Genomic DNA, 57671 nt, shown 5'->3' on the forward strand with positions numbered 1-57671 from the left:
ATTTTCGCATACGCACCTTTTTCATATCCCATACGTTCTAACGCTCTATTCGCAATTACTTCATTTGTATTCATATTAATAGAAGTTCCGGCTCCGCCTTGAATAGGATCCACGATAAATTGATCATGAAACTTTCCATCAACAATTTCTTGCGCTGCTTCTGCAATTTCATGTCCAATGTCTTTAGCTAAGTAACCAGTGTCTATATTCGCAAGCGCCGCCGCTTTTTTCACAATTGCCATTGCTGTAATGAGTGATGGATGAATGCGATATCCTGTAATTGGGAAGTTTTCTACGGCACGTAATGTTTGTACACCATAATAAGCTGCACTTGGTACTTCTTTTTCACCTAAAAAATCTTTTTCTATACGTATATCCTTCGTTGCTATCATTTTTATCACCTATACTTTTTCATTCTAAATCCTTATCCAAAAAATCCGCCCTCTAAAAACACGAGTATCATTCAGAAGAATTTTTCAGTATCCACCTTCACTATATAGCACCTTTTTTGAAAGCGCAAACATTTATTTTTCTGTATATCCTTTTTATTAAAGTTTATAGAAAATCATTCTTCTACTTTCCTTATTTCCACTCGTTTAATTTGATGCATATCCTTTTCAAGGACTTTAAAATAAAAACCGTGTTTCTCAATAATATCTCCTTCAGCAACGATTTGTTTTTGTACCATAATCCAGCCACCAATTGTATCTACATCATCAGCAATTAAATGTATGCCAAGCAAATCATTTACTTCACTAATAAGCACTTTTCCCTCTACGATTTTATAACCTTCACTTACATGCTCTATAGGTGGATTCTCATCTTCATCGTATTCATCTCGAATTTCTCCAACAATTTCTTCTAAAATATCTTCTAGTGTAACAATCCCTGCTGTACCACCATATTCATCATACAATACAGCTAATGGAATGTGTTTTCTTTGCATTTGTAATAGTAAATCATGAATCGGAATATTTTCTAGCACTTCAATAACTGGCCTTGTATATGGCATAATCGAGCACTCCTCGTCCCGATTACCATCCATATACCGAATAAATAAATCTTTTACATTAACCATCCCAATAATTTCATCTTTATCTTCACCAAATACAGGATATCTCGTGTACTTTTCTTGCGCGATTACTTTAATATGTGTTTCAAATGGTTCGTCCTCATATAAGCCTACAACTTCCGTACGAGGTACCATAATTTCTTTTGCTACTCTATTATCAAATTCAAAAATATTATTTACATATTTAAATTCCCTTTGGTTAATCTCTCCGCTCTCATAGCTCTCAGATAAGATTAACCTTAATTCTTCTTCTGAATGAGCTACTTCATGTTCAGAAGCTGGATGTAATCCGAATAAACCAGTTACACCCCTCGCTGAACCATTCAAAGCCCAAATAAACGGATACATAACTCGGTAAAAATAAATAAGTGGTTTCGATAACAATAAGCTAACTTGTTCTGCTTTTTGTATAGCAAATGTCTTTGGAGCAAGTTCCCCAATGACAACATGTAAAAATGTAATTACTGCAAAGGCAATAATAAATGAAACTGTACTAGAAATTGCAGGTGAGAATTGCAATTTTAAAAACAACGGTTCGAGTAAATGTTTAATAGTTGGTTCCCCTAACCACCCGAGCCCTAAAGCAGTAATTGTAATACCTAGCTGACAGGCCGATAAATATTCATCTAAATTTGTAGTTACCTTTTTTGCTGCCAGTGCACCTCGTCTTTTTTCACTAACGAGTTGATCAATACGACTGCTACGTACCTTAATAATTGCAAATTCAACAGCCACAAAAAATGCTGTTAACCCAATAAGAAGGACTACCATCAATAATTTTAAAATATCCACATATGCTCTTTAGCTTTCTTAGCTAAAGTTACACCTCCTTTTTAAAAAGAAGTTTCACTTTAGTTTCTTCAATTATTGGACAGCAACTCTATATAAAATCCACCAATTTTCAAACCTCATACAATTCTAAAGGTAAAGCATCAGGGTCTTGGAAAAAGACGAATTTCTTCCCCGTTATTTCATCAATACGGATCGGTTCGGTCTCAACACCACATTGATTTAAATGCTTCATAGCTTCTTCTATATTTGTAACAGCAAATGCTAAATGTCTAAGACCGGCTGCTTCTGGAAAACTTTTGCGCTCAGGTGGATTTGAAAATGAAAATAATTCGATTTGATACTCTTCTCCTACACATAAATCTAATTTATAAGAATCTCGTTCCTTTCTATATACTTCATTCATTTCTTTAAACCCTAATATTCTAGTATAAAAATCCTTTGACGTCTCATAATTCGAACAAATAATTGCAACGTGATGCACTCTACATATATTCATACTCTCTCTATTCCTTTCTTTACCAAAGATGCATATTCTCCCTTGAAATGAAAAACATATATAGCAGAATATCTCTTTTAGGGGGCTTACCATGAAATTCATTACTTTTTTCGTCGGACTAATTGTTGTTTTCTTGCTCGCTTATATCGCTAGCAATAATAAGAAGCATATTAAATTTAAACCAATTTTTATCATGCTCATTATACAGTTAATTTTAACCTATTTACTATTAAATACAGAAATCGGCCTCATACTTATTAGAATCATTTCCAGTTTGTTTACCAAACTACTCGAGTATGCTGCTGATGGAATAAATTTCGTATTTGGTGGACTTGCAAATAAAGGTGAAATGCCATTTTTCCTTAATGTATTATTACCAATCGTCTTTATTTCTGTTTTAATTGGTATATTACAACATTTCAAAATACTACCATTTTTCATTCATTGGATCGGGTACTTTCTTAGTAAAATAAATGGTCTTGGGAAATTAGAATCTTACAACGCTATTGCTTCTGCCATTGTCGGCCAATCCGAAGTTTTCATTACAGTGAAAAAGCAATTAGCTCAAATTCCAAAACACCGTCTTTATACACTTTGTGCCTCTGCTATGTCAACCGTATCTATGTCTATCGTAGGTGCCTATATGACAATGATTGAACCTAAATATGTAGTAACTGCACTCGTTCTCAATTTATTTAGCGGTTTTATTATCGTACTCATCATTAACCCTTACGACGTTAAAGATGACGAAGATATTTTAGAAATCAAAGGTGAAAAACAAAGCTTTTTTGAAATGCTTGGAGAATACATTCTTGATGGTTTTCGTGTAGCCATTGTTGTCGGCGCTATGCTCATCGGGTTCGTCGCATTAATTAGTTGTATTAATGACCTGTTCCTCATTATATTCGGTATTACGTTCCAACAATTAATCGGCTATGTATTTGCACCTATCGCATTCCTTATCGGTGTACCAAGTTCTGAAATTGTCGCAGCTGGCAGTATTATGGCAACAAAGCTTGTAACGAATGAATTTGTCGCAATGATGGACCTTAGTAAAATTTCTAATAGCCTTTCTCCCCGTACAGTTGGTATTATTTCTGTTTTCCTTGTGTCTTTTGCCAATTTTTCTTCCATTGGTATTATTTCAGGTGCGGTAAAAGGACTAAACGAAGAACAAGGAAACGTTGTTGCGAGGTTTGGCCTTAAATTACTATATGGAGCTACTCTCGTTAGTATTTTATCTGCAATTATCGTAAGCATTATGTTGTAATTAGGTAAAATTTTATCATTTTCTTATCCCTATCTTTTGTATACAATAACGAATAGATGTCTTATACAGTGAAACTTTACTCAGAGGGGGCTATCCCCCCTCTGAGTATTAGCCTTCACCAATCGGGCTTTTACGGGCAGTTAACTCCCACCTAACTTCCTTGCATTCGCTGGACTTTGAGGTGGGAGTTTTACTGCCCGTTAATGCGGGATAAATAATCAAGACATCTATTTTTTATACATGTACAATCGTTTTTATTTAGCGTAAAATATTTTTTATGTGTTTGAGTACACTTCTAAATGTATACACTTTGATAGTTTTAAAGGAGAAAAAATGATGAAATCCGACACGAACAACAATACGCGAGCCAAAAAAGGACGCTCAAAGAAAAAACGCCTACTTTGGTTCCTTCTTATTCCATTACTAATTGTAGCACTTGGAGCAGGAGGCTACTCCTTCCATATATACAGTAAAGCAAAGTCCGTCTTAAATAATGCTTATGCTGAACTAGGTCGAGGAGATAAGTCCAGTAAACGTGAAAAAGCTGTTAAACCTATGACCGATAATATTTCTGTACTAATTATGGGTGTTGATGAAAGTGATATTAGGGAAAAAGGTTATGGAAAAGCAACTCGAACAGATGCGTTATTACTTGCAACAATTAATAAAAACGATAAATCCGTTAAACTTGTAAGCATTCCACGTGACTCACGCGTCTACATTAAATCACGTGATAAATACGATAAAATCACACATGCGCACGTATTCGGTGGTGTAGACAGCACAATTGATACGGTAGAGAACTTTTTAGATGTTCCAGTTGACTACTATGTAAAATTCAATTTTAAATCATTTATTAAAATTGTTGATTCTCTTGGTGGTATTACTGTAGACGTTCCAGTTGAGTTCACAGAGCAAAATAGTAAAGATGAAGCAGATGCAATTCATCTAAAAAAAGGACGTCAACATTTAAATGGAGAAGAGGCACTGGCACTAGCTAGAACTCGTCACATCGATAGTGATTATATGCGTGGCCAACGACAACAGCTTGTATTAGAGGCCATTGCTGAAAAGGCACTATCTCTTAATTCCATTAATAAAATCGGTGGCCTACTAGACGCTGTCGATAAAGATTTAAAAACCAATTTAACTTTTGATGATATGATGACAATTACAAAAAATTCAATGGATTCAAATTTAAAGATGGAAAAAATGCAAGTAGAAGGTACAGATAAATATATAGGTGGTATTTATTATTACGTTCCAAATGAAAAAAGCGTCGATACTATTTCAACTACCCTTCAAAAACATCTCGGTGTTACGAATAAAAATGAACATAAAAAATTATAATAAAAAGGCTGCTAGATCTTTCTAGACAGCCTTTTTATTATAATTTTCAACATATTTTTCATACACATTGTGACAATAAGTGACAATTATTACAGCCGTGTAACATTTTTTATGAAAACGTTACACACGCAGTGAAAATAATAGTATACTAGTACGTACATAATGTTATTTTCATCATTTTTATACAAAAAATGTAATACATATATTTATACATAAATTTCTGGGGGGAAATAAATGAAGCTAAGTAAAATACTGATTGGTTCTGCAATTGCCGGGGGCATATTACTTTGTGTAGGCGGTGTTGGGGGATATCAATATGTATCCAAATTAAATAATCAATTAGATACTACTGCATTACCAAATACTACATTTGAAGGTATTTCTCTCGATGGAAAAAATAAGAAAGACATTCAAGCAATTATTAATCAAAAGGTAACTGAATTAGATCAAAAATCCCTTACCTACATATTCCAAAACGATAAACAAACTTACACATGGAAAGATTTAGGGGTAAATTATAAAGAGAAAGATATTATTGACAAAATATTCAAAGAACAAGAAGGAAACGTAATGAATCGTTACAAAATGCGTAAGCAAGCTGAAAACGGTGAATTAAAACGGGACTATAAATTAACACCACAATTAAATACAACAGCTTATGAAACCTTTATAAAAGATAAATATAATGAAACATTAAAAAATCCTGTTAATGCAGAATTAAGTATTGAAGGCTCAACAGTAAATGTTAGTCAAAGCCAAAACGGAGAAAAAATTGATAAAGGAAAACTAAACAGTTTAACAAACGAAGCTATTACTACTGGTAAATCAGATGTTACATTACCAGTTACATTCATAAAACCAGAACGTTCTACAGAAGACATACAGAAAATGGGTATTAAAGAAGTCATTGCTGAATATTCTACTCCAATGGCTGGCCGTAACGGAAATCAATCATTTAACGTAAATAAGTCAGCTAATACTTTAAGTGGGGTTATTGTCGCACCTGATGAAACATTTAGTTTTAACGGCCGCGTTGGCGTAACTGATGCTGCACATGGTTATAAATCTGCAGCAGTATATTCACAAGGTAAAGTAATACAAAGTGCAGGCGGAGGAGTTTGCCAAGTCAGTAGTACATTATACAGCGCAGCTTTAAGGGCAGATTTAGGCATTGTTTCTCGAAGCAATCATTCAATGCCGGTAAATTATTTACCACTTGGGCAAGATGCAGCAGTAGCAGATTATGGTCCAGATTTAAAATTTAAAAATAATACAGGCAATCATATTTATATTCAAGCATTTTCAAATGGAGGTAGTATTACTACACGCATTTTCGGTACAAATACTGGTAAAAATGTTGAAGTTTCTTCTCAAGTAATTAGTAGAACTAGTGATAAAATCACAGCAGTTACGTATAAAAAAGTAACACAAAACGGGGAAGTAATATCAAATGGACAAATTTCAAAAAGCGTATATAAAAGCGCTCCAAAAGAATAGATAATATTAACCGAATAACATAAAGAAAAAGGCGTGATTAAATCACGCCTTTTTCTTTTGCAGTAATAGTAAAAAAGTTTCAAGATGGTCTTTCGTTTCTTCTAAAGACCACATACGATTTCCTTGCTTCGCAGCTAATACACACGCCACTTCCCACGCGTTCTTTTTCTTCATATTTATTAATTCATCACGTAATTTCAAAACGATTTCTTCGTCTTCTTGTTCAATAAACTCTTCCATCACGCTTACTATTTCATCCTCATGAATACTTAACGTACAGTACGATTTAAGAAAGTATTGTAATGTCGTATACATAATGTACTCCCCCTTCTTATTTATCAGATGGATAAGAAGTAATAATCTTAAACCCTAATTCCCCTGACTTATCTCTTGCTAAAACAGTAACAGTTTTTACTAACTTGTCTTTTACACTCATATTTTTCTTTATTACCGTTTTTCCAACCGGGAATGAATGAGTTGTATTTAATACGAGACGAGCCTCTTTAGAATTTTTTAACCAATCTTGAATTTCCTTGTCGTGTTGCTTCAAGCTATCTTTTACAGCTTTCGTCGCTGTTTCTTTATCATAGTATGTACTTGCAGCTGACACTTTATCTGTCTTCAAGCGATTCTTCAAATCCTCTTCTGACTTGCCTACATGTCTTTCAATCGTATGACCATTTTTAGGTGGTCCTTCCATTTCATCTAAAATATTATCACTGATTTTTTCTACCGATGTAGCTTGATTCCCTGTCTGTTTCTCTGGCTTTTGTTCTTTTCCTGCACATCCGCTTAAGATCAGCATTAATGCCAATAAACTACTGAAGAAAAGACTGCTTATTCGTTTCATCATATCACCTCTTCCATGATTATTATCTCAACTTCACTAAAAGTCAATTTCACACGAAAAAACATACACATTTTTTAAATTCCTCACCTATTTTGCCATATTATCAACCGATTTTCATAGAATCGCTATTTTCTCCCCTTCTATAAATATACCCCTATATTTTTATGATTATTTCCCGATTTAATCCATCCCTAAAACCACCGGATAAACCCCATATCTAAAGGGTTTATCCGGTGGTTTATTAAAAATAAAAATATACCCCTGACTTAATATACCCAATACCCTTATATAGTATATTAACGGTGTTTTATCAACGTTTTCTACATTATGTAAATTTATCCTTGCCTATATAATCGAAATATGGTGTAATGCAAAAAAAGATAAAGGATTTTAAACAATGGCTGAAACGATTCAAAATTTCTTAACAGAATACTATTCAATCGCAATTCCACTTAGTATCTTAATTAACATCATCATTAGTCTTTTAGGTTTTATCCCTAGTATTTTTTTAACCGCCATTAATATACAGCTCTTTGGCGTAACAAATGGTACTGTTATTTCGATCGTAGGCGAAGCATTAGGGGCTATTATCTCGTTTTATATTTACCGCATGGGCCTTCAAAAGTTCACTCACGATAAAGTAAATAAGTATCCAAAGGTAGAGCGTCTTCTTTATGTAGAAGGTAGAGAGGCCTTTCTACTCGTTCTATCGTTTCGATTGATACCTTTCATCCCATCAAGTATCGTGACTTTATTTGCGGCTCTAGGTAAGATGTCATTACTCTCCTTCAGTATTGCCAGCACAATAGGGAAAATACCGGCCTTATTGATTGAAGTATATTCTGCATATCACGTTATAAATGGAACAAATGAAGCAAAGTGGATTGTAACAATCGCAGGCGCTATTGGATTGTTTTATTTGTGGAAAAAATGGAGAAAAAAATAAAGAAGGAGCATAGGCTCCTTCTTTATTTTTGAGGTATTTTATTAATAACTATCTCTTAAAGTCTTAGTTTACACCAACAGCACTATATGATTGCTTAACTGCTGCTACTTCTGCAGAGTTAGCACCATATAAATCCGCTGCAGCTTGTACTAATCCAGCACGCGCTTGACTAAAAGTAGTAGATTGAGTGAAATATTGCGTATTTGCACGGTAATAGATCGCTCCTACTTTATCTTTACCAATGCCATTCACAGTAACACCGTAATGCGTACCACCATTCGCTAATAAATAAGCTGCTTTGTTAATAATACCGCTGTTTGTATGAACACCACCATTGTCACTAGTACCAGTATAACGCTTAGAGTAGTGGTCTGGATCACCATATTTCGTTGGATCACTCATAGAGCGAAGCGCATCTCCAGCTTTACCAGGCGTATAAATATCTTCACCAATTTCCCAATCTGGGTTACGGTTATCATAATACTCTACTAATGTACCAAAAACATCTGAAATAGCTTCATTTAATGCCCCTGATTCATTTTGATAAATTAAATCTGAGCTATACTCTGTAACAGCATGCGTTAATTCGTGGCCAATTACATCAATTCCACCAGATAATGAAGTGAACGTTACACCATCACCATCTCCGTATACCATTTGTGAGCCGTTCCAGAATGCATTATTATACTTACTTCCGTAATGAACTGTTGATTTTAATGGTGCTCCTGCATCATTAATAGAGTTTCTATTAAATGTAGCTTTATAATAGTCATATGTTTTACCTGCATAGTAATGAGCATCTACTGCCGCTGCATCATACGCTGCATTGAAAACATTATCTGCATCTACCCATAAAGTTCCTGGTAATGTAGTACGATTTTTCGCATCATATGTGAAAATCGTTGCTCCGCGCGTATTATCTTGTAAGTAGTAAGATGAACCAGATAACGTTGTATTAAGTGATTTCGTATCTCCTAATACACCTTTACCAGTTCCTACTTTATTTGTTCCTGTTACAGGTTTTACTACTGCTTTTGCATCCTGTTTAGGAGCCTCTTGCTTAACTGGTGATTTATCTTCATTTGCTACATGATCCAATTTATTATATTTATTTAATACTTTACCGCTGTCTGCTTCAATGAAATAGTAGTAGTTGCCTGGACTTGGATCTAAGAAGTTTAAGTTTACAACGTATGCATGTGTTGTTTCTTCACCATTTTGATATACATATAAGTCCGCTTTTGGTTCTACCTCATATTTTGGCGTTACCCCTAAATCTTGCTGCGCGATTTCAATTGCTTTTGCGCCTTCAATCTTATTTTTATTTTTCAACTTTTCCTTTTTGTCTAAATCAGGTCCAACTGTTCCAGACAATACTTTTAAAGAACCGTCTTTACTTACGTGAGCCACTTGAGTAGAACCCCATACAGGCACTCCTTCGTAAACTTGTTGCATACGTACTACTGTTGAATCAGTTACAGCATCTTTCTTCACTTGTTTCACTTTGAAAGAATCTTGCGCACTCTTTTCCCCTAACTTGTAATCACCTTTTGCTGCGTTTAAGTAATCAAACACAACAGATTCTGCTTTCTTACCAGTCGCTCCAGTTAGATCACCAGAAATAAACTCAGGTGACTGTACTGTCTCATTGTACTTCTTCGTAGAGAGTACATTTTTAGAATCCGCAAATGCAGAGCCTGTCCCTCCAAACGTAGTAACTGCCATTCCTGTCGCTAACACTAACGCTAAACTTTTCTTTTTCATGAACCTTCCCCCTAATAAAATTTTTTTGAAAAAGAGTAGTTTCATATTAGCATTATGTTTCTACTATTAATATACTAAAAATTCAATTAATTTATTTCTCAAGTTTTGTAGAATTTTGAGGAACAAATATTGAAAAACCCCTTTCCTGTTGGAAAGGGGTTTCTGTTAAGAATTTATTAACTCTACTACTTTTTCTCCTTGACCATAAATATCCGATGTCCAAGCATATTGCGGTTCCAATACCACTAATACAGCTACCAAAGCCAAAGCACCAATAATTATTTTTTTCATATTATTTTCCTCCCTTTTCTTCTAATAAATTAATTGCTAATTTATAGTAGTTATTACTTTCCTTAAATTCTAGTAATTCCTCGTGATATCCTGCTAGTTCTAAATACACCATTTTTAATTCCTTTTTATTTTCTTCGCCTCTAAAAAATGGGATTGCCTCAACTTCTAAAAATCTTTTATAAACATCTTTCGTTTCAAAGTATTTATTCTTAAGCATTGAAAGTATATATAGCATACTTTTATACTTTTCATCCCTCTTGGCAACATCTATCCCTTTATTAATCCAATCTTTCGCTTCTTCAAATTCTTTTAATTCAATACACTGCAAAGCGATCTCATACACTGCATCAATATAATTTAAATCCTCTTCCTTTTTGTACTTTAGGCATTGTAAATAATAATCTTTTGCTTTTGCATAATCTTTTAAGTTATAGTACAAGAAGCCTAAATTATTTAAAGCAATAGCTGTTATACTTTCTTTATCAGCAAAAGAATTTGCTTCCCTCAAAATATTATTATAAATAGATAGTGCTTCATTATATTGTTTTTTTTGTATATAACTCAATGCAATAAGTAACTGGCAATTTATCACATAACGGAATTTATATTCATTCTTAAATCCTTCCATTGCTACATTAGCAAAATGTAAAGTCATATGTTCAACTTCTAATTCATTATAAACAAGAGCCAAATTGAAATATATTCCATTCTCATGATAACCTTGTTCCTTTGCCATTACTTCTGTTCGAGTCAAATACTCCAATGCCTTCTTATATCTATGTTGTAAAAAATAATATAACCCTTTGCTATACGTATATAATAATTTTTGGAATGGTGAATACTTTTTGTACATCTTCTTTAAGCTCTCTAACTCTTTTTCGACAGCAGGAAAATCCCTTTTCATAATTAAATAACGTGTATACAGCAGTTTATAATAATTTATAATTTCAAAATCCAACACATGCTTCATTTCACCTTGCAACTCTTCATATATACGTTCTACTTGTTGCTTGTCCAAATGAACTAGTGCATTCAACCATTCGTCCAGCTTCCCCTTCACATCTTCTTCTACATCTCTCAAATCCGTCACAGCAATTTCTAGTCTTGTGCAGAGCAATTGTAGAATTTCTTCTGATGCTTCAATCTTTCCATTTTCAATCTTACTTAAGTATGAGACAGAACAAATGCCCTGACATAATTCTTCTTGTGTCATTTTTTGCTGTAGCCGTTTATAAAAGACTTGTTTGCCTATTTTTTCTAATGTTTGTTGCATTGTCCTCCTCCATTCTCATTACCCCCATTACTCTAATAATACATAAAATCTGGAGAAATATAAATTGATAAATATAAATTTTCTAAAAAATATGCATAATTTCATTTTTTTCTCTCTTGACTTCACATCAATATCTCTTCTTTGCTACGAATGGTGAAAAATTGGTATACTATAACCAAATTATGGAGGTGTTCTCGCGATGACTCATTATAAAGACGATAGTTATGCCTTACATACAGACCTATATCAAATCAACATGGCTTATACATATTGGAAAGATGGTATTCATAATCGCCGTTCTGTTTTTGATTTATATTTTCGAAAGCTTCCATTTGAGAACGGCTACGCTGTTTTTGCTGGCCTTGAGAAAATTGTAGAGTACATAGAAAATTTCAGTTTCACTGAAAGCGATATCGCTTATTTAGCAGAATTACAATTTGAAGAAGAATTCCTTCATTATTTACAAAATATGAAATTCACTGGGACGATTCGCAGTATGCAAGAAGGGGAAGTTGTATTTAATAACGAGCCTTTATTACGTGTTGATGCACCACTTGGTGAAGCACAAATTATTGAGACTGCCCTCTTAAATATTGTGAATTACCAAACATTAATTGCAACAAAAGCAGCTCGTATGAAACATGCTGCAAGTAATGATGAGCTTTTAGAGTTCGGCACAAGACGTGCCCATGAGTTCGATGCTGCCCTTTGGGGGACGCGTGCTGCCTTTATTGGTGGTTTCTCCTCTACAAGCAACGTTCGTGCTGGGAAACGCTTTGGGATCCCTGTAGCCGGCACACACGCTCACTCTTTCGTTCAAGCATATCGCGATGAATACGTCGCGTTTAAAAAATACGCTGAAACTCATAAAAAGTGCGTCTTTCTCGTTGATACTTATGACACATTGAAATCTGGTGTTCCAAATGCAATTCGTGTTGCAAAAGAATTTGGGGATCGTATTGATTTCTATGGCATACGTCTTGATAGTGGTGATATGGCTTATTTATCGAAAAAGGCACGAAAACTACTAGATGAAGCAGGGTTTACAAATACAAAAATTATCGCTTCTAGCGATTTAGATGAATACACAATTATGCACCTTAAATCTCAAGGAGCAAAAATTGACGTATGGGGCGTTGGGACGAAATTAATTACGTCCTTTGAGCAACCTGCATTAGGAGCTGTTTACAAACTAGTTGCGATTGAGGATACTGACGGAAAATTAAATGATACGATTAAAATTTCATCTAATCCTGAAAAAATTACCACTCCAGGACTGAAACGAATTTATCGTATTATCAATCGAGTTAACGATCATGCAGAAGGCGATTATATTGCATTAGATTCTGAAGAACCTGGAAAAGAAGAGCGCTTAAAAATGTTCCATCCAGTTCACACATATATAAGTAAATTCGTAACAAACTTTGAAGCCCGTGAACTGCATAAAGACATTTTCGTTAACGGTGAAAGAACATATGAACTGCCAAGTATATTAGATATTCAACAATATAACGAGCAGAGTCTCTCTCTATTTTGGGAAGAATATATGCGAACTTTAAATCCTGAAGAATACCCTGTCGATTTAAGCCAAGAGTGCTGGGATCATAAAATGAATTACATTCAAACAGTTCGAGAACAAGTTGAAAAAAACATACAAAAGTAAACAGAGAAGTTTCCCCTTCTCTGTTTTTTCAATACTATATGGATATTTGTAAAAAATATATTAAAATAATAAGACGAATGTATTTTATTTGTAAATTTTAATATCACGCTATTTAAAATTAAAATAATATTTGGTATTATTTTATTGAGTCAATTTCAACAAAATCACCAATAAAAAAGAGGACGCGGGTCGCGTCCTCTTTTTTATAAATCTTTCACTCGTAATACACGCATTGCATTTAACACTGCAAGTAGTGTCACACCAACATCTGAGAAAACAGCTTCCCACATTGTTGCAATACCAAAGGCACCAAGTAATAAAACGATCCCTTTTACACCTAAAGCAAAGATAATATTTTGCCACACTATACTTCTTGTACGTTTTGCAATTTTTACAGCTGTCGCAATTTTTGAAGGCTCATCAGTCATAATAACAATGTCTGCCGCTTCAATTGCTGCATCTGATCCTAAACCACCCATTGCAATACCAACGTCTGCACGGGCTAATACTGGTGTATCGTTAATACCGTCACCAACGAAGGCAATTTTTTCTTTTCCGTGTTTCGCTGCATCAATTTTTTCAATCTCTTCTACTTTTTGTTGCGGTAGTAATTCCGCATGAACTTCATCTAAGCCTAATTCTTTACCGACAGCTTCACCAACTGGTTTTGCATCACCAGTTAACATTACTGTCTTTTTAATACCTAGTTCTTTTAACTTTTGAATCGCTTGTTTAGAATCCTCTTTTACCTCATCAGAGATAACAATATAACCTGCATATCTTCCATCTACAGCAACGTGAACTAATGTACCTACTGTTTCTGGTTGCTTAAATTCAATATTTTCTTTTCTCATTAATTTTGCATTACCTGCAAAAATTTCTTTTCCTTGTACTTTTACGACTGTACCGTGACCAGAAATTTCGTTATAATCATCGATTATTTTTTCATCAATTGATTTTCCATATGCCTTTCGAATAGATTGGGCAATTGGATGGTTAGAATATACTTCAGCAAATGCCGCATACTCTAATAACTCTTCACTTGTAGTACCTTCGCTCGGTTCCATTTTTGTAACTTTGAAAACACCTTTTGTTAATGTTCCTGTTTTGTCAAAAACAATATATTTTACATCATTTAAAGCTTCTAAATAGTTACTACCTTTTACTAACACACCACTTTTAGATGCACCACCAATACCTCCAAAGAATCCAAGAGGAATGGATACAACTAACGCACATGGACAAGAGATTACTAAGAACACTAAAGCTCTATAAATCCACTCAGAGAATGTAGCTCCTTCTAAAATAAGTGGTGGAATAAACGCCATGATCGCCGCTGTAATAACTACAACTGGAGTGTAGTAACGTGCAAACTTCGTAATAAAGTTTTCCGTTGGTGCTTTTTTACTGCTTGCATTTTGAACTAAATCTAAAATTTTTGATACAGTGGATTCACCGAATTCTTTTGTAACTTCAATTGTCAACACACCATTTTGGTTCACAAAGCCACTTAATACATCATTTCCAACTTCTACTTCACGTGGTACAGATTCACCTGTTAATGCTGAAGTATCTACCATTGATGTTCCTTCAATTACTTTTCCGTCTAACGGCACCTTCTCACCTGGCTTAACGACAATATAATCGCCAATTTGTACATCTTCTGGTGATACTTGTTTCGTTTCATTTCCAACCTTTACATTCGCATAATCAGGACGAATATCCATTAATGAAGTAATTGATTTTCGAGAGCGGTTTACCGCAATGCTTTGGAATAGTTCTCCTACTTGATAAAATAGCATTACTGCTACAGCTTCTGAGTATTGTTGAATTGCAAAAGCTCCTACAGTTGCAATTGCCATTAAGAAGTTTTCATCAAATACTTGGCCACGAGTTATGTTTCTTACCGCTCTCCAAACGATATCTCCACCTATTAATAAATAAGCAAGGACGAATAACGGAATTGTTACCATTTGTGGTAAGCCCGCTAATGCAGCAATTGCTGTCAAAATTCCGCCGACTACTAATCTCCCTACCATCTTTTTCACATTCGCTTCACCATGATCGTGACTATGTCCGTGGTCATGACCGTTCTTCTCTTCACGAACAACTTTCACATCTGGTTCTAACTTTTGAACGACATTTGTTATATTTGCTACAGTCGCTTCTAGTTCTCTTTTATTCGCAACTTCTACTCGTAATTTCTTCGATACGAAATCAACAGTTGCTTCTGAGACAGCTGGCATTTCCTTCACTTTATTTTCAATTTTCATTGCACAGTTCGCGCAATCTAAACCTTCTAATATAAATACTTCTTTAGCAATTTTATTTTTTTGTTCTTCTTGAACTTTAATATGCGGTTCTAATTTTGTAACGAGTTGTTTTGCTTCCGTAACAACTTCGTTTTCTTTATTTTGTGCTGTTTCTAAGATCATTGTCTTTGTTGCGAAGTTTACAGAACAAGAATTTACTCCTTCTATATTCCCAACACCTTTTTCAATTTTCATTGCACAGTTCGCACAATCTAAACCTTCTAACATCAGTTTCTTTTTCACCAATGCTTCAGCCATCGTTCTCCCTCCTCGCGTTCTTTTTATTCTTCTTCGTTTACGTGTTCAAACGCTTGCTCGAAGATATGAATTACGTGCTGGTCAGCTAACGAATAATAAACAACCTTTCCTTCTTTACGATTCTTCACAAGTTTCGCTTGCTTTAACACACGAAGCTGATGCGAAATAGATGATTGTGTCATTCCTAATAAATAAGCTAAATCACAAACGCACATTTCAGCTTCAAATAGCGCATGTAATATTCTCGTACGTGTACGGTCACCTAATACTTTAAATAGTTCTGCTACTTTACTTAAACTTTCATCAGTTGGAATTGTTTGTTTTACTTGCTCTACAACTTCTTCATGAATTATCGTTTGAGAACATGTCTCTTGTGGTGTTTCTACTTTATTTCCAGCCATTATAGCTCACCTCTTTAATTGAACATATGAACAATCATTCATATATCTTATACTCTTATTATATGAGCACCCACTCATATGTGTCAATGAAATCTGAATTTTTTTTATGAACATTCCGTTCACATTTTAATAAGTCGTATACATATTTTCCGCACTCTCTATATTCTCATACAAAAAAGGATGCACAATTCGCACACCCTTTTTTCATATTCCGACATAAAAATTCAACAAAGTAATATACATTCCCTTTATTTCAACAAAAGAAAAAGCCTTGCGCGCTCCCTAGACGCACAAGGCTTACTATACTTATATCCCTTTTAATTAGCTTGTTCTAAATTATCCTGCGAACTTCCATCGTCTTTTAAATGACTATGTTTTTTCGAATAAACAAAGTATACAACTACTCCGATTGCTAACCAAACACCGAAGTACATCCATGTTTTTAATGGTAGGTTTACCATTAAGAATAGACAACATGCAATTGAAATAATCGGTAAGATCGGTACAAGTGGTACCATAAATCCACGTTGTAATTTCGGATGTGTTTTACGAAGAATAATAACTGACACACCAACCATCGCAAATGTTAACAACGCTCCAATATTCGCTAAATTTGACAATTCTTTTAAATCGATAAATCCAGCAATTAAAGCACTACCAATTCCTGTTAACCAAACTGTAAATGTTGGTGCTTCTGTCTTTTTATTAATTTTCGCGAAAGATTCTGGCAATAAACCGTCACGGCTCATAGCGAAGAATACACGTGTCGTTGCATAAATGTAAGCAAAGATTACTGCCATAATACCAATTACAGCTCCAATTGCGATTATACCAGCTACTTTATCTTGTCCTACAACTTCTAACACATACGCCATCGCTTCCGGTACATCTAGCTCTTTATAAGAAACCATACCCGTCATAACGAGACAAACTACAACATAAATGATTGTACAAATGACTAACGAAGCGATAATACCAATCGGTAGATCACGTTGCGGATTTTTTACCTCTTCAGCAGAAGTTGCTAATGCATCAAATCCTAAGAAAGCAAAGAATACTGCTGCTCCCCCCGCGAAAACTCCACTTAAACCGTACGGTGCAAATGGTATCCAGTTTTCTGGTTTCACGTAGAATACACCAACTGCAATGAATAAAACAACGATACCAATTTTAATTAATACCATTATGTTATTCACACGTTTACTTTCTTTCGTACCTCTTGATAATAACCAAGTTATAACTAATGTAACGATAACTGCTGGTAAATTCACCATACCACCTTGAGACGGAATCGTTAGCAGTGCTTTTGGAATTTCAAGCCCTAATCCACTCACTAAGTTATGGAAGTAACCAGTCCATCCGCCAGCTACTGCGGCAGTCGTTACAACATATACGGATAGTAATGTCCATCCCATTAAATGAGCTACAAACTCACCAATTGTTGCATATGAGTATGTGTACACACTACCTGAAACAGGAAGTGTAGAAGCAACCTCTGCGTAACATAATGCTGCAAATCCACAAACGATGGCTGCAATCATAAATGAAAAAATAACTGCTGGACCAGCATCTCTTGCTGCTACTAATCCAGTTAATACTAGAACTCCTGTACCAATTATCGCACCAATCCCTAGCATTGTTAGGTCAAATGCCCCTAGCGTTTTCGTCAAAGTTTTACTTTTACTTTCCCCTAACAATTGCGTAACGGATTTCTTTTTAAATAGGTTGGCCACGATGTATGCCCCCTTTTGCCAAGAAGAGCTAAGAGATCTTCACTCTTAGCTCTTATCATGTTGTTTTATATATTGTTCGATTTTGTTTTGTATAATGCTTCTATTAGCAAGATACTGTTTCTGCTTCTAATAATTCTTTAGCACCTTTGTACTCTACACCGTGAGCTTCTGCAACTGCTTCAAATGTTACATAGCCATCTAATGTGTTAATACCTTTTAATAATGCAGTGTTGCCTAGGCAAGCTTCTTTGTAGCCTTTGTTAGCAATTTGTACTGCATATGGTACTGTTACGTTTGTTAATGCAAGAGTTGATGTACGTGGAACCGCACCTGGCATGTTTGCAACTGCATAATGAACAACGCCGTGTTTTTCATAAGTTGGGTTATCATGAGTTGTAATACGATCAGTTGTTTCGAAAATACCACCTTGGTCAATCGCGATATCTACAACAACAGAACCTGGTTCCATTGATTTAATCATTTCTTCTGTTACAAGTTTTGGAGCTTTTGCACCTGGGATTAATACTGCACCGATTACAAGATCAGACTCTTTAACAGCTTCTGCAATATTGTAAGGATTAGACATTAAAGTTTTTACTTGGTTTCCGAAAATGTCATCTAATTGACGAAGACGTTCTGCGCTTAAGTCGATGATTGTTACATCCGCACCTAGTCCAACTGCAATTTTAGCAGCATTTGTACCAGCTTGTCCACCACCGATGATTGTTACTTTACCACGTTTAACCCCTGGAACACCTGCAAGTAAGATACCTTTACCGCCTTTGTTCTTCTCAAGGAATTGTGCACCAATTTGTGCAGCCATACGACCAGCTACTTCACTCATAGGTGCAAGTAATGGTAGAGAACGGTTTTCTAATTGTACTGTTTCATATGCAATAGAAACAACTTTCTTTTCGATTAATGCTTTTGTTAATTCTGGTTCTGGAGCTAAGTGTAAGTATGTGAATAAGATTAAACCTTCGCTGAAGTGTTTGTATTCGCTTTCAATTGGTTCCTTAACTTTCATAACCATTTCCATGTTCCAAGCTTCTTCAGCTGTATCAACAATTTTTGCTCCTGCTTCAACATACTGAGCATCTGTGAAACCAGATCCTAAACCTGCACCCTTTTGAATGAATACTTCGTGATTGTTACGAATTAAATGTACAACACCTGCTGGTGTCATTGCCACACGGTTTTCGTTGTTTTTAATTTCTGCTGGTACCCCAATACGCATAATGAAATGCCCCCTTATAATTAACAGAAAAAAGAAAGTCTTTTTTCTTTTTGTAATAATTAATAACTTATGTCCTTATTCTAGCATAACTTAAAAGTTATGAAAACGCTAACATACCATTTTCCTAAAGTTTTTATATTTAGAATAGTGTAAATATAAAAAACATTGATTCTATTAGGGGTTTCGTGTCATTCCATTATCTTTCACTCTATTTTTATTATACTGCTTCAAAATAAACAGCAATCATTTATTATTTGACAATAATGTAACAGTGTAAGAAACCTAAGCGATAACGTATACATATACAGTTATTACTTTACTCAATACTTTAGAAATATATTCTTTTCACAAAAAAACAACTGCTAGCATTTAGCTAGCAGCTGGGTAACTTATAAATAACTTAGAAAATAAATCGTCTGTCGTTTCAGTAATTTTATCAAACAGATCACTTTCTTCCGCTTCTTGCTCTTTTAACATCTTAATTGTTTCACGTGCATCTTCAGGATAGTCGGTAATGATACCATCTACGTTTAATTTATAATATCCCTTTAAACTTTCCATATCATTTACCGTCCATACGTAAATTGGCTTGTTTAACTTCCTTGCTTCTTTTACTAGCTTCTTATTTAACATATATTCTTCTGCTACGTAAAAGTCAGCCTTCACATTCTTTAAGTTGGCTCTACTTGCATACAGTATATATCCGACTTTTATATCTGAATTTGCACGCTTAAACTCTTTAATAAGCGGGTAATGTAACGTTTGAATAACACATTGCTTCTCAAATTCATTATCTTTAATCGTTTTTAATACTTTATTTACAAAATCTTTTTCGCCACCATGAAGCTTCACTTCAATATTAAGTTTGATTTTTCCCTTAGCCAGCTTAATGATTTCATCAAGTGTACTTATTTGTCCTGAAAACCCATCTTGACTAAGAGTAAGCTGTCTTAACTCGTCCATCGTTAAATCCGAAACATGAACATTAGCATTGGCAAGACGTTTTAGCTTCAAATCATGTATAACTGCTAGTTCACCGTCTTTCGTTTGCAGTACATCAATTTCAGCATAATCTGCTTTCGCATCAATAGCTCCCTGCACAGCTTCTTTCGTATTCTCTACACCTTTTGAAATATAACCACGATGAGCCATAATAATTGGCTCTTTATATGTGTTTGTAATAAAGGTCACAATGAAGGCAACTACCATTCCCGCAGTAATAATCCCTACAATATATACGCCAATAAATTTCCAACGATGTTTTTGGAAGAAACATTTATCTGCTTTCGTTTTCGAATAATCTAATCCTTCTTCTAATAAAACATCCTCAACCGGTACCTTTTGTAAGTATAATCGCGTAATCGCCATAATATAAAATGGCGTCACGATAAAGCTGAATAAATACAATGTGCTCGTTAAAAATACAGAAATCGTTGATTCAGCTAATAATGCAAATGTTCCTTTCGGGTTTGTAAATTCATAAACACCCCATAGACACAATAAATATATTCCTAAAAACACGACATATACAATTCCAATTGAAATAAAAAACCCTACTAAAAAGAATAGTACTTTAAAAAAGCTTTCCTTTACTAAAGTTGCACTTTTACGTGCTGCCACGCGAAATGGTTTTTGCTCTAAAACAACAATAGGTAGAACGAAAATCCATCGAAGATTCAAATACGCGACTACAGCAAAGAACGTGTAATAACCAACTTGTCCCATCGTTGTCTTAAACAGTTCTCCTGTAATAAAGTTAGGAATTTGAATTTGTGGGATTAATGCCGTTTCATATCCCATATTTAAAAGAGGCAACAATACGACAGCATATAAAATAAATCCTGGTAAGCAATATGTGAAAAGAGTAGGTAAATACGTTACCGTTTTATATAAAATCGGACGTAATTTCACCTTCTGTCTTTTATGAGCGAAATACGAAATAATAATAAGCACCGCAAATTCTGTAAAGATAAGAAACAGTGCTAACAATGATAAAATTACGATTGCTAAGATCCCATAAGGCGTCTTTAAAAACGCTAATAATTCATCATTTGTCGCATTTGCATAACCACCAAAATACAATAACTTATTAAAAATGATTCCAAATAGTGGAACAAACACAATCGCTGCTAATAATTTATAAGCAAGTTGAAAAGTTAATACATTCCAAAAAGCAAATTTAACTGTTTGAAAGGAATGTCCTATTACTCCTGGTATAGATAGTTTTTTACGGTGTTGCATATATTCCTCCACATTCTAAAACGATATTTGAGATGGATTCCATATTTCCAGTTCTAATCCATCTTTTTAATAATAATATATTCCGCTTAACATGAACACTCTTATACATATAATGAAAAAAGTGATGGCTACTTCCCATCACTTTTTCATTTATTCTATTTTTTCTCTAGCCCTTGTCCAAATGCTTTCAAGAAACTAAAACCGAATGTAATAGCTCTATTGATATCTGGATCTTTTAATACTTTAAAGAAATCCATCACTTTTGTTTTTTTACCACTATTTAATTCATCTGTTGCAAATTGCAATCCTGTAACTAAACTGGACGTAATTTGCTTCGTTATTTCTGGGTCAACTGAAGATAACGCTTCTCCTGCCCCCATCATATTGTTGAGTGCATTTTTAACTGGTTCACGATTTAATTGCTCCACAGCGATTTTTGAAACATCTTCCTTCGCAGCAAGTAAACTAATCGCTGCATCTAATATACCAGCCTTCTGCAACTGTGCTAAAAGCTGCATCGTTTCTTCTACTGCTTCACGATTATTAGATAGCTCATTTAGAAGTTCATCTGCTAATTGCTGTTTCTGTTCTTCCTCTGTTACAACTTTCTTTTTAATTATAGTAATTTCTTTCGCCACTATCTCCGCCCCCTAGTCCACAAGTGATACGTATTGTTTTCTTTGCCATTTTTGCTCGATTTCAACACCGTTTTGCGGATTACGCTTTTTATCTCTCGGGTTTGAAGATGGTAACGGACGATTCCCTTTTTCACGTAGTACACGCATCTTTACCATCGTTTGTTTGTACGCTGGTGTACACGTATAAAGATCTGTCGCCGTTCCAGTTAAAATATTGATTGCCTCTTCATTTACCGTTGCATGCATCGGTAAATATAGCTCTTTCCCCGTTACACGATCTGTAACAAGTGCCTGTACTTTAATTTTCCCAAATGGTGATGCTAATTCTACAAGGCCACCATCTTTCACATTGCGCTCTAGGGCAAGTTCAGGCGAGATTTCAACGAACACTTCAGATACTTTAGATAAAATACCAGCCGATTTATTCGTCATATTTCCTTCGTGGAAATGTTCTAACATACGTCCATTATTTAAAAGTAAATCATACTCATCTGGCGCTACAACTGGTGGTACCCATTCATCTAATGATAGACGAGCTAGTTTATCTGGGAAGTTAAATCCATGCACATATAATAGCGGTGTATCGCTACCATCATGGCTACCCCAACATAAACTATTCCATCCTTCTAAACGATCGTATGTTGCCTGAGAATATAAAGGTGCAAGCGATGCGATTTCATCCATGATTTCACTTGGACTTTCATAATTCCAGTCCCCGCCAAGTGCACGAGCTACTTTTTGTAAAATCCACCAGTCTGGTTTTGAATCACCAAGCGGCTTCAATACTTCATATAATCTTTGAATACGGCGCTCTGTATTCGTAAATGTTCCCTCTTTTTCTAAGCTTGGTGCTGCCGGTAAAATAACATCAGCAAAACGAGCTGTTTTCGATAAGAACATATCTTGAACAACAAGGAAATCTAAATTCGCTAAAATATGTTGTACATGGTTGGCATTCGAATCTACTAAAGCCATTTCTTCACCCATAACATACATACCACGCAGTTTTCCTTCATCTGCCGCAAGTAACATTGCAATATTATTTAAGCCTGGTGCTTTCGGAATTGTAGTACCGTATGCTTTTTCAAATTTCGCACGGAGCGCATCATCTGAAACCGCTTGGTAACCCGGAAGCCAGTTTGGTAATGTTGCCATATCACAAGCGCCTTGTACGTTATTATGTCCGCGTAATGGGTATGCTCCTGCACCAGGACGACGATAGTTACCCGTAACAAGCAATAGATTTGAAATTGCTGCTGAAGTTGTACTTCCTCCCGTATTTTGCGTTACACCCATTCCCCAAAGCACACAAGTACCATCTGCTTCATATACCATACGAGCCATTTCTTTCAGATTTTCTTTCGAAATCCCCGTGATTTCTTCTGTATAATCAAGCGTATACTTTTCTACCATTTTGCTATATTCATCAAAATTCTTCACATTTTCAGCTATGAACTTTTTATCGTGCCAATCTTGATCAATAATATATTTCGTAATACCAGCGAGCCATACGTAATCAGTTCCTTGGCGAGGATGAATGAATAAATCCGCACGCTCTGCCATTTCATGTTTACGAAGGTCCGCCACAATTAATTTTTGGTCATGTAATTTATGTGCACGTTTTACACGCGTTGCAAGTACAGGATGTCCTTCTGTTGGATTTGCTCCAACGATAATGACAAGGCCTGCTTCCGCAATATCTTTCACTGTTCCAGCGTCCCCGCCCATACCGACAGTTTTAAATAAACCGTCTGTTGCTGGAGATTGACAATAACGGGAACAGTTGTCTACATTATTCGTTCCATATATTTGACGGGCTAGTTTTTGCATAAGATAATTTTCTTCATTCGTTACTTTCGAAGAAGAAATAAATCCAAATGCATCACTTCCATATTCTGATTTAATATGCTGCATATTGGATGCAACAACTTCAAGAGCCTCTTCCCATGAAGCTTCAACAAACATATCTCCTTGGCGAATTAATGGCTTCGTAATGCGATCTTCACTATTTACAAAATCCCATCCAAATTTGCCTTTTACACATGTGGAAATACCGTTAACCGGCGCATCTGAAACAGGCTGTACTTTCAAAATGTGGCGGTCTTTCGTCCATACTTCAAATGAACAACCTACACCACAAAATGTACAAACTGTTTTTGTTTTATTCACTTTCGTCTTACGCATCGCAGCCTCTACTTCTGAAACTGCTAAAATACTACTATATCCAGGTTCTACATCCTTTACAAAATCAATCATCGGGTCTAACACATCCGGTTTCAATCCTGTCATGAATCCAGCTTCACCCAGCATTGTTTTTTCCATTAACGCATTACATGGACATACTGTTACACACTGCCCACAACTTACACAAGATGAGTCATTTATACTTACACCATTGTCCCATATAACACGTGGACGGTCTAAGCTCCAATCAATCGATATAGTTTCATTCACTTGTAAGTTTTGACATACTTCTACACACTGCCCACAAGCAATACATTGATTTGGATCATATCGATAAAATGGATGTGACATATCCACTTCACACGCACTTACTTTCGGCTCATACGGATATTTCTGTTCCTCAATCCCCATCATATGTACTGTATTGTGGACTTTACAGTTACCATTATTGTTATCACAAACAGTACAATACAATAAATGATTCTCTAATATCCGATCCATTGCCTCAGTCTGTGCCTCTTTTGCACGCTGGGACTGTCTTTCAATATGCATACCATTCTCTAATTTCGTTGAACAAGCACGCATTAACTTCCCATTTACTTCTACAATACACGTATCACAAGTTTGAATTGGATCTACTTCTGGTACATGACAAATTTGAGGATGTTCCAAATTACTCTCGTTAAATAATTGTAGTATCGTCTTTTCACCTGATGCAGAAAATTCTTTACCATCGACGGTTACACGGACTGTCTGTTCTGCCATAGTTTCCCCTCTCCTTACAACCAACTGTACAACACAATTATGAATCCGTTTTCAAAATCGCATTACTGTACATATTTTTGAAACGCTCTACCCAAATACTTTCTTATGAAGTCGATTCTAGATGTTATAAGGTATAACTACGAAAGCTTGAAATTATCACTATTCTACAGTTCTATTATATCGTACATATACAATAATAACCAAAATAATCTGTGATCTTCTTGTTAATAGGTGTTTTTATTTTTTCCATTGTTTTATGATAAATGTGGGAGAGAAATACATATAAAAGGGGAATTTAATATGGGGCCTACGCAAGAGACTTATACAATTGTACGCTATCAATCTGGTACATTTTCAAAACAGCTTGATGAGATTGTTACAGAATCTCCTATTACTATTAAGTTGAATGGTGAAGAATATGTAACAGTCGTATGCACACCAAATTATATTGAAGATATGGTAATTGGTTTTTTAATTTCTGAGGGGATTATTTCTTCCTATAAAGATGTTGAAGAACTATGGGTTCAAAAAGATAACGGAATTGTCCATGTAAAATCATCAAAAGTGAATCCGCTCTATCAAACTTTATATAATAAACGATACATCACTTCTTGCTGCGGAAAAGGTAGACAAGGTTTTATTTTCGTAAACGACGCAGCAAAAGCAAAAGACTTACATGATATACATGTAAAAATTACTCCTGAAGAATGCTTTTACTTAATGAATACTTTACAACAATCTTCCACTACCTTTCGCCAAACTGGTGGTGTTCACAATACCGCGCTATGTGATCGAAACAATATCCTCCTATCAAGAATGGATATTGGAAGACATAATGCATTAGATAAAATATATGGTCATTGTTTGCGTAACGATATATCGATTAAAGGAAAAATCATCGCATTTAGCGGACGTATTTCATCCGAAATTTTACTCAAAGTTTCAAAAATCGGATGTGAAATTGTTCTATCTAAATCCGCTCCAACAAAACTGGCATTGCAACTTGCCCATGATTTAGGCATTACAGTCGTAGGGTTTATTAGAAATGAATCTTGTAATATTTACACACATCCAAAACGAATTGATGGCTATCAATCCAATGTTTAAAAAATAACTCCTCAATCGAGGAGTTATTTTAGTTATAAAAATGTAACATATTAAACACTTGAATAGTTAACAAAGTTAATATATAATTTCATTACATAATTAAAACAAAACATTGTAGCATATATCTTTTCATTCTTTTACAAATTAAAAGAGAATACTAACAAAACATATACTCAATCTTATAAAAGTAATGGATTTATTTGAAATCCACCAGGGAGGTTACAACTATGGAAATTCGCTTATTAACAACAGAGGACGCAGAAATATATTTAAAAGTTTGTATGGAAGGTTTAACGAAGAATCCGGAAGCTTTTAGCTCTTCTTATGAAGATGTTCTTAAACATGAAAATCCTGTGGCTGCTATGGCTAAACGATTAAGCAATCCGGATAAGTATACTCTAGGTGTCTTCAAAGATAATGATTTAATTGGTATCGCTACTTTAGAAACAAAACCATTTATTAAACAAGAACATAAAGCAAAAATTGGCTCCGTTTTTGTTTCTCCAAAAGCACGTGGTCTCGGAGCAGGACGAGCTCTAATTAAAGCAATTATTGAAAATGCCGATAAATTACATGTAGAACAACTTATGCTCGATGTTGTAGTTGGTAACGATGCAGCAAAAAAATTATATGAGTCATTAGGTTTCCAAACTTACGGCGTACAAGAGCGTTCATTAAAACATAACGGTCAATATTGGGACGAGGAACATATGGTTCTGTTCTTAAATGATTAATACTTCAATATAAGGTGAAACTTTACTCAGTGGGGGAGTTTTCCAAAAGCATCTTTCTTAATAAGAAAGATGTTTTTTCATTACAACAATGTAATCTTCATGTCACCTTTATCGATCGTACCAAACCTTTCCATTCATTATACTAAAAATATAAAGTGAAACTTTACTCAGTGGGGAACTACATCCCACGCTGATCGCATGTACTTGATATGTAGAGGAGAATGTGACATGAAACAAAACAAACGAGCTATGCTTTTAATATTTACTACAGCAATTGTAACTTCTGGATTAGCAATTTTACCTTGGTTTATCATATGAACACTCCCCCACTTAGCAAAGCTTGAAGTGGGGGTTTCTAACGTTTCGACCTAACGGATGATTAACGTCAGGGGAGTTAACACATTAGCGAGCTGTTTCACGCCTAACCCCTCTATCCCATTTGTCCATGCATTTGGGATTACTTTTCGTAAAATGTTAGCCGCAGCATTTACATCTGCATTAATTAAAGTTTTATTTGCTGAACGATATATGCCGCGCTCTATTCGTTTTCCTGAAAAAGTTGTATTTTGGTCATTTTCTCCATACGTTGGAATGAAGTCGTTATCCAGAAAACTTGCTTTCGATGTATATGATTCTTCAGTTACAACAACTTGAATGCCTACAGCATTTGCTTTGTATGTAATCATTTGAATCAGTAAATTATGCGGGATATAACAAAACGATTGGTTATTTCTTTTTCCCATATTCGTTTCTTGTTTCCAACTTTTGTTTTGACCAATAACGATTTTACAAACTTCTTCTTCTTGAGCTAGTTTTACGATGTGGTGACTAACTTTATGGAAGACATCTTTTATTTTCAAGTAACGTTTTTGATGAAGTTTTTCTATCCTTTTAGAAGTAAAAGGTCCTTTATTAGTTTGTTTTCCATTTCTAAGAATACTTGTAAAATGACTCCTCATTTTATTGTAATATTGATTTATGCTTTTGACATGTTTGCCCTTAACAAGGACAGGTTTCATACCTGTGTTTGTTACGATGGTTGCAAGGTTATCAATCCCTAAATCAATACTCATATAACGAGCATTCTCTTCAATCATTTGTTGTTCAGAAGGAACATCAATTACCAATTCCACTACATATTCATTGTATTTTGGAATCACACGAACTTGTTTCAGTTTACCTTCAGTGAAACCTAGTTTCCCAATATTTAATTGCAATTTCGTCTTTGGAAACTTTAAAAATCTACCGTTTTTAATGATGCAATCTTGGTTTGTATACAGAATCTCTTTTTCAGAAGAACGAATATACTTTGGAATCCTAGGCATTCCAGCATATTTGTTTGGATTCTTTTTATAGTCTTTTAAACTAGCAAAAAAAGATTTCCAATTTTGGAACAAACCTTTCATGATTGACTGGCTACATTGCGTAGGCAAAGCTCGATAATCATTTTGAATCATAGCCTTAAATAGTGCATCTAGAAAGTTGTAATCTACATAAGGTTTTTCAAAATTAGGTTCTGAAAACAAATTACATTTAATCTCTTTCTGTTCTTCTTTAGGCTTTAAATTCTCTTTTTCCAATTTCTTCTGATAGGCAAGAAGTTGTGTGTCATTCATCTTACCAATATTTTTATGAATATTATCCAGAACTTCTTTTTGCAAAGGCTGTAACTCTTTTTCTTGTGTTAATCCAGTGTACACCTGACGTATATAAAAGTTTGTGGTGTTGTACATGTTCTTAGCATTATGACAACATTCTTGAAAATAAGAATACATACGATGCCCTTTTTTAATCCAAATTTGAAGAGTTTTATAGTTTGATGGATTTTCCTTTGTCATTTTATTCACCTCCTTGTTAAGGATATTATAGCAAAACTAGAACGTATGTTCTCTCTATTTTTTTGAAAATGAAATATTTTTTTCGATTCACCTCACCACCTTCACTTACGGAGTCCTCTCGAAAGGCATAATAGAAATACTCCCCTAACAATGAAAAAAGCTGATTGCTTCTTAAGAAGCAATCAGCTTTTTTTATATTATAAAATCCCCAAAATTTTATTTACGCAACTTATAATAATAACCATAGATACGGCAACGCACATGACAACCGTATTACGATCTTGCTTTTCTTTTTTTGAAATTTCTTCTTTTGGATTCATGTGTATGATCTCCTTTTTAAAAAAAGTGTGAGATAGGAAATTTTTCTTATCCGATGCGAGGTGAATACGAAAACCCTCTCTATCTCACATACACAATAGAATGGAATTGTCATTTTATAAATAAAATGACATGACGTTATGTCGCAACATAGGGTATTTTGTGTCGCTACGTTTTCTATTATAAAAAATAGTTGTGCAAAACTAGTGCATTTTTTATGTCAATTACTCTGAGCGAAAAATAACTCTTCCACTCAATCACATAAAAAGAGTTTTTTATTATTTTCATGTAAACTATATAAGTAGAATGAACAGTTTGGGGTGCACAAGATTATGGTAAAAATTTTATTAGTAGACGATGAAGAACGTATGTTACGATTATTAGATCTGTTCTTAAGCCCTCGCGGCTATTTTTGCATGAAAGCTACCTCTGGCCTTGAAGCACTAAATTTAATCGAACAAAAAGAATTCGATATTATTTTATTAGATGTTATGATGCCAAGTATGGATGGATGGGATACTTGCTATCAAATCCGTCAAATTTCCAACGTTCCTATCATTATGTTAACAGCTCGCAACCAAAACTACGATATGGTGAAAGGCCTCACGATGGGCGCAGATGATTATATTACAAAACCATTTGATGAGCATGTATTAGTCGCACGAATCGAGGCTATATTACGCCGTACAAAAAAAGATGGTTTTGTTAGTTTCAATGGTATTGAGTGGGATAAAACGAAACATACTGTCACAGTTTATGATGAAAAAATCTCGCTAACTCCTATCGAATTTTCGTTACTCGGACTATTTTTGCAAAATACAAACCGAGCTTATAGCCGAGATGATTTAATCGAAAAAATTTGGGGCTATGAAACAGATATCGAATATAGAACAATTGATTCACACATTCGTAATATCCGTGATAAACTACGCAAAAAAGGATTTCCGATTGAAGATTACCTAGAAACGGTCTATAAAGTCGGATATAAATGGAAAAGTGAATAATTACTTCGGTCAGTGGGAAATCGTATACCACTGACTCTTTATTATGGATAAGGTATGGTGAAAAAATGAGTAAACTTTCCCTTAAAATTGGGACATACTTTTTAATATTAGCTTTATGTATTGAAACAATTGCTTTCGTATCTTTTTATAAAAGCCTTTCAAAAATACGTATTGAAGAGGAAACAGATGCTCTTTTAGAGAAAGGTAATCGCTATAGTAAAAAAATTAAAAGCCGCGAGAGACGGGATGAATATTATAAAGAAATGAAACACGCTGAACATAATAAAAATCCTAAACGTCCTGTGTACCCTGAGTTCGATATTACGAATGAGGCTGCACACTTAGTTGAATCGGAATCAATTTCTAACTCCGATATAGCTATCATTATTACTGACCATAACGGCAAAATTATTTCCACCTCAGAACCCGTAACAAAAGATATGCAAAAACAACTTACTTGTAAAACAGAAACTGTCCCAGACGGCGGGTTGGTCGTTGAAAGGAACTGGAAAAAATCAAAGTTCATCACAGCAGTAAGCCCACTTAACACAACAAAGTTTCAAGGAAAGCTATATATGTTATTAAAAACATCTTTCCTAGAAAATATGTTACTTAAACTCATGAACCAATTTCTTATCATTAGCGTTTTAACAATTATTTTAACAACAATTTCTGTCTTTGTTTTTTCACGCGTTATTACAGAACCACTTGTAAAAATGAAGAGAGCGACAGAAAAAATGTCAAAATTAAACAAGCCAATTCAATTAGGTATTAAACGAAATGATGAACTCGGAAGTTTAGCAAAAACAATTGAAGATTTATCGAGTGAACTTACGTATATGAAAAAAGAGCGCAATGAATTTCTCGCTAGTGTCGCTCATGAACTATTAACTCCATTGACCTATATGAAAGGTTATGCGAAGGTAGCAAAGAGAGACTCTTTAACAAAAGAGGAGCGAGAAGAATACTTACAAATCATTGAGGATGAAACGGATAGTGTAACCGATCTCGTCCAAGATTTATTTATGCTTGTACAATTAGAACAACACCAATTTGTTATAAAAAAACAAAAAGTGCTTCTTCAGCCATTTTTAGAACGAATGGTAGAAAAAACAAAAACAACATTAACAAATAAGCAAATGCAACTTCATGTATATTGCAAAGATGATTTAGAAGTTTGCATAGACGAAAGACGTATGGAACAAGTTATGTTAAATTTATTACACAACGCTTATCAACATTCGCCAGAAAACACATCCATTACGATACGTGTACTCATGGAAACAGATTCTTTTACAATAAGTGTACAAGATGAAGGTGAAGGTATTCCTGAACAAGATATCCCGCATATTTTTGACCGTTTTTATCGTGTTGATAAATCCAGAACACGAGCTACAGGCGGAAAAGGTATCGGGCTAGCTGTTGCAAAAGAAATTGTAGAATTGCATAACGGTTCTATTTTAGTAACAAGCCAATTAGGAGCGGGAACAAACTTTATAATCGATATACCTTTTGAATAATATGCGTGTGAAAACACCAGTAGTAGTAAACACTACTGGTGTTATTTTGTTCATAAAAACAGCTTATATAAGCTAAGCTTTTGAAATTATTCTTATTTCAATATAAAATAAAGATACATTTGTCAAAGATTTGGAGGGTGATATAATTGGATATCCATGTATTAACAAAAGACGAAGCAGAAATTTACTTAGAACTTCGCGTAGAAGGATTAAAGCAAAACCCTGAAGCATTCAGCTCTTCTTATGAAGATATTATTAATAAAGAGTGTGCGATTGAATATAAAGCACAAAAATTAGCACAAGATGAAAACTATACGCTAGGTGCATTTAAAGATGGGAAATTAATCGGGGTTGCAACACTGGAAACGAAACCATATGTAAAACAAGAACATAAAGCTAAAATCGGTTCTGTATATGTTTCTCCAAAAGCACGCGGACTTGGAGCAGGAAAAGCACTTATTAAAGAATGTCTTGAACTTGCTAAATCTTTAGAAGTAGAACAAGTTATGCTTGATGTTGTTGTTGGCAACGATGGAGCAAAAAAACTTTATGAGTCATTAGGTTTTAAAACATTCGGTGTACAAGAACGTTCATTAAAATATAACGGACAATATTGGGACGAAGAGCATATGGTCTTATTCTTAGATGAAAATAAATAATAAAAAACATCCTCATGTTTGGAGGATGTTTTTTACTTTCTTGTAAACCATGCCTTGTGTAATAATTGAATTGCTTTCGCAATTTCTTCCTCTGATAATATCGCAAACCCAAGCAAAACTACATTCTCAGGCGCCGTACCATCTTTATAGTACGTAGACACAGGATATATTTTGATACTATATTTCGCAGCTTCTTGAATTAATTCTTCTTCCCGCATTCCATTATGCACTTTTAATAAAATGTGTAATCCCGAATCTTCTCCTATCACTTCAACACGATTAGAGAAATACTTCTCTATTTCAAAAACAAGTCGATCTCTCTTCTTTCGGTAGACGACACGCATTTTATGAATATGTTTTTCCCAATAGCCTTCATTTAAAAATCTTCTAATCACTTCTTGGTCCATTCTTGAAACACTTTGTGTATAAAATAAATATTGCTGTTGATACTTTTTAATTAATTTCTTCGGCAACACCATATAGCTCATCCGTAGCGATGGCAATAATGCTTTAGATAGCGTCCCCATATAAATAACTTTCCCCTCTGTATCTAACCCTTGCAGCGCCGGTATAGGCTTTCCAGAATAGCGAAATTCACTATCATAATCATCTTCAATAATATACCTGCCCTCTTCTTTCTTTGCCCATTGTAAAAGCTGCATCCTTCTCGTAATAGGCATAATCATTCCATTTGGAAACTGATGGGAAGGTGTAACAAATACAACATTCGCATTGCTATTTTCTAAATCTGCAATACAAATTCCATCTCTATCTAAAGATAACATTTGGACTCTTGCTTCTCCCTGTTCAAAAACAACCATCTTCCTATGATACCCTGGGTTTTCAACTGCATAATTGCTTCCCTTTAACAATTGAAACAATAGTTTCACTAATATTTGTGTTCCCGCTCCTAATACAATTTGACTAGCTGAACAACGCACACCTCTAGATTCATACAAATAATTCGTAATCTCTTCTCTTAAGCTCGCTTCCCCTTGAGGGTGTCCTAGAAAGAGAAGTTCGTTATTATGCGGCTGCCATACTTCATTTACAATTTTCCGATACATATTGAATGGAAAAGCATTTGTATCAATTCCTGTTTGTGTAAAGTCAAATTTATAACTCTTCTCCTGAAACGGTACTTCTTCTATTCTCTCTCCGCTATCCTCTACATGAACCATTTGCTCAATCTTGCATACAAAATAACCTTTTCTCGATATCGGCTCAATATAACCTTCTGCAAGTAATTGTTCGTACGCTGCCTCTACTGTATTTTTACTTACTTGTAAATGTATCGCTAACTTTCGCTTAGCTGGTAATTTCGTAAAAGGGACAATCGATCCATCTTTAATTTCTTTTTTTATATACTCATACAATTGCACATATAATGCCTTTTTACTATTCATATTTAAATTAGGCGTTAATTCTAACATAATATCTGACCCCTTAATAAAACTAAAATCTGATACTTTTTACAGTACCAGAAGTTATATATAATTCCTTTTATCATGTCACACATAAAAAATCAAATACTGGAGAGGAGAAACATGATAATGAACAATGTTAAACGTATCGGACTCATTATGATTATTACAGGGGCTACATTATGGGGATTATCTGGTCCAATGATTCAGTGGCTATTTCAGCATACTAATGTATCCTCAATTGATTTTTTAACAATTCGATTGTTGCTTGCAGGAATATTTATTTTGTCTTTCTTACTTATAAAGAAACAAAACATATTTCAAATTTGGAAACACCCTAGATATTCTATACAACTTATTATTTTCTCTATTCTCGGCATGCTTGGTGCGCAATACGCCTTTATCGAAACGGTTCATATTAGTAATGCAGTCACAGCAACGCTATTTCAATTTCTAGGTCCTGTTCTTATTACCATGTATGTTGCATTTGAACAAAGAAAATTCCCTGCTCCCATGCAACTATTCGCAATTATAGCCGCGCTAATAGGAACATACTTTATTATTACAAATGGCTCAATTGAAAATATTGTTTTATCCAAAGAAGCTATTATTTTTGGACTATTAACAGCAATCGGATTTGCATTTTATACCCTTCATCCGGCTTCTCTCATTAAAGAATGCGGGACAACTGTAGTAATTGGTTGGGGGATGTTAATCGGAGGAATTGTACTACTTATTTATAATCGTTCATTCGGGTGGAATCAATTTTCACAAACTCTTACACTAAAAACCTTTTCTATGCTTATTCTTATCATTATTAGTGGTACCCTTTCTTTCCTTCTATATATCGGTAGTCTTAAATATTTAGCAGCAACAGAAACAAGCATTTTATCTAGCATTGAACCCCTTGTAGCTGCCATCGTTTCAATCACTTGGCTAAATGAATCTTTTGGAACATATCAATTATTAGGCGGCGTATGTATCGTTCTGTCCGTTATTTTTTTGACGATGCCTCAAAAAGAAACCGAACCACCCTATACAACTGAACAAGTATAATGTGAAACTTTAATTAGTTGGGGCTATCTCCCACTAATTATTAACCTACACCAATCGGGCTTTTACGGGATAAAAAATGTCAAAAGAGGTCGTACAAAACTTACGACCTCTTTTTATACTTTAAAGGAATTGTCCCGCCTTCTAGCAAATACAATTACACTAACAATAAAAACTAGGAGTGTGGCACCATGAAAAAAATCGGAACTATGCTACTTCTCTCCTTTCTCATCACTGGATGCACACAAGCACAATCTGATTCAAAAGCATCTAAAACTGAAGCTGTCGCAACGTCATCCACCCAAGTGAACGCACCTTCCTTCTTTCACCTTAGTGTTTTAAAAGATGTAAATTGGGAAGAAGCCCCCTCATTCATAGACGGAAAAATACCTTTAAAAGGCGTCGAAGGAAAAATCGCAATGGCTGATAATCCTATTATCGCAAATGAACAAAATGAAATAATGTGGTACTTTCTAGATTCTGAAATACCAACTGGAAAATTGTCTATTATTGCGCTAAAACAAGGATCTGTAACTCCGACACAAGTACTCTTTCAAAAAGAAACTTCCAAACAAACTTGGACTACTTCAAATACAATCGATTCTACTACAAACGAACTCCCTCTCACTATGTCACTACCTTCATCTGGATTATGGTTATTAAATATATATGTGAATGAAAAATATTATGATCAGTTTGTAATCACTGCTGAGTAAAGTGACAAAAATAAACCACTTTCTTACAACAATGTAATTTCTACGTCATGTACTTCGATAGTTGAATTATCTCTCTTCTCTTATACTTAAAGTAAGAAATGAAACGAGGAGAGATGAGAGATGAAAAAAATGATAGAAGTGATCGTAGCAGTAACTGAGGTTTTAGTGAATGGTAAACAAGTTGCAATGGAATTAAATAAATAGTGAAGAAACATAAATAATTCTACACTTCTTCATTATTTTGATTTCTTATCTCAAAAAAGCAGTGCCTTTTAGGCACTGCTTTTAGCTATTAATAACGTGGTATTTTCGTAATTTGCGCCACGCCTGAATCAATAGCTGCTTTCGCTACTGCTTCTGCAACACTTGGAACAACTCTTTTATCTAATGGATTTGGGATTACATAATTCGCATTACGTTCTTCGTCAGTAATGATGTTAGCGATCCCATATGCTGCCGCTAATTTCATCTCTTCTGTAATATCAGTTGCGCGCACATCTAACGCACCGCGGAATATTCCGGGAAACGCCAATACATTATTTACTTGATTCGCATAATCCGAGCGTCCAGTTCCTACTACAGCTGCCCCAGCCTCTAATGCATCCTCAGGGAAGATTTCTGGAATTGGATTAGCCATTGCAAACACAATTGCTTTCTCATTCATCGTCTGCACAAGTTCTTTCGTTAATACGTTAGGAGCAGATACGCCAATAAAAATATCAGCTTGGTGAATCGCTTCTTTTAACGTTCCACGCACATGTTCACGATTTGTCTTTTTTGAAACTTCAATTTGCGCTTCGTTCATCCATGTTTCACCTTCACAAACAATACCTTCTAAGCTAACTAGCGTAATGTGCTTTGCACCAGCCTTTAATAATAATTTTCCAATTGCAATTCCTGCCGAGCCCGCACCGTTAATAACGATTTTCACATTATCCATTTGTTTGCTAACAACTTTTAATGCATTAATAACAGCTGCTAAAACGACAATAGCTGTTCCATGTTGATCATCATGAAATACAGGAATATTCGTTTCTTCTTTTAATCGTTTTTCAATTTCAAAACAACGCGGTGCTGCAATATCTTCTAAATTAATCCCTGCAAATGTAGGCTCTAAATTTTTTACAAGGGTAACGATTTCATCTACATCCGTTGTGCCTAAACATAATGGGAAAGCATCTACATTAGCAAATTTCTTAAACAAAATACTTTTTCCTTCCATAACAGGCATAGCCGCTTTTGGTCCAATGTTTCCTAAGCCGAGTACCGCTGTTCCATCTGAAACAACTGCCACCATATTGCCACGTGCTGTATAGTCATACACTGTTTCTTCATCTGCCGCAATTGCTTTACAAGACTCCGCTACACCTGGTGTATACGTCAGGCTTAAATCATACGCTGAATTTACCTCAACTTTACTTGTAATTTCAATTTTCCCTACTAATTCTTTATGCAATAACAATGATCTTTCATTAATTTGATTTGCTAACATACTTATAATCTCCCCTTAATTTGACAAGCTAGCTATATGAATATAGCTAGCTTGTTTGATCATGAAAACATCTTTAATAATATTGTCGCCGTTACAACCATTGCCGCCCCGCCTAAACGAGTCGAAATTTGCGCGAACGGCATTAATTCCATACGATTTGAAGCCGATAAAATAGCAACATCTCCAGTTCCGCCTAAACCGCTATGACATCCAGTTACAATCGCCGATTCAACTGGATACATCTTCATCACTTTCCCTACAAGAAAACCTGATGCTACCATTGTAAGAACAACCGATGCGCACACAACAACATATCCTACTGAAAGAACTGCTGCTACGTCTTTTAACGGAATATACAGCAATCCTAATCCAACCATTAAAGGCCAAGTTAAATTCTTCGAAATAAATTTATATAAATGGAATGCTCCTTGCTCCATTTTTGCTGGCATTAATTTAAAGTATTTCACAAGTGCTGCTGAGAAAATCATAATAATTGCCCCAGGAATACCGATGAACTTAGAAGCAAATCCTCCGAAGATGAAGAACGTACACGCAATTAATAAACCTGCTCCCATTAATGAGAAGTCAATTGGTTTCTCTGTATTTTGTTCTTTTAATAATTCTGCTTGATTGTCTGTTTTCACTAATACACCGTTACCACTAAGCTCCGGTTTCTTTTCACCTAAACGCTTCATATACCCTGCACTTACAATTGCGAACATATTTCCAATAATAGCTGCTGGAATAAGCTGTGATACAAACGTTGCTGATGATTCATTTAAAATATCACTATAAGCTAGCGACAATGGTAAAATCCCTTCCCCGATACCGCCACTCACAATTGGTACGATGATAAAGAAGAATGTCTGCTTCATTTCAAATCCAAATAATGAACCGACCAATAATCCTACTGCTACAGAAGCTAACGTCCCTACTACTAAAGGAATAAACATGCGAACGAAACCTTGTACTAACACTTTACGGTTCATTCCTAAAATACTTCCGACTACTAAACAAGAAATATATAAATATAAAAAGTTCGATTTTTTCATTAACATAGTCGCAGCTTCCATTGAAGCTGGATTCATCCAGTTAAAAAATACAAGTAATGATGGAATAAATAACGAAAGTATTGCTGGACCGCCGATATTTTTTAAAATTGGAATTCTCATCCCAATATCGCCTAAGAAAATCCCCATGATCATAATAACTGCAAATCCACCAATCATATCTGCTGGCAATTTATTATATACAGATGCCCCATAAATAATAGCAGCCAATACTACATATAACGGTAAAGGTATAACACCGATTTTTACATTCATAATTTTAGAAGCGAAAGATTCTCTTTGTACTTCATTTCCTTCAGAAAATGATACCGCTTCCACATTCTTTTGAATTCCCATATGGCACCCCCTCGTTTTCTTAATAACAATATTAAAACGCTTTCAATAGTAAAAATAGTTTTTGTAAGTTTTGTAATTGATTTTGTAATTAAAAAAAGTATAAGCGACTTATATTAAGTCGCTTATACGTAAAACTCTATTTTCTTTTGATCAACACATCTTAATTTACTTACAGGTCTTCCCACATGTTGGTACATCATTTCGTTTTCTAACACCCCAATGTCAGTCAGAAACATTACATATTTTCGAATAGAAACTCTTGAAATTCCAACTAATTGTGCCATTTCATCTGTTGTAAATACTCTTCCATTCAGAGACTCGATCTTCTGCCAAATTAATTGCAACGTTTGCTTCGTTAAACCTTTCGGAAGCTCTTTAGTGACAGTAGGCTCTCTTTTTTCTTTTTGTAAAATTAACGAATCTAATTCCGATTGACTAATTTTTTGTTGTTCTTTCATGAAAGTAAGTTTTTCTCGATATATAGTTAATGCCTCTTTAAATCGTTCAAATGTGAATGGTTTAATTAAATAATCTACTACACCATATTGTAATGCTTTTTTAATACTTCCCATATCATGTACAGCTGAAATCATTATAATATCGATTTCTTTTTCTTGGTTCCGGATATACATTAAAAGCTCAAACCCAGTCTCTTCAGGCATAAAAATATCAAGTAATACTAAATCTACTCGTGATTTCTCTAATATTTCTATCGCCGACTTTACTGAGTTAACTGCTTGAACAAGTTCAAACCCTCCTACTTGCTCTAAATAATGCGTATTTAACATTGCTACCATCGGGTCATCTTCTACAATTAAAACTTTAATCATATTTGCCTCTCATCCCTACCTTTAGGTATTTCAATCGTTATCGTTGTTCCCTTTCCTACTAATGAATGCATATGAATTTCCCCATTTATTCGCTGTATACTTTCTTTTACAAGATACAAACCATAACCGCGGTTATCTCCCTTTGTGGAATAACCTTTCGTAAATAATTCCTCTATTTCTTTTTCTTGTATACCTTTTCCCGTATCTTGTACTGTAATAGTTAGTATATCCCCATGTTGTATCTTAACTTCAACTTGCTTGTTTTCACAATTCGTAACTGCCTCTAATGCATTATCAATTAAATTTCCGACAATCGTAATAAGTTCATGAGTAATACTTTCATCATCTATTTCCGGCATATAAGAATCTTCACTTATAATTAATTTTATATTTTTCTCTCTAGCATAGCTGAGCTTACCTAGTAAAAAACCAGCAAATACTGGACTTTTTATTCTTTTCATAACTCCACCAATTTCATATTGATGCTCTGATACCATGCCGCTTATATACTTCTGTAATTCTTCATACTGTTTCATATGTGTAAGCCCTAATACGACATGCATCTTATTCATAAACTCATGAGATTGTGCCCGTAATGCTTCTGCATATAGTCTAATACCAGTTAGTTCCTCTGCTAGTTTTCTAATCTCTGTTTTATCACGAAATGTTGCAATTGCACCAACTATTTCTCCTTTTACATATAAAGGAACTCGATTCGTCACAATCGTAATTCCGTAAATATTTTGTTCTTCGTTTAATTGTACTTCTCCCGTTTTCAATACTTCTTTTATACGTGAATTTGGCATATACAACTCAACATCTTTACCGATAAAATCTTCTTCAAGTCCGCTTTTTTTAAATAGACGTTTCGCTTCATTATTAATTAACGTTACTCTAGCCTCTTTATCTACAGCAATAATACCTTCCTTTACAGATTGTAGCATCGTATTTCTTTCTTCAAGAATTTTTGCTATCCTGTGCGGCTCAAGACCGAATAAACTTTTCTTTATATGTCTAGCTAGTAATATTGCTCCTATAATTCCGACTAATACCCCAACTCCGACACCAATATAAATGATATGTCTACTTTCCTTAACTCTCTCTTTTACATTATCTGCTGAAATACCAACAGCCACTGCTCCAAGTTGTTCACCTGTTTCAGAAAATATTGGTACAAATACTCGCATGGAAATACCTAAAGTTCCTTCTGCTAACGATACATGTTCTTTTCCTTTCAATGCAGGCCCTTCATCCCCACCAATGAAATGATGACCTATTTTTTGAGGATCTGGATGAGATTTTCTTATTCCATCCATGTCCATAACTACAATAAATTGAACACCTGTGTTTTTTAATATCCTATTTGTATACGTTTGGATTGCAGGAGTATCCGCTTTCCCAACCAAGCCATTGATTACAATTGAATCATTCGCCACAATGTGTGCAATTGTTTTTGCTTTCTCTGCTTGGCTATCCTCCGTCGCCCGTTCTACATTATGACTAATTAATATATCTGTCACAAGTAAAGAAAAAATTACAACTGTACAAACTAACAATGTAATCGTTTTCCACAAATTCCATAGTCTTTTTCTTTTTTTCATCCCGTTAATGACTCCCCTAATTGCTGAATAGAAAAATAAGTAAGGTGATATTATTTTCACCTTACTTATCTGCTGTTATTATACTTTAAATTTACTAGTCATCGCTTGTAGTTCTTCGGCCATCCCAGCTAAGTTTTGCGAAGCTGAACTAATTTCCTCCATTGAATTAACCTGTTCTTCTGTTGAAGCTGCGACACTTTGCATACTAGCTGTATTTTCTTCTGCAGCCGCTGCAATTTCATCAATAGCATTTGTCACTTCATTTGCATCTCCAGCAATTCTCTTCGTTGTTTCTACCATTTGATTAACTTGAGCAACAATATGTGTAGTAGAACTTAAAATTTCCGTAAAACTTACTTTCGTTTTTGTTACAACATCAAGGCCTTGTTGAACTTCTCCATTCACATTATCCATTGCCTTAACAGTATGTTCAATATCCGCCTTAATTTCTGCAATTAAATTTGCAATCTCTCCAGATGACTCTCCTGATTGCTCTGCTAATTTTCTAACCTCATCTGCTACAATAGCAAATCCTCGACCCTGTTCACCTGCTCTTGCTGCTTCAATAGCCGCATTTAAAGCTAATAAGTTCGTTTGAGTAGCTATGTTTTGAATTGCTTCAGAAATAGCTCCTACTTGCTTTGATTTCTCATCAAGAAGTTTAATAATAGCATCTGACTCGGATACCGACCTAGAAATAGACTGCATTTGTTTTGCAGTTTGTTCAACTAAATCTTCTCCCTCTTCAGCTCTTTCTCTCGCATGTAATGAGGAAATAGAAATTGACTCTGCGCTTCCGGTTACATCTTGAATTGCTGTATTTACTTGTTGTAATGTAGCAGCACCTTCTTCAACACCTTGACTTTGTGACTCAGCCCCACCTGATACTTGTTCCATCGCAATTGTAATTTGATCTGTCGCATCATTTGCTTGCTGTACGCTCGCTGTTAACTCTTCAGCCGATGCCGCGACATGTTCTGCTGAAAAGCTAATTTGGGTAATAACATCTTGTAAAGACGTAGACATTTCATTAAATGAATTCCCTAATTTCCCTATGTCATCCTTGGAATGGATTGTAATTTTCTCTGTTAAATCTCCCTTACTAATTTTATATGCCGATTCAGCTATTTTTCGTAATGGCCCTGTAATAGACTTTGTAATGAAATAAATTAATATACTACCAAATGCAATAGCAATAGCAATGACAATCAAAGTCTTATAAAACACTGGACTGGCAGCTTGTGTAATTTCTTCATCAAACATAACGCCAACTACTTTCCAGCCTGTTTTCTCATTTGTTGCAAAGATTAAATTCTTTTTATCATCTTGTTCTGTATAAGAGACATTTCCTTGTTTATCTTCATAAATTGGTTTAATCCAAGGATCAGTAACTTTTGCACCTGGTTTTCTAGATGGATGACTAACAATTTGCTTATTTTGATCTAAAATAACTGCATAACCTTTTTCACCAATATTAATCATTTTGGAAATTTTTAAGATGTTATCTAAGTTTAAATTAATTCCTATAACACCTTTACCATCTTTTACTTCTTTCGCAATTGTCACTACCATATTTTTTGTAGATGCTGACTGATATGGTGCAGTAACAATTACTTTCCCTTTATTTTCATGTGCTTCTTTATACCAAGATCTATCTGTTGGATTATACCCACCATCCATTTGGATAAATGGTTCTCTTATAAACTTTCCTGTCTCTGTTCCAATATAAATACCTTCTACTTCTGGATGAAGTTTTATATATTGCGCTAGCTTCGTTCTTACTATTTCTTCCTGTCCATTTGGATATGTATCTTCTGTTAAGATGTCTGCAAAGTACGTCGCATCAACAAATTTCTCTTCTATATTTTGAGAAATAACAGTATTTAAAATCGAAATATTCTCCTTTGCTTTAGCTGTCATTTGATGTTCAAAATTTGTTTTGGCAGTTTGATATGAAACACCACCGATAATAATTCCTGGTATAGTTAAAATAATAAAAAATGAAATGATTAATTTTTTATTGATACTCATACATTTAACCCCGTTAAATATTTTTTGCATAATAAGCCTCCTTTATGTAATGTGGATACTTGTGTCATTTTATACAATTAACATGTATAAAACAATATATAATGATAACATGTAAATTTTTCGTCAATTATGCATTTTTACATATTCACTCCTTAATAAGGATTTTAATCATAAAAATAAGAGAAGTTTAGCATTATATATACTAAAGTTCTCTTATTTCTCAACAGCTTCTACTCTAAAAAATTTCTCTTATAATCTTCAATCTCTATCCTTCGCCTTATAGTCATCTTACTAAAACTCTTCCTCCTAATTTATTTGGAGTTCTTTACATAACTAATTGCCTGACTCCCCATTTGCACCCATGCCTGTTCAAAGCTTTCTCTCGGCACTTTTACATCTAAGCTATCCTCAAGTGGATCTCGAATATATACAGATTCCTGATCATACCCAATAAGTACAATACAATGTTCATTATACGTAATAGAAACATCTCCACTATTTGTTTCCCATGTAGTAAATTCATCTTCATCTAATGGTGCAAATGTTGCATTCGTAATCATGACTACCGGTTTCCCTGCTTTTACACTCTTATAAATCTCTTCTATATTCTTCCCAGTTAAGTCTACAACTTTATTAGGTAAATATTTTTCCGCTAACTGAAAAAGTGGCCCATGATATACACCATATCCTGATTCAGAAAATGTATAAATATTACCTACAAATCCTTCATTCGGATTCCCGCGCACACCATCGTCTATAAAATCAACTTTTTTTATTTCATTTGCTAATGTCATCTTATCCACTGAAACACCAGCATATTGTAACATCATCGCTAAACTTGTCACTTCACAGCCTCTATCCAATTCTGGTAACTGCTGAATTAATGGAACATTTGATAAGATGACTTTTTCATCGTTATTACAAAACTCCGTTTCTTTTCCTCTTTGTATATTTGAGAATGTAAACTTCTCTACATACTTTGGAATTCCATTTGTATATACACTCCATATTGCTGCACCTAGTAAAGCTGTACATATATACCACTTCAATTTTCTTATCACTTTCACGCCCTTATTAATTCGTTAAATAAGAATAAAATGCGTCAGCATCCGTTCTAATCATCGGTACAAAATTTAGTTCTTTTCCTTTTTCAGGCTGATTTTTTTTTTATCTTTTCCGCTAACTCTTGAATATTCATATTCATTTTATCCATATTAAGCTCATCTGCCATTTGTAGCACCTTTTGTTCATTAATTTCTTTTAATATTTGATATATATCTTTACCGTACAAATCAATATGATATTTTTTTGCTTCTTCCTGTACTTTTTGTTCGTACACTTCTTGTGCTAACTCTTCAATTTCTTTTCCTTTTTGAGAAATGTCTAACTTTCCTGCTTCTTCTCTTACTTTCGTTCCGTAGATTTCTTCCGCGATGTCTTCGATTTCTTTTCCATCTGTAGAAATGCCTAATTTATCTGCTTCATCTTTAATTTTAATCGTATTAATTTGAGTAATTAAATCTACAATTGATGTATTCTCTATAGATATACCTAGCTTTAACGCTTCTTGCTTTACTTTTGTTTCATAGATTTCTTCTGACAGCGTCCCAACATCTTTTCCTTCAATCGAAATACCTAACTGCTCTGCTTCCCTTCCTACTTCTGTTTCATGAATTTCTTTTTCTAATGTAATTTGTTCTTTTCCTTCCGTTTCAATACCTAGTTCCTCTGCTTTTTCTTCTGTATGCACTGCATGTATCTTACCATTGTTCAATTGTTCTTTACTGCGCTGCGTGTAATCTGTCTTTCCTTTTTGTGTTTCAGAAGGAGAGGCACCCCCTAATATGCTTAAACTCATTACTCCAATAGTGAATACCATCATCATTTTCTTTTTCAAAATTAATTCCTCCCTCTTACACTTTCTTTTTCAGCATTCCCATAATTTTTTTAATACTATACATACATCTCATCTCTGCTTGAGATAACATTATGATTGATAAAATCCACTCACATACACCTAGTCTCTTCTTCATGTAACGAACGTTCTTTATGCCATACATAATATAAATAGTTTCTTAACTTTCCCTTAAAAAAAGACGACCTTGTAAAAACAAGATCGTCTTCTTACTTATATTTTTTGATTTTTAGGGAAAATCACTTCAAAACCAGTGCCATTTCCCCACCTGCTCTCTACTGATATTTTTCCATAATGCTTTTCTACAATCCAATTTGCGATTGAAAGACCTAATCCAGCTCCTTCTGACGTACTTCTTGCTTTATCTCCTTGATAAAAACGATCAAATAATTTCGGAATATCTTCTTCTTTCACTCCTATCCCGTCATCCTTCACCTGTATACGAATTGAACTACTCGTTTGCGTACAATCGATTTGAATATGCCCACCTTCGTTTGTATACTTCATCGCATTATCTAACAGTATGACCATCATTTGATGAATCCGCTCTCTATCCCCCATAAAAGATACACCACGTTCTACTTTTAGTATCATTTCTTTTTCTTGATAAGAAGCAATCTCTTTATATGGAGCTACTATTTCTTTTAACAATTTATCAAGTTCAAATGTTTTCTTATCCATCTCAATTTGATTAGAATCAGAACGTGCTAGCAATAATAAATTACTAACGAGTTTCGATAACCGCCTACATTCTTTTGAAATTGTAGAAATATCTATCGCTTTTTCTTCTATCGTAGCGGATGGTGATTGGAATAACACATCCGTTTTTGATTGAATAACTGCAAGCGGTGTCCTTAGTTCATGTGATGCATCAGAAACGAATTGCTGCTGTTTCTCCCATGAATTTTGAATAGGTACAAGTGCTCTGCCAGCTAGGAAAAAGCCGATACCTATCGCACAGAGGCTTCCTATGCTACAACCTATAACGAGGATTAAAAATAAAGTATTTAACATTCTTTCTTCCGCTGTTATATCTCGCACGATTTGAACTATTTCTCCATCTTTTTGAAGCGAAAATGCTCTAAAATATCGTCCTTGTACTTCAATATCTTGTAACTCCCCTAATTTTTTTGGAGAAAACTTTTCCAAATTCTCTTCAAAAATAGAACGGTATTTACGGTTATCGCCCTCTATTTTCACTATTTTCCCATTCCAAGTTATTCTAGTTACTCGCGGATCTCCAATCTGGATATTCTCCATGCGTTTTCTTGGTGGTATTTTAACATCTAATTTCTCTCTATACTGGGCCATCATTTTTATAGATTGATCCACTTCATTATAAATACGCTTATATGTGTATGAATAAATAATACTGCCTAATATACCTATTAATAGGATAAATACTAATGAATTCACTATAGTCAAACGAATGCGTGTCTTTTGAAACATACTTCCTTTTCTCATTGTTCTTTTAATATATATCCAATACCTCGAACGGTTTGAATATCTTTCTGATAACCGAATGGCTCTAATTTTTTACGTAAATGATGCACATACACTTCTACAATCGCTACTGTCGTATCTGAATCAAATCCCCAAACACGATCAAAAATTTGTTCACGCATTAAAATCTTCCCGCTATTTTGAATGAGATACTCTAGTAGCTCATATTGTTTCAATGTCAACTTAATACCTTGTCCATCTACTTGAACGTCTTTATCTTTTCCGAACAATTCAATCCCTTTATAGCGAATTGTTTGCTGCGTTGTTAAACTACCACTTCTGCGTAGTAAAGCGCGAATTCTCGCTTTTAATTCAGGGGCCTGAAATGGCTTAACGATATAGTCATCTCCACCAAAGTCCAATCCCTTCACCCGATCTTCTAAAGAATCTCTCGCTGTCAAAAACAGGACTGGTGTTTCAATCTTTTCATCACGTATTTTTTGAATCACTTCAAATCCGTCCATCCCTGGCATCATCACATCCAACAAAATTGCATCATATATATTTTGAAGCGCTAAAAACAATCCATCTTCTCCATTTATTGCCGTATCTACTTCAAATTCATCACGCAAAATTTGTACGATAGATTCTAATAACGAAGTAGTATCTTCTATTACAAGTAAGCGCATGCTCTCACCTTCCATCAAATAGTTCAATTCTATTTATTATTACATTTCTTCTCTTCATAACAAAAGAATGTAGTTATATTACGTAATTTCATTTTCAACTATTTCCTTCTCAAATTTTGAATTTTTATTATAAAAACTTTGTCTTAAATTTACCTTAATAAAAAATTGAAAGAAATAAGATTCCTCTTATCTCTTTCAATTTTTTATTACATATACCTTTTTACTTGGCAACTCCAAACAATTTAGCTGACCACCATACACAGCCCCGCCATCAATTCCAATAATACGATTACTACCAAAATACACTCCGCAATCCTCACTACTATGAAGCGTCTTTGTTTCCGTATGCCCAAATACAACAACCTTTTCACCGCTATATCCATTATGAAATTCATTACGGATCCACATTAACGTATATGGTTCAGATTCAGAAACTCGTTTCATCGGCTCAACCCCAGCATGTACAAATATATACTCTTCTGTTTCAATGTAATGATCTAATTCTTGAATAAACTTTATATGTTCCTCTAATACAGAAGATTGTAAAATCGGTTTTTGGAAGTCTTTCTCATTAACCGCAATATCTTCTTCTACAAATCCATAACTATATAATGTCTTATCTCTACCATTTCTTTTTACCCAATGGTTCCATGAACGTTCCTCATTTGTCGTTAACGCCTTAATCATCATATCTTCATGATTTCCTTTTAAAATGAGTGCTCCCTCTTCTTTCAATTCTTTTACCTTTTCAATTACAGCACGCGCATTTGGACCACGATCTACATAATCTCCCAGTAAGATTAATTGATCCTTTTTCGCATTATATTGAGCTTCTTTCAACAACTGTTCGAACTTTTCTATTTCTCCATGAATATCACTAATAACAAGAATTCTTTTCATATTATCCCCCCTCTTTCTAATTATAGTTCAAAACAACGGAAAATTCCGAATCTTAACCTTGAATTAAATTTCCCCCGCATTAACGGGCAGTAAGCCCCCCACCTCAAAATTCAGCGGAAGCAAAGAAGTTAGGTGGGGGTAGGGCTGCCCGTAAAAGCCCTATTGGTGAGGGCTAATAATCAGTGGGGGATGAAGAAAAGCCCCATTGATTAAAGTTTCACTTTATTACAAACTAAACAATTACCCTTACAACAATGTAAGTCTCTTGTCATCCAATTCGATAGTTGTAATTACTGTATTTCCTTATACTGAGAGTAAGAAATGAAACAAAAAATAAGGAGAGATGAGAGATGAAAAAAGTAATGGAAGTTGTAGTAGCGGTAGTAGAGGTTTTCGTAAATGGTAAACAAGTCGCAATGGGGTTAAATAAATAATGAAAAGGACAACATTCACTCTAGACCCTTTACTCATATAAAAGAGATAAGACTTCATCATTTCTTTGATCCCTTATCTCCCTATAAAGAAAGCCGTATCCCTTTTAAGGATACGGCTTTCTCTTATTTTTGACTCGTACGAGCTGAAATGCTAATTGCTCTATCTGTTGCTTTGGCAGCTTCATCTAACGCTTCTTTACTATTCTTCCCGTCATACATCGCTTCTAATGCTTTTACAACTGCATCTCGTGATTCTGGGAATACACTAATTAAAGCCCCTTGTGTTGCTGGAGATTGCTTCGTCGCTTGCAATTGATCTACTGTTACTTTCAACTGTGGATATTTTTCATATTGCTCTTTTACTAATGGCTCATTATATGCATCTGGATTAATTGAGAAATAACCTGTTGCAGTATGCCATTTTGCTTGTACGTCTGGCTTCGTTAAATATTTCATAAAGTCCCAAGCACCTTGTTGCGTTTCTTCTGAAACCATATTCGTCATCCATAATGATGCTCCACCAATAACAACACCATTTTGTTTCGAATCCTCTGGATACGGAATATATGAAACACCTACATTAAACTTAGATGCATCAATTAAATCACGAACACCTGCTGAAGAATCTAAATACATAGCAACTTGTCCAGACTGGAACGCGGCACGAATATCATCCCAACTTGCTCCATACTTTCCAAGTGCGCCAGCTTTATTTAAATCATCTAACATTCCAAATACTTTCTGTCCTTCTTTACCGTTAAATACCGCCTTCTTTGCAGCATCTTTACGGCCGTTTTCGTTATCTACATATAAAGCACCTTGTGTCGCTAACAATTCTTCAAAGAACCAACCGTAGTTAAGCATGGAGAATCCATATTGTTTTACATTTCCGCCTTCTTTAATCGTTAACTTTTTCGCTGCTTCTTGTAATTCCGCATATGTTTTTGGAGCTTTCTCTGGATCTAAGCCCGCCTTTGCAAAAGCATCTTTATTATAAATTAATACTGGTGTAGATGAATTAAATGGCATAGAATACATTTTTCCATCAACTGAATAATAATTTGTAATTGCTTTTTCTAATTTTGACGTATCGTACTTATCTTTTTTTATCCAGCTATCAATTGGTGTTATTTTTTTACTATCAATCATATATTTCGTTGTAATTTCACTCGATTGAACAAGAGCTGGCGCTTCTTTCGTTGCAGACATCGTTCTAAATTTCGTTAAAGACTCTTCATATGTCCCTTGGAACTCTGCCTTTATCTCATATTTATTTTGCGACTTATTATAGTCTGCAACAAGACCATCTAATACTCCTTGTGTTTTTCCACCCATCGCATGCCAGAAGCGAATTACAGTTTTATCACCATTTTTTTCAACTGGTGCTACTTTTGCCTGTGCTTCAGGTTTTCCCTCTGTTTTACTATTTGAACAAGCTGCACTAGATAATGCCATTGTTGCTACCATTAATAGAGCAGCACCTTTTTTAACTAGACTCATTTAAATCTCACCTTCTCTTAGTTATTTAATTGCACCTTTTGTTAATCCTTGTTGTAATTGCTTTTGCCCTAAAAATAGTAAAATCAATGTTGGAATAACGATAACCGTAACACCGGCCATTACGCTTCCCCAATCAGTTGCAACTTCTTGAGACTGAAGCTGCTTTACACCGATTTGCACTGTTCTTACTTTTTCATCAGTGGTCACTAAAAGTGGCCATAAATACATATTCCATGTTGTTAAAAAGCTATATACTCCAAGCGTAATAAAACTCGTTTTACAATACGGAATTACAACGCTGAATAAAAATCTTATATTTCCAATCCCTTCAATAAATGCAGCTTCTTTCAGTTCATTCGGAAGTGTCATAAAATGTTGACGTAACAAGAAAATACCGAAAGCTGTTGCAAAAAACGGCACTGTCATCCCGGAAAAACTATTAATCCAGCCAAAGTTTTGAATCGTTAAAAAGTTAGGCACCATCGTTGCTTCCCACGGAATCAGCATCGTTGAAATAAACAGGAAGAAAATTAAGTTTCTCCCTTTAAACTGAAGAAAAACAAAAGCATACGCCGCTAAGCTTGATACGATAAGTTGTCCAATCATAACGACTATCGATACAATTAAACTGTTATATAAGTATGTAAAAAGCGGTACTTTTTGAAAAATATTAATGAAATTATCAAAAGTAAATTGAGTTGGAAATAACCTTCTCATTTGAATATCGTCTGGTGTCATAAAGCTTATTAAAAACGCATACAGTACAGGAAAAAATACCATTACTGCACTAATTATGAGCAGCATGTATAATAGGAAATTTTGCTTCCACTGTTTAACAATCATTTATAATGCACCTTTCTCTCAGCAAACTTAAATTGAAGTAATGTAGCAATGAAAATGAAAACAAATAATACCATTGCTTGTGCACTTGCTGTTCCAAATTGATGATTCACAAACGCCTCTTTGTAAATCGAGTACACAATTAAATTCGTTGCATCATTCGGTCCACCGTGCGTTAAAATATCAATTTGTCCAAAGCTTTGGAACGCACTAATTAACGTTACGGTTACAATAAAGAATAAAGTTGGCGATAGCATCGGTAATGTAACACGGTGAAGCTTATATAAATAACTAGCACCATCTATAGATGCACTCTCATATAAAGACGTATCGATATTTTGTAAACCACCTAATATAACTAAAAATGCAAATCCTGTATTCACCCAAACTGTTGTAACTGATACAGAGAATAGTGCCCAGTCCGGACTCGTTAACCATGCGATTGCAGGAAGATTCATAGAGCCTAATATATTATTAAATAATCCTACACTTGGATGAAATAAAAATAGCCAAATCACTGCACTAGCAGCTACTGATATTCCCATCGTCGAAGAAAACAGAACTCGGAATAACCCAATACCTCTTACCTTTCCATTTGCAATCAATGCAAGAAACAAAGCAAATATAATACTCGTAGGCACTGTATATAAAACAAATAATAAAGTTGATTTTATACTTTTGTAGAAGGCTGGATCAGAGAATAAATATTGATAATTTTCTAAGCCAACGAAAAGATTAGCTTCTCCATGTATATCGGTTAAATAAAAACTATAGTAAATCGTCCTAAACAATGGATAGAACAGAAAAATCGAAAATAGCAAAATAGATGGTGCCAAAAACAATAATCCTATTCTTAAATCTTTCGTTCTCCCCCATAATTTTTTCTTTTTTGACACCTTTGTTTGAACTGGTAACTTACTTACTTCGATCATTATTTCGCCACCACTTTCAACTCTTCTTTAGCTACCACTTTTAAGCGTTCATTCGTGTTTTCGTTAAAGAAGCATAACTTTTCTTGCGAGAATAATAATTTTACTTTGTCACCTTTGTTCAAGAGTAACTGTCCGATAACTTTCGCACTCCAAGTTGTTCCATTTACCGCAAAGTTCAATATAGATTCATTCCCTAATACTTCTACAGATTGCAACGTCACTTCTTGTCCTTCCTCAGACAGTGCAATATGCTCAGGACGCATGCCTATGCGAATTGTTCCTTCTGGTAATTGCTTTAACTGTCTAATAGATAATGGAACTTGCAATTTCCCTATATGTAATACACCTTTTTCTTTATTCACTTCCCCATCATTTATATTCATAGAAGGAGAACCTATAAAGCTTGCAACAAACTCGTTTGCTGGTTCGTTATATATGTCAAGTGGTGTTCCAACTTGCTGTATACTTCCTTTATTTAAAACCATGATACGATCTCCCATAGTCATCGCTTCTATTTGATCGTGGGTAACGTAAATCATCGTAATTCCTAATCGCTGCTGAATTTCTCTAATTTCTATTCTCATTTGCGCACGTAATTTCGCATCCAAATTCGAAAGTGGTTCATCCATTAAACAGATTGGTGCCTGACTCACAATTGCCCTGGCTAGTGCAACACGCTGTCTTTGTCCGCCTGATAATTGGCCTGGTTTCATTTTCACATACTCTTTCAGTCCTACCATTTCAATAGCTTCCATTAATCGCTTTTGTCGCTCTTCTTTTTGTAATTTTCTTACCTTAAGTCCAAATAAAATATTTTCTTCTACAGATAAGTGTGGATATAATGCATAATTTTGAAATACCATTGATAGATTACGGTCTTTCGGCTCTAGATCATTTGCAACACATTCATTAATAATTAAATCTCCCGAAGAAATCTCTTCTAAGCCAGCGATCATTCGTAATAATGTGCTTTTCCCGCATCCCGAAGGTCCAACTAAAACAAAAAATTCGCCCTTCTTAATATGAACCGATACGCCTTTAACCGCTGTCTCTTCTGCATTTTTATATACCTTTGAAACATTTTTCAATTCAATCACAAGGTTGCACTCCTTTTTTCTTCTTGTATCCATACTTCATAATGACTTGTTGAAATCGCACTTGCTCCTGCACGAATTGCAATTTCCGCATCTTCTCGAGTTTGAATCAGCCCGCCTGCAATAATAGGAAACTCTAGTTCCTCTACTAGCTGTTTAATAATAGAAGGCATAATCCCCGGCATAATCTCTACTGCATTCGGTTTAGTCGTTTTACAATTTTCAATTGATTTAGTAAGAGATAAAGTATCTACAATAAAAATACGTTGAATTGTTTTCAATCCAATTTTATTAGCATTTCGAATTGTCGAACCTTTTGTTGAAATAATACCTTGTGCCCCGATAACATCTTGAATATACAAAAGCGCTTCCTCTGTATTCGTATTTAAGCCTTGTATAAAATCACAATGAAGAAATACATCATGTCCATGTTTCTGCAATTCATATACACGCTCTGGTAATTCCAGCATTGAACCAGTCATAAGAAAAACTGTTTTCGGCAATTTTTTGTATGCTTTGTATCCTTCCCAATCCTTTATCATCGCAATATAAGGTTTTTCAAACATTCATTCCACCTAACTGTTCTATTTTTATCCAAACTAAAAACACCTACTTACATAGAACGCCTTTCTCCTTATTTGAACTCTAGGGAATAGAGCACACCTAAGAAAGTGGCATATTATATGTAAGTGGGTGTTCTCAAATGTTCTCTACCCTAGTTATTTTGTTACCTTTACTATATTACGCATTTATTAAGTCAGTTTTGATAGATTGTTAATTAGGTGTTAATCGAATGTTAATATTCACCACATCACCATTTACATTAATCTATATATTTAAATATAAAAATCAGAACGAAACAATACTTAAAATTCAATCAATATGTAAATTCATTCCATAGTTAATGATTTTTAGTTTGCTTACCACTGCTTGCAAAGCAAAGTTATCCCAAGCAGTACTATAAAGTGGAATGCGCCTTTCCTCTTGTATTGATATAGCCCAGGCTGTAACAACATCAGTACCATATCCGGTCCCTTCAAACTCCGCTAAAGTTTCCACACTTGCCTCAGCAGCTACGGGCGTACTTCTTGCACTGCAACAAACAGAAACTACCTTTTCATTTTTTACAATTGCAAAATAAGGCTTCCTCCTTATTTACTCCATTTACCATCCATTCATAATCTATTTTTCATGTTCAAAACAAAAATCCCATTCAAATACACATTACTGAATCCATCATACTAACTGATTTCTTCATTCTGTCTATCTAAATGGGATTATTTTTCGTTTTTTACTCTACTGTTTGTTGTGGCTGTACTACTTCATTCGCTCCAGCTACCCTCAACATATTTACAATATCTTTAAAACCTCTTTTTTCAGCGTATTGCAGTGGCGTCAGATGTTCCTTGTTAGCCATATTTACATCTGCACCGTGATCAATAAGCAATTGAATTACTTTCTTATGGTTTTCACTACCATTTCCTAATACAATGGCTTCTAATAGCGCTGTTCCACCACGTTCATTTTTATAATTCACATCAATATCTGTATGCTCTAATAATTCTTTAACAACCTCTACATGGCCACGCTCAGATGCAGAAATAAGTGCTGTCCCACCTGACCTAGTCGTTTCTTTCGTATTAACTCCTGCATTAATTAATACTTTTACAATATCCGTATATCCTTCTCTACTTGCATAAAGAAGTGGATTACTTTTTTTCTCATCTTTAATTTCAATATTAGCACCTGCACCAATTAATGCTTTAACTGTCTCTACATGATTTTGGTACGTCGCTGCAAGGACAGGCGTTTCTCCGTTGTCACCTTCTACGTTTATATTCGCTCCATCCTGAATCAACTTCATAGTTGTCTCTGTGTCTCCAAGAGTAGCTGAAAGTAACAACTGTTTGTCCATTAAATTTATACTTTTCTCTTCTTTAGATTCTTCCTGTTCTTTATGCTTCTCTTTTTTCTTTTCATTTTTCACATGAACCGGTCTCGATTCTGGTTCTTCTTGCTTATCGCAAGCCACTACCGTCATTAAAAGTCCTAATAAAATACATAATAAAATTTTTTGTTTTCTCACAACTACAGCTCCTATGAAAGATAATGTTTTCTTAACCATTCCTCCATCACATACAATAACTCTTCTTGAGTACATTTATCCATAAGCCCTTTAGATTCCTTCTTTAAACGGATTATCTTAAGCTTATACTATGTTTCTCAACCTATTGAAATGATACGCCTGATGGCCCCATCATTAACATTATGAAGCAATTAGTTTAGCACGTTTTTACCGCATTTGTATACATTTCTAAAAAGTACATAAAGTGAAACTTTAATTAGTGGGGGTTTTGTTCATCCACCACTAATTATTAGCCCACACCAGTCGGGCTTTTACGGGCAGCCCGACTCCACCTAACTTCTTTGCTTTCACTAAATTTTGAGGTGGAGATCTTACTGCCCGTTAATGCGGGATAAATGATTGCTTTAGGTTACTATATTCCATTGTAACCGTTCTTCTAAAAATTTTACACCTTTTCTATATTTGCACCTGAGTAATAATAGAAAAAGACAACTATATAGTTGTCTTTTTCTATTATTAATGATGTCCACCATGATTTCCTGCTTTCGGTTTCCCCATCATCTCTTTATTCATTTCCCATTTATGCTCTGCTAGCTCTTTATACGAAAGAACTTTCCCCTTATAGTTAGATACAAAGCTCTCTGCATCTTTTTTATTTTTAAATGAAATGACATTATAAGCCATCGGTGTCGTTATTGTTTTATCATATACGTAAGTAGCGTCTTCTAACAAAATCCAATCTTTCGAATCATAATCTCGGACAAATTTCTCTTTCGTCTTTTCATCTGAGTTAATCTCCATCCATTTATACATACAACCGATATCATCAAACTTTAACGCTTTTCCATTTTCTAAAATAATTTCTGTTGCAAATTGATTATCTGTTACCCCAATTTGGCAAATATCACATTTATCATGTTTCTCATCAATGGCAACAGCTGCTGTTTCCTTTTTTCCACACCCGACTACCGTAAATACGAAACATAAACATATAGCAAGTACGACATATTTTACTTTCATCAATATTCCTCCCTAGAAACCGTATACTCCACGAAAAGAATACCAAAAGGTTGTGTGATATTTGTGAAAAAACAATGTGCTTTTTGTAATATAGGAAACAAACAAAGATGTGTAGTTATTTCTACACATCTCTCATCACTCGCAACCTGTAATTAACAAATCATCTTCTAACTTAACTAATAATGTATCCGCACTAATTTCCTGTCCAACTTCTACATTTACCAACCTTATATTTCCACTAATCCCGACTGCGATTTTTTTAAGCTCACCGTCATTTTTTCGGATCATCAGTAATTTTTCCCATTCATATACGTAAGAAGATTCATTAATAAAAATCTCCTCTACTTTTCCTTCATAAGAGCTATAAATCTCTTCAATTCTCGTTTTCATATAACATCTACTCCCTATTTCACACTTCACTATTTTCATCTTATTCTACCATTCTTACGAGGAGCAGCTTACTTTTTAAAAATTCAAATTAACTACCGTGAACAAAATGAACAAAATAAAAATTATGCTTCTAATGATGTTATTTTTCAAATTATTTACCATTTGAATAGATGCTTTTATTATAAATAAAAAACCTTTTTCTGAATTTTTATTCTATTTTGAAAGCGCAATCATTCTTTTGAGGGGGAAATTACATGTTAGCACTACTTGGATTTGCGATGGTATTTGTCTTTATGTTTTTAATTATGACGAAACGTATGTCAGCGCTAGTAGCATTAATATTAATTCCGAGTGTTTTTGCATTAATTGGCGGATTCTATGCCAATATGGGGCCTATGATGTTAGAGGGGATTCAAAAGTTAGCACCTACTGGTATTATGCTTATGTTCGCTATTTTATATTTTGGGATTATGATTGATAGCGGTTTATTCGATCCTGTCATTAGTAAGATTTTAAAATTTGTAAAAGGAGATCCTTTAAAAATCGTTATCGGAACGGCTATATTGACTATTATCGTTTCTCTAGATGGTGACGGTACAACAACATACATGATTACAGTTTCCGCAATGTATCCACTATATAAGCGCCTTGGAATGAACCCCCTCATATTAGCTGGAGTTGTTATGTTAGGGGCGGGGGTAACAAATCTTACACCTTGGGGTGGACCCACAGCTCGTGTTATGAGCGCTCTTGGACTTGAGGCTTCCGAATTATTTACACCTCTTATTCCAGGAATGATTGCTGGTGCAATTTGGGTTGTTTTCGTTGCCTACTATCTTGGAAAAAAAGAAAGAAAACGTTTAGGAATTATGGATGTACAGTATTTAAAACAAATGCAAACAATGGATGAGCAAGCTGCAACTGTTGAAGCCGCAGTGCATAAACGTCCTAAACTTCTATGGATTAACTTTTTATTAACCGCTACATTACTTGTCTGTCTCATACTAGAAGTTATGCCGTTACCTGTTTTATTTACAATCGCTTTTGCTATCGCTGTTATGATTAACTATCCAAACTTAGAGCAACAGAAAGAACGTATTGCTTCTCATGCAGGGAATGTATTAGCAGTTGTTTCTCTCGTATTTGCTGCCGGTATTTTCACTGGTATTTTATCTGGAACAAAAATGGTAGATGCAATGGCTAACAGTGTAGTAACTCTTATACCAGATGCACTTGGACCACAATTGCCAATTATTACAGCACTTCTCAGTATGCCATTCACATTTTTCATGTCCAATGATGCATTTTACTTTGGGGTATTGCCTATTTTAACGAAGGCTGCTGCTACTTACGGAATTAGTGCAGCTGAAATGGGACGCGCTTCCTTACTTGGGCAACCCATTCACTTATTAAGTCCTCTTGTCGCTTCCACTTATTTATTGGTCGGAATGGCCAAAGTTGATTTCGGTGAACATCAACGCTTCACTTTATTGTGGGCCGTTGGAACGACAATGGTTATGTTAATTACCGGTATTGTAATTGGGATTATTCCAATATAAGATGCAAAAAAACAGTAGAAGAAATAAAATCCTCTACTGTTTTTTATTATGAAGAAGTAAGAAAATAACGCCTCTCCGGTCTCCCAACACTTCCATATATTAG

49 protein-coding genes and 2 pseudogenes (2 of these 51 cut by a window edge) are annotated in these 57671 nt (G+C 34.6%); 13 read left to right on the forward strand and 38 right to left on the reverse strand.

The features are described 5' to 3' along the window. The 3 genes from aspA to gloA2 all read right to left on the reverse strand — a co-directional run. On the reverse strand, positions 1 to 392 hold the start of the coding sequence (gene aspA, locus MR143_RS16255) for an aspartate ammonia-lyase (RefSeq protein ID WP_000562131.1). 1042 nt of this gene lie to the left of the window's left edge; only the first 392 of its 1434 coding nucleotides appear in the window; it begins with the start codon at positions 390 to 392; its stop codon lies beyond the left edge, outside the window. Between the two features lie 173 nt (positions 393 to 565). Beyond that, the gene (locus tag MR143_RS16260) at positions 566 to 1864 is read right to left on the reverse strand and encodes a hemolysin family protein (protein ID WP_000353330.1); all 1299 of its coding nucleotides are present in this window, start codon (positions 1862 to 1864) and stop codon (positions 566 to 568) included. Between the two features lie 109 nt (positions 1865 to 1973). Continuing rightward, on the reverse strand, positions 1974 to 2360 hold the full coding sequence (gene gloA2 / locus MR143_RS16265; RefSeq protein WP_001017680.1) for an SMU1112c/YaeR family gloxylase I-like metalloprotein: 387 nt from the start codon (positions 2358 to 2360) through the stop codon (positions 1974 to 1976). 91 nt (positions 2361 to 2451) lie between these two features. On the opposite strand from gloA2, the gene MR143_RS16270 reads away from it, so the two are divergent. The 3 genes from MR143_RS16270 (at position 2452) to MR143_RS16280 (ending at position 6477) form a co-directional block, all read left to right on the forward strand. Beyond that, the gene (locus MR143_RS16270) at positions 2452 to 3630 is read left to right on the forward strand and encodes a NupC/NupG family nucleoside CNT transporter (RefSeq protein WP_000668864.1); all 1179 of its coding nucleotides are present in this window, start codon (positions 2452 to 2454) and stop codon (positions 3628 to 3630) included. Positions 3631 to 3963: 333 nt separating this feature from the next. Continuing rightward, positions 3964 to 4980, forward strand: a complete 1017-nt coding sequence (locus MR143_RS16275; RefSeq protein ID WP_002163841.1) for an LCP family protein — start codon at positions 3964 to 3966, stop codon at positions 4978 to 4980. 234 nt (positions 4981 to 5214) lie between these two features. Beyond that, a complete protein-coding gene (locus MR143_RS16280; RefSeq protein WP_000777358.1) occupies positions 5215 to 6477 on the forward strand; it encodes a VanW family protein in 1263 nt (420 codons plus the stop codon). Between the two features lie 42 nt (positions 6478 to 6519). On the opposite strand, the gene MR143_RS16285 is transcribed toward MR143_RS16280, so the two are convergent. Then, a complete protein-coding gene (locus MR143_RS16285; RefSeq protein ID WP_000288805.1) occupies positions 6520 to 6792 on the reverse strand; it encodes a hypothetical protein in 273 nt (90 codons plus the stop codon). Between the two features lie 16 nt (positions 6793 to 6808). Continuing rightward, entirely contained in the window at positions 6809 to 7327 is a 519-nt protein-coding gene (locus MR143_RS16290; RefSeq protein WP_000822689.1) for an RNase A-like domain-containing lipoprotein, read from the reverse strand. A gap of 397 nt (positions 7328 to 7724) precedes the next feature. Between MR143_RS16290 and MR143_RS16295 the strand changes: the two genes are divergently transcribed. Next, entirely contained in the window at positions 7725 to 8273 is a 549-nt protein-coding gene (locus MR143_RS16295; RefSeq protein ID WP_000852223.1) for a TVP38/TMEM64 family protein, read from the forward strand. Positions 8274 to 8336: 63 nt separating this feature from the next. Here MR143_RS16295 and MR143_RS16300 read toward each other — a convergent pair whose 3' ends face one another. The 3 genes from MR143_RS16300 to MR143_RS16310 all read right to left on the reverse strand — a co-directional run bounded on the left by MR143_RS16300 (position 8337) and on the right by MR143_RS16310 (position 11601). Next, complete coding sequence (locus MR143_RS16300; protein ID WP_242280866.1) at positions 8337 to 10037, reverse strand: M4 family metallopeptidase; 1701 nt, start codon at positions 10035 to 10037, stop codon at positions 8337 to 8339. A 165-nt stretch (positions 10038 to 10202) separates the two neighbouring features. Further along, positions 10203 to 10328: an NprX family peptide pheromone gene (locus tag MR143_RS16305; RefSeq protein ID WP_000720172.1), complete on the reverse strand. Its 126-nt coding sequence runs from the start codon at positions 10326 to 10328 to the stop codon at positions 10203 to 10205. A gap of 1 nt (position 10329) precedes the next feature. Beyond that, positions 10330 to 11601 (reverse strand): helix-turn-helix domain-containing protein, encoded by a 1272-nt coding sequence (locus MR143_RS16310; RefSeq protein ID WP_001187959.1) that lies wholly within the window; start codon positions 11599 to 11601, stop codon positions 10330 to 10332. Positions 11602 to 11800: 199 nt separating this feature from the next. Between MR143_RS16310 and MR143_RS16315 the strand changes: the two genes are divergently transcribed. Continuing rightward, positions 11801 to 13264, forward strand: a complete 1464-nt coding sequence (locus MR143_RS16315; protein WP_000150187.1) for a nicotinate phosphoribosyltransferase — start codon at positions 11801 to 11803, stop codon at positions 13262 to 13264. A gap of 203 nt (positions 13265 to 13467) precedes the next feature. Here the strand turns inward: MR143_RS16315 and MR143_RS16320 are convergent, their stop codons facing one another. The 7 genes from MR143_RS16320 to fdhF all read right to left on the reverse strand — a co-directional run bounded on the left by MR143_RS16320 (position 13468) and on the right by fdhF (position 25033). After that, positions 13468 to 15834 carry a heavy metal translocating P-type ATPase gene (locus tag MR143_RS16320; RefSeq protein WP_089149519.1) on the reverse strand — a complete coding sequence of 789 codons (2367 nt, stop codon included), beginning with the start codon at positions 15832 to 15834 and terminating at the stop codon, positions 13468 to 13470. A gap of 23 nt (positions 15835 to 15857) precedes the next feature. Then, complete coding sequence (locus MR143_RS16325; RefSeq protein WP_000918378.1) at positions 15858 to 16235, reverse strand: ArsR/SmtB family transcription factor; 378 nt, start codon at positions 16233 to 16235, stop codon at positions 15858 to 15860. Positions 16236 to 16552: 317 nt separating this feature from the next. Further along, positions 16553 to 17968, reverse strand: coding sequence for an amino acid permease (locus MR143_RS16330; RefSeq protein ID WP_001284891.1), 1416 nt, complete (start codon positions 17966 to 17968; stop codon positions 16553 to 16555). 103 nt (positions 17969 to 18071) lie between these two features. After that, positions 18072 to 19205, reverse strand: a complete 1134-nt coding sequence (gene ald / locus MR143_RS16335) for an alanine dehydrogenase (RefSeq protein ID WP_001219744.1) — start codon at positions 19203 to 19205, stop codon at positions 18072 to 18074. 369 nt (positions 19206 to 19574) lie between these two features. Beyond that, positions 19575 to 21446 carry a glycerophosphoryl diester phosphodiesterase membrane domain-containing protein gene (locus MR143_RS16340; RefSeq protein WP_001164702.1) on the reverse strand — a complete coding sequence of 624 codons (1872 nt, stop codon included), beginning with the start codon at positions 21444 to 21446 and terminating at the stop codon, positions 19575 to 19577. 155 nt (positions 21447 to 21601) lie between these two features. After that, positions 21602 to 22084 carry a helical membrane plugin domain-containing protein gene (locus MR143_RS16345; RefSeq protein ID WP_001040507.1) on the reverse strand — a complete coding sequence of 161 codons (483 nt, stop codon included), beginning with the start codon at positions 22082 to 22084 and terminating at the stop codon, positions 21602 to 21604. A 12-nt stretch (positions 22085 to 22096) separates the two neighbouring features. Continuing rightward, positions 22097 to 25033 (reverse strand): formate dehydrogenase subunit alpha, encoded by a 2937-nt coding sequence (gene fdhF / locus MR143_RS16350; RefSeq protein ID WP_000840683.1) that lies wholly within the window; start codon positions 25031 to 25033, stop codon positions 22097 to 22099. A gap of 300 nt (positions 25034 to 25333) precedes the next feature. Here fdhF and fdhD point away from each other — a divergent pair, with 300 nt between their 5' ends. After that, positions 25334 to 26140: a formate dehydrogenase accessory sulfurtransferase FdhD gene (gene fdhD, locus MR143_RS16355; protein ID WP_000529231.1), complete on the forward strand. Its 807-nt coding sequence runs from the start codon at positions 25334 to 25336 to the stop codon at positions 26138 to 26140. A gap of 227 nt (positions 26141 to 26367) precedes the next feature. Then, complete coding sequence (locus tag MR143_RS16360) at positions 26368 to 26874, forward strand: GNAT family N-acetyltransferase (RefSeq protein ID WP_000405883.1); 507 nt, start codon at positions 26368 to 26370, stop codon at positions 26872 to 26874. Positions 26875 to 27242: 368 nt separating this feature from the next. On the opposite strand, the gene MR143_RS16365 is transcribed toward MR143_RS16360, so the two are convergent. Together MR143_RS16365 and MR143_RS32985 are read right to left on the reverse strand one after the other, a co-directional pair. Then, complete coding sequence (locus MR143_RS16365) at positions 27243 to 28712, reverse strand: RNA-guided endonuclease InsQ/TnpB family protein (RefSeq protein ID WP_046946734.1); 1470 nt, start codon at positions 28710 to 28712, stop codon at positions 27243 to 27245. A 197-nt stretch (positions 28713 to 28909) separates the two neighbouring features. Then, positions 28910 to 29032, reverse strand: coding sequence for a hypothetical protein (locus tag MR143_RS32985; protein ID WP_001068392.1), 123 nt, complete (start codon positions 29030 to 29032; stop codon positions 28910 to 28912). Positions 29033 to 29362: 330 nt separating this feature from the next. Between MR143_RS32985 and MR143_RS16370 the strand changes: the two genes are divergently transcribed. The 3 genes from MR143_RS16370 (at position 29363) to MR143_RS16380 (ending at position 32213) form a co-directional block, all read left to right on the forward strand. Further along, positions 29363 to 30034, forward strand: coding sequence for a response regulator transcription factor (locus MR143_RS16370; RefSeq protein WP_000238960.1), 672 nt, complete (start codon positions 29363 to 29365; stop codon positions 30032 to 30034). 65 nt (positions 30035 to 30099) lie between these two features. Next, entirely contained in the window at positions 30100 to 31554 is a 1455-nt protein-coding gene (locus MR143_RS16375; protein ID WP_000041020.1) for a HAMP domain-containing sensor histidine kinase, read from the forward strand. Positions 31555 to 31700: 146 nt separating this feature from the next. Further along, positions 31701 to 32213, forward strand: a complete 513-nt coding sequence (locus tag MR143_RS16380) for a GNAT family N-acetyltransferase (protein WP_000351212.1) — start codon at positions 31701 to 31703, stop codon at positions 32211 to 32213. Positions 32214 to 32245: 32 nt separating this feature from the next. On the opposite strand, the gene pdxR is transcribed toward MR143_RS16380, so the two are convergent. Next, positions 32246 to 33646 (reverse strand): MocR-like pyridoxine biosynthesis transcription factor PdxR, encoded by a 1401-nt coding sequence (gene pdxR / locus MR143_RS16385; protein ID WP_000891869.1) that lies wholly within the window; start codon positions 33644 to 33646, stop codon positions 32246 to 32248. Positions 33647 to 33766: 120 nt separating this feature from the next. On the opposite strand from pdxR, the gene MR143_RS16390 reads away from it, so the two are divergent. Continuing rightward, positions 33767 to 34693 carry a DMT family transporter gene (locus MR143_RS16390; protein WP_001067022.1) on the forward strand — a complete coding sequence of 309 codons (927 nt, stop codon included), beginning with the start codon at positions 33767 to 33769 and terminating at the stop codon, positions 34691 to 34693. 188 nt (positions 34694 to 34881) lie between these two features. Continuing rightward, a complete protein-coding gene (locus MR143_RS16395) occupies positions 34882 to 35406 on the forward strand; it encodes a DUF4871 domain-containing protein (protein ID WP_000719689.1) in 525 nt (174 codons plus the stop codon). Positions 35407 to 35698: 292 nt separating this feature from the next. Here MR143_RS16395 and MR143_RS16400 read toward each other — a convergent pair whose 3' ends face one another. The 19 genes and pseudogenes from MR143_RS16400 to MR143_RS16490 form a co-directional block, all read right to left on the reverse strand. Beyond that, entirely contained in the window at positions 35699 to 36898 is a 1200-nt protein-coding gene (locus MR143_RS16400) for an NAD(P)-dependent malic enzyme (RefSeq protein WP_000880787.1), read from the reverse strand. 59 nt (positions 36899 to 36957) lie between these two features. Continuing rightward, positions 36958 to 38304: a 2-hydroxycarboxylate transporter family protein gene (locus MR143_RS16405; protein ID WP_000512725.1), complete on the reverse strand. Its 1347-nt coding sequence runs from the start codon at positions 38302 to 38304 to the stop codon at positions 36958 to 36960. Positions 38305 to 38426: 122 nt separating this feature from the next. Continuing rightward, positions 38427 to 39134, reverse strand: coding sequence for a response regulator (locus MR143_RS16410; RefSeq protein ID WP_000598666.1), 708 nt, complete (start codon positions 39132 to 39134; stop codon positions 38427 to 38429). Next, on the reverse strand, positions 39131 to 40735 hold the full coding sequence (locus MR143_RS16415; RefSeq protein WP_046946732.1) for a sensor histidine kinase: 1605 nt from the start codon (positions 40733 to 40735) through the stop codon (positions 39131 to 39133). The genes MR143_RS16410 and MR143_RS16415 overlap by 4 nt, the downstream gene beginning before the upstream one ends. A 78-nt stretch (positions 40736 to 40813) precedes the next feature. Next, entirely contained in the window at positions 40814 to 42796 is a 1983-nt protein-coding gene (locus MR143_RS16420; protein WP_199718279.1) for a methyl-accepting chemotaxis protein, read from the reverse strand. A 281-nt stretch (positions 42797 to 43077) separates the two neighbouring features. Next, positions 43078 to 43833 (reverse strand): C39 family peptidase, encoded by a 756-nt coding sequence (locus MR143_RS16425; RefSeq protein ID WP_199718277.1) that lies wholly within the window; start codon positions 43831 to 43833, stop codon positions 43078 to 43080. 7 nt (positions 43834 to 43840) lie between these two features. After that, positions 43841 to 44663 (reverse strand): annotated as a pseudogene (locus MR143_RS16430) (transporter). A gap of 231 nt (positions 44664 to 44894) precedes the next feature. Beyond that, the gene (locus MR143_RS16435) at positions 44895 to 46145 is read right to left on the reverse strand and encodes a sensor histidine kinase (protein ID WP_307831740.1); all 1251 of its coding nucleotides are present in this window, start codon (positions 46143 to 46145) and stop codon (positions 44895 to 44897) included. Continuing rightward, entirely contained in the window at positions 46142 to 46813 is a 672-nt protein-coding gene (locus MR143_RS16440; protein ID WP_001238549.1) for a response regulator transcription factor, read from the reverse strand. Before MR143_RS16440 ends, MR143_RS16435 begins: the two co-directional genes overlap by 4 nt. A gap of 195 nt (positions 46814 to 47008) precedes the next feature. Beyond that, on the reverse strand, positions 47009 to 47713 hold the full coding sequence (locus MR143_RS16445; RefSeq protein WP_242280867.1) for a metallophosphoesterase family protein: 705 nt from the start codon (positions 47711 to 47713) through the stop codon (positions 47009 to 47011). Positions 47714 to 48270: 557 nt separating this feature from the next. Further along, the gene (locus MR143_RS16450; protein WP_000060602.1) at positions 48271 to 49647 is read right to left on the reverse strand and encodes an ABC transporter substrate-binding protein; all 1377 of its coding nucleotides are present in this window, start codon (positions 49645 to 49647) and stop codon (positions 48271 to 48273) included. 21 nt (positions 49648 to 49668) lie between these two features. Next, entirely contained in the window at positions 49669 to 50490 is an 822-nt protein-coding gene (locus tag MR143_RS16455) for a carbohydrate ABC transporter permease (protein ID WP_000635941.1), read from the reverse strand. Beyond that, positions 50487 to 51419 (reverse strand): carbohydrate ABC transporter permease, encoded by a 933-nt coding sequence (locus MR143_RS16460; protein ID WP_000573804.1) that lies wholly within the window; start codon positions 51417 to 51419, stop codon positions 50487 to 50489. The genes MR143_RS16455 and MR143_RS16460 overlap by 4 nt, the downstream gene beginning before the upstream one ends. Continuing rightward, entirely contained in the window at positions 51419 to 52516 is a 1098-nt protein-coding gene (locus MR143_RS16465; RefSeq protein ID WP_000571374.1) for an ABC transporter ATP-binding protein, read from the reverse strand. Before MR143_RS16465 ends, MR143_RS16460 begins: the two co-directional genes overlap by 1 nt. Then, positions 52513 to 53079, reverse strand: coding sequence for a glycerol-3-phosphate responsive antiterminator (locus MR143_RS16470; protein ID WP_000462084.1), 567 nt, complete (start codon positions 53077 to 53079; stop codon positions 52513 to 52515). Before MR143_RS16470 ends, MR143_RS16465 begins: the two co-directional genes overlap by 4 nt. A gap of 307 nt (positions 53080 to 53386) precedes the next feature. Continuing rightward, positions 53387 to 53662 (reverse strand): annotated as a pseudogene (locus MR143_RS16475) (GNAT family N-acetyltransferase); the annotation flags it as partial. A 142-nt stretch (positions 53663 to 53804) separates the two neighbouring features. Continuing rightward, a complete protein-coding gene (locus MR143_RS16480; RefSeq protein ID WP_000287344.1) occupies positions 53805 to 54674 on the reverse strand; it encodes an ankyrin repeat domain-containing protein in 870 nt (289 codons plus the stop codon). Between the two features lie 441 nt (positions 54675 to 55115). Then, positions 55116 to 55619, reverse strand: coding sequence for a nitrous oxide reductase accessory protein NosL (locus MR143_RS16485; protein WP_000865664.1), 504 nt, complete (start codon positions 55617 to 55619; stop codon positions 55116 to 55118). Positions 55620 to 55754: 135 nt separating this feature from the next. Further along, positions 55755 to 56009: a hypothetical protein gene (locus tag MR143_RS16490; RefSeq protein WP_000857376.1), complete on the reverse strand. Its 255-nt coding sequence runs from the start codon at positions 56007 to 56009 to the stop codon at positions 55755 to 55757. Positions 56010 to 56263: 254 nt separating this feature from the next. Between MR143_RS16490 and MR143_RS16495 the strand changes: the two genes are divergently transcribed. Beyond that, the gene (locus tag MR143_RS16495; protein WP_000880465.1) at positions 56264 to 57568 is read left to right on the forward strand and encodes a CitMHS family transporter; all 1305 of its coding nucleotides are present in this window, start codon (positions 56264 to 56266) and stop codon (positions 57566 to 57568) included. 46 nt (positions 57569 to 57614) lie between these two features. Here the strand turns inward: MR143_RS16495 and MR143_RS16500 are convergent, their stop codons facing one another. Beyond that, positions 57615 to 57671 carry the 3' end of a response regulator gene (locus MR143_RS16500; protein WP_046946723.1) on the reverse strand. Its footprint extends 636 nt past the window's final position, so 57 of the gene's 693 nt are visible here — the last part of the coding sequence; its start codon lies off the right edge, out of view; the stop codon is at positions 57615 to 57617.

Source organism: Bacillus cereus group sp. BfR-BA-01347 (assembly GCF_022663835.1).
Lineage (GTDB): Bacteria > Bacillota > Bacilli > Bacillales > Bacillaceae_G > Bacillus_A > Bacillus_A thuringiensis_K.

What these genes read in the sequence shown, in the direction of transcription:
- MR143_RS16400 (WP_000880787.1), bottom strand. Translation starts at nt 36,898, where the DNA reads ATGTTAGCAAATCAAATTAATGAAAGATCATTGTTATTGCATAAAGAA.
- MR143_RS16285 (WP_000288805.1), bottom strand. Translation starts at nt 6,792, where the DNA reads ATGTATACGACATTACAATACTTTCTTAAATCGTACTGTACGTTAAGT.
- MR143_RS16455 (WP_000635941.1), bottom strand. Translation starts at nt 50,490, where the DNA reads ATGATTGTTAAACAGTGGAAGCAAAATTTCCTATTATACATGCTGCTC.
- MR143_RS16390 (WP_001067022.1), top strand. Translation starts at nt 33,767, where the DNA reads ATGAACAATGTTAAACGTATCGGACTCATTATGATTATTACAGGGGCT.
- MR143_RS16410 (WP_000598666.1), bottom strand. Translation starts at nt 39,134, where the DNA reads ATGATTAAAGTTTTAATTGTAGAAGATGACCCGATGGTAGCAATGTTA.
- MR143_RS16275 (WP_002163841.1), top strand. Translation starts at nt 3,964, where the DNA reads ATGATGAAATCCGACACGAACAACAATACGCGAGCCAAAAAAGGACGC.
- pdxR (WP_000891869.1), bottom strand. Translation starts at nt 33,646, where the DNA reads ATGTTAGAATTAACGCCTAATTTAAATATGAATAGTAAAAAGGCATTA.
- MR143_RS16370 (WP_000238960.1), top strand. Translation starts at nt 29,363, where the DNA reads ATGGTAAAAATTTTATTAGTAGACGATGAAGAACGTATGTTACGATTA.
- MR143_RS32985 (WP_001068392.1), bottom strand. Translation starts at nt 29,032, where the DNA reads ATGAATCCAAAAGAAGAAATTTCAAAAAAAGAAAAGCAAGATCGTAAT.
- MR143_RS16375 (WP_000041020.1), top strand. Translation starts at nt 30,100, where the DNA reads ATGAGTAAACTTTCCCTTAAAATTGGGACATACTTTTTAATATTAGCT.
- MR143_RS16290 (WP_000822689.1), bottom strand. Translation starts at nt 7,327, where the DNA reads ATGAAACGAATAAGCAGTCTTTTCTTCAGTAGTTTATTGGCATTAATG.
- MR143_RS16480 (WP_000287344.1), bottom strand. Translation starts at nt 54,674, where the DNA reads ATGTACTCAAGAAGAGTTATTGTATGTGATGGAGGAATGGTTAAGAAA.
- MR143_RS16340 (WP_001164702.1), bottom strand. Translation starts at nt 21,446, where the DNA reads ATGCAACACCGTAAAAAACTATCTATACCAGGAGTAATAGGACATTCC.
- MR143_RS16320 (WP_089149519.1), bottom strand. Translation starts at nt 15,834, where the DNA reads ATGGCTGAAGCATTGGTGAAAAAGAAACTGATGTTAGAAGGTTTAGAT.
- MR143_RS16450 (WP_000060602.1), bottom strand. Translation starts at nt 49,647, where the DNA reads ATGAGTCTAGTTAAAAAAGGTGCTGCTCTATTAATGGTAGCAACAATG.
- MR143_RS16310 (WP_001187959.1), bottom strand. Translation starts at nt 11,601, where the DNA reads ATGCAACAAACATTAGAAAAAATAGGCAAACAAGTCTTTTATAAACGG.
- MR143_RS16395 (WP_000719689.1), top strand. Translation starts at nt 34,882, where the DNA reads ATGAAAAAAATCGGAACTATGCTACTTCTCTCCTTTCTCATCACTGGA.
- MR143_RS16365 (WP_046946734.1), bottom strand. Translation starts at nt 28,712, where the DNA reads ATGACAAAGGAAAATCCATCAAACTATAAAACTCTTCAAATTTGGATT.
- MR143_RS16360 (WP_000405883.1), top strand. Translation starts at nt 26,368, where the DNA reads ATGGAAATTCGCTTATTAACAACAGAGGACGCAGAAATATATTTAAAA.
- fdhF (WP_000840683.1), bottom strand. Translation starts at nt 25,033, where the DNA reads ATGGCAGAACAGACAGTCCGTGTAACCGTCGATGGTAAAGAATTTTCT.
- MR143_RS16300 (WP_242280866.1), bottom strand. Translation starts at nt 10,037, where the DNA reads ATGAAAAAGAAAAGTTTAGCGTTAGTGTTAGCGACAGGAATGGCAGTT.
- MR143_RS16415 (WP_046946732.1), bottom strand. Translation starts at nt 40,735, where the DNA reads ATGAAAAAAAGAAAAAGACTATGGAATTTGTGGAAAACGATTACATTG.
- MR143_RS16270 (WP_000668864.1), top strand. Translation starts at nt 2,452, where the DNA reads ATGAAATTCATTACTTTTTTCGTCGGACTAATTGTTGTTTTCTTGCTC.
- MR143_RS16460 (WP_000573804.1), bottom strand. Translation starts at nt 51,419, where the DNA reads ATGATCGAAGTAAGTAAGTTACCAGTTCAAACAAAGGTGTCAAAAAAG.
- MR143_RS16405 (WP_000512725.1), bottom strand. Translation starts at nt 38,304, where the DNA reads ATGGGAATTCAAAAGAATGTGGAAGCGGTATCATTTTCTGAAGGAAAT.
- MR143_RS16305 (WP_000720172.1), bottom strand. Translation starts at nt 10,328, where the DNA reads ATGAAAAAAATAATTATTGGTGCTTTGGCTTTGGTAGCTGTATTAGTG.
- MR143_RS16490 (WP_000857376.1), bottom strand. Translation starts at nt 56,009, where the DNA reads ATGAAAACGAGAATTGAAGAGATTTATAGCTCTTATGAAGGAAAAGTA.
- MR143_RS16495 (WP_000880465.1), top strand. Translation starts at nt 56,264, where the DNA reads ATGTTAGCACTACTTGGATTTGCGATGGTATTTGTCTTTATGTTTTTA.
- fdhD (WP_000529231.1), top strand. Translation starts at nt 25,334, where the DNA reads ATGGGGCCTACGCAAGAGACTTATACAATTGTACGCTATCAATCTGGT.
- MR143_RS16420 (WP_199718279.1), bottom strand. Translation starts at nt 42,796, where the DNA reads ATGCAAAAAATATTTAACGGGGTTAAATGTATGAGTATCAATAAAAAA.
- MR143_RS16280 (WP_000777358.1), top strand. Translation starts at nt 5,215, where the DNA reads ATGAAGCTAAGTAAAATACTGATTGGTTCTGCAATTGCCGGGGGCATA.
- MR143_RS16470 (WP_000462084.1), bottom strand. Translation starts at nt 53,079, where the DNA reads ATGTTTGAAAAACCTTATATTGCGATGATAAAGGATTGGGAAGGATAC.
- MR143_RS16435 (WP_307831740.1), bottom strand. Translation starts at nt 46,145, where the DNA reads ATGAGAAAAGGAAGTATGTTTCAAAAGACACGCATTCGTTTGACTATA.
- MR143_RS16485 (WP_000865664.1), bottom strand. Translation starts at nt 55,619, where the DNA reads ATGAAAGTAAAATATGTCGTACTTGCTATATGTTTATGTTTCGTATTT.
- gloA2 (WP_001017680.1), bottom strand. Translation starts at nt 2,360, where the DNA reads ATGAATATATGTAGAGTGCATCACGTTGCAATTATTTGTTCGAATTAT.
- MR143_RS16445 (WP_242280867.1), bottom strand. Translation starts at nt 47,713, where the DNA reads ATGAAAAGAATTCTTGTTATTAGTGATATTCATGGAGAAATAGAAAAG.
- MR143_RS16295 (WP_000852223.1), top strand. Translation starts at nt 7,725, where the DNA reads ATGGCTGAAACGATTCAAAATTTCTTAACAGAATACTATTCAATCGCA.
- MR143_RS16325 (WP_000918378.1), bottom strand. Translation starts at nt 16,235, where the DNA reads ATGGCTGGAAATAAAGTAGAAACACCACAAGAGACATGTTCTCAAACG.
- ald (WP_001219744.1), bottom strand. Translation starts at nt 19,205, where the DNA reads ATGCGTATTGGGGTACCAGCAGAAATTAAAAACAACGAAAACCGTGTG.
- MR143_RS16315 (WP_000150187.1), top strand. Translation starts at nt 11,801, where the DNA reads ATGACTCATTATAAAGACGATAGTTATGCCTTACATACAGACCTATAT.
- MR143_RS16440 (WP_001238549.1), bottom strand. Translation starts at nt 46,813, where the DNA reads ATGCGCTTACTTGTAATAGAAGATACTACTTCGTTATTAGAATCTATC.